The 57,671-nt window shown below is 71.5% G+C and carries 46 protein-coding genes and 1 CRISPR repeat array (2 of these 47 only partly in view); of the genes, 26 read left to right on the top strand and 20 right to left on the bottom strand.

The annotated features are described in order from the left end of the window. Positions 1-1,365, top strand: the 3' portion of a protein-coding gene (locus ACF1CT_RS13560; RefSeq protein ID WP_391783957.1) for a polysialyltransferase family glycosyltransferase. 57 nt of this gene lie to the left of the window's left edge; only the last 1,365 of its 1,422 coding nucleotides appear in the window; the start codon falls outside the window, past its left edge; the stop codon is at positions 1,363-1,365. A gap of 39 nt (positions 1,366-1,404) precedes the next feature. After that, the gene (locus ACF1CT_RS13555; protein WP_391783956.1) at positions 1,405-1,743 is read left to right on the top strand and encodes a class I SAM-dependent methyltransferase; all 339 of its coding nucleotides are present in this window, start codon (positions 1,405-1,407) and stop codon (positions 1,741-1,743) included. Between the two features lie 95 nt (positions 1,744-1,838). Here ACF1CT_RS13555 and ACF1CT_RS13550 read toward each other — a convergent pair whose 3' ends face one another. Further along, complete coding sequence (locus ACF1CT_RS13550) at positions 1,839-2,483, bottom strand: TetR/AcrR family transcriptional regulator C-terminal domain-containing protein (protein WP_391783955.1); 645 nt, start codon at positions 2,481-2,483, stop codon at positions 1,839-1,841. A 64-nt stretch (positions 2,484-2,547) separates the two neighbouring features. On the opposite strand from ACF1CT_RS13550, the gene ACF1CT_RS13545 reads away from it, so the two are divergent. After that, positions 2,548-3,984: an FAD-dependent monooxygenase gene (locus ACF1CT_RS13545; protein ID WP_391783954.1), complete on the top strand. Its 1,437-nt coding sequence runs from the start codon at positions 2,548-2,550 to the stop codon at positions 3,982-3,984. Here ACF1CT_RS13545 and leuE read toward each other — a convergent pair. Together leuE and ACF1CT_RS13535 are read right to left on the bottom strand one after the other, a co-directional pair. Then, complete coding sequence (leuE, locus tag ACF1CT_RS13540; RefSeq protein WP_391783953.1) at positions 3,971-4,636, bottom strand: leucine efflux protein LeuE; 666 nt, start codon at positions 4,634-4,636, stop codon at positions 3,971-3,973. The genes ACF1CT_RS13545 and leuE overlap by 14 nt on opposite strands. A 177-nt stretch (positions 4,637-4,813) precedes the next feature. Then, positions 4,814-6,394, bottom strand: coding sequence for a methylmalonyl-CoA mutase (locus ACF1CT_RS13535; RefSeq protein ID WP_391783979.1), 1,581 nt, complete (start codon positions 6,392-6,394; stop codon positions 4,814-4,816). Positions 6,395-6,677: 283 nt separating this feature from the next. On the opposite strand from ACF1CT_RS13535, the gene ACF1CT_RS13530 reads away from it, so the two are divergent. Beyond that, complete coding sequence (locus ACF1CT_RS13530; RefSeq protein ID WP_391783952.1) at positions 6,678-7,682, top strand: L,D-transpeptidase family protein; 1,005 nt, start codon at positions 6,678-6,680, stop codon at positions 7,680-7,682. Positions 7,683-7,989: 307 nt separating this feature from the next. On the opposite strand, the gene ACF1CT_RS13525 is transcribed toward ACF1CT_RS13530, so the two are convergent. Together ACF1CT_RS13525 and ACF1CT_RS13520 are read right to left on the bottom strand one after the other, a co-directional pair. After that, positions 7,990-9,240: a hypothetical protein gene (locus tag ACF1CT_RS13525; RefSeq protein WP_391783951.1), complete on the bottom strand. Its 1,251-nt coding sequence runs from the start codon at positions 9,238-9,240 to the stop codon at positions 7,990-7,992. Continuing rightward, the gene (locus ACF1CT_RS13520; RefSeq protein ID WP_391783978.1) at positions 9,219-9,998 is read right to left on the bottom strand and encodes an RNA polymerase sigma factor; all 780 of its coding nucleotides are present in this window, start codon (positions 9,996-9,998) and stop codon (positions 9,219-9,221) included. Before ACF1CT_RS13520 ends, ACF1CT_RS13525 begins: the two co-directional genes overlap by 22 nt. 811 nt (positions 9,999-10,809) lie before the next feature. Between ACF1CT_RS13520 and ACF1CT_RS13515 the strand changes: the two genes are divergently transcribed. The 3 genes from ACF1CT_RS13515 to ACF1CT_RS13505 are packed head-to-tail and all read left to right on the top strand — an operon-like array spanning position 10,810 to position 23,095. Then, positions 10,810-12,063 carry an MFS transporter gene (locus ACF1CT_RS13515; RefSeq protein ID WP_391783950.1) on the top strand — a complete coding sequence of 418 codons (1,254 nt, stop codon included), beginning with the start codon at positions 10,810-10,812 and terminating at the stop codon, positions 12,061-12,063. Beyond that, positions 12,063-15,605, top strand: coding sequence for a type I polyketide synthase (locus ACF1CT_RS13510; RefSeq protein WP_391783949.1), 3,543 nt, complete (start codon positions 12,063-12,065; stop codon positions 15,603-15,605). The genes ACF1CT_RS13515 and ACF1CT_RS13510 overlap by 1 nt, the downstream gene beginning before the upstream one ends. Then, positions 15,602-23,095: a MupA/Atu3671 family FMN-dependent luciferase-like monooxygenase gene (locus ACF1CT_RS13505; protein ID WP_391783948.1), complete on the top strand. Its 7,494-nt coding sequence runs from the start codon at positions 15,602-15,604 to the stop codon at positions 23,093-23,095. The genes ACF1CT_RS13510 and ACF1CT_RS13505 overlap by 4 nt, the downstream gene beginning before the upstream one ends. A 136-nt stretch (positions 23,096-23,231) precedes the next feature. Here the strand turns inward: ACF1CT_RS13505 and ACF1CT_RS13500 are convergent, their stop codons facing one another. Together ACF1CT_RS13500 and ACF1CT_RS13495 are read right to left on the bottom strand one after the other, a co-directional pair. Next, positions 23,232-23,918: a DUF4328 domain-containing protein gene (locus ACF1CT_RS13500; protein ID WP_391783947.1), complete on the bottom strand. Its 687-nt coding sequence runs from the start codon at positions 23,916-23,918 to the stop codon at positions 23,232-23,234. A 340-nt stretch (positions 23,919-24,258) separates the two neighbouring features. Then, on the bottom strand, positions 24,259-25,863 hold the full coding sequence (locus tag ACF1CT_RS13495; RefSeq protein ID WP_391783946.1) for a glycoside hydrolase family 20 protein: 1,605 nt from the start codon (positions 25,861-25,863) through the stop codon (positions 24,259-24,261). Positions 25,864-26,394: 531 nt separating this feature from the next. Here ACF1CT_RS13495 and ACF1CT_RS13490 point away from each other — a divergent pair. The 11 genes from ACF1CT_RS13490 (at position 26,395) to ACF1CT_RS13440 (ending at position 34,886) form a co-directional block, all read left to right on the top strand. Further along, positions 26,395-26,898: a 2-oxo-4-hydroxy-4-carboxy-5-ureidoimidazoline decarboxylase gene (locus ACF1CT_RS13490; RefSeq protein WP_391783977.1), complete on the top strand. Its 504-nt coding sequence runs from the start codon at positions 26,395-26,397 to the stop codon at positions 26,896-26,898. A gap of 270 nt (positions 26,899-27,168) precedes the next feature. Then, positions 27,169-27,549, top strand: coding sequence for a succinate dehydrogenase, cytochrome b556 subunit (sdhC, locus tag ACF1CT_RS13485; RefSeq protein WP_391783945.1), 381 nt, complete (start codon positions 27,169-27,171; stop codon positions 27,547-27,549). Between the two features lie 5 nt (positions 27,550-27,554). Further along, entirely contained in the window at positions 27,555-28,031 is a 477-nt protein-coding gene (locus tag ACF1CT_RS13480) for a succinate dehydrogenase hydrophobic membrane anchor subunit (RefSeq protein ID WP_391783944.1), read from the top strand. A gap of 29 nt (positions 28,032-28,060) precedes the next feature. After that, complete coding sequence (sdhA, locus tag ACF1CT_RS13475) at positions 28,061-29,815, top strand: succinate dehydrogenase flavoprotein subunit (RefSeq protein ID WP_391783943.1); 1,755 nt, start codon at positions 28,061-28,063, stop codon at positions 29,813-29,815. Continuing rightward, positions 29,815-30,573: a succinate dehydrogenase iron-sulfur subunit gene (locus ACF1CT_RS13470; protein WP_391783942.1), complete on the top strand. Its 759-nt coding sequence runs from the start codon at positions 29,815-29,817 to the stop codon at positions 30,571-30,573. The genes sdhA and ACF1CT_RS13470 overlap by 1 nt, the downstream gene beginning before the upstream one ends. A gap of 287 nt (positions 30,574-30,860) precedes the next feature. Further along, the gene (locus ACF1CT_RS13465) at positions 30,861-31,463 is read left to right on the top strand and encodes a DUF4240 domain-containing protein (RefSeq protein WP_391783941.1); all 603 of its coding nucleotides are present in this window, start codon (positions 30,861-30,863) and stop codon (positions 31,461-31,463) included. 119 nt (positions 31,464-31,582) lie between these two features. After that, a complete protein-coding gene (locus tag ACF1CT_RS13460; RefSeq protein WP_391783940.1) occupies positions 31,583-32,182 on the top strand; it encodes a hypothetical protein in 600 nt (199 codons plus the stop codon). A gap of 11 nt (positions 32,183-32,193) precedes the next feature. Next, positions 32,194-33,036, top strand: coding sequence for a hypothetical protein (locus ACF1CT_RS13455; protein WP_391783939.1), 843 nt, complete (start codon positions 32,194-32,196; stop codon positions 33,034-33,036). Positions 33,037-33,255: 219 nt separating this feature from the next. Then, on the top strand, positions 33,256-33,690 hold the full coding sequence (locus ACF1CT_RS13450; protein ID WP_391783938.1) for a hypothetical protein: 435 nt from the start codon (positions 33,256-33,258) through the stop codon (positions 33,688-33,690). 9 nt (positions 33,691-33,699) lie between these two features. Then, positions 33,700-34,128 (top strand): thiol-disulfide oxidoreductase DCC family protein, encoded by a 429-nt coding sequence (locus ACF1CT_RS13445; RefSeq protein ID WP_391783937.1) that lies wholly within the window; start codon positions 33,700-33,702, stop codon positions 34,126-34,128. Between the two features lie 23 nt (positions 34,129-34,151). Next, positions 34,152-34,886 carry a TetR family transcriptional regulator gene (locus ACF1CT_RS13440; protein WP_391783936.1) on the top strand — a complete coding sequence of 245 codons (735 nt, stop codon included), beginning with the start codon at positions 34,152-34,154 and terminating at the stop codon, positions 34,884-34,886. Between the two features lie 74 nt (positions 34,887-34,960). Here ACF1CT_RS13440 and ACF1CT_RS13435 read toward each other — a convergent pair whose 3' ends face one another. From ACF1CT_RS13435 to ACF1CT_RS13425, 3 genes are all read right to left on the bottom strand, one after another. Next, complete coding sequence (locus tag ACF1CT_RS13435; protein WP_391783976.1) at positions 34,961-36,517, bottom strand: ABC transporter substrate-binding protein; 1,557 nt, start codon at positions 36,515-36,517, stop codon at positions 34,961-34,963. A 188-nt stretch (positions 36,518-36,705) separates the two neighbouring features. Beyond that, the gene (locus tag ACF1CT_RS13430; protein ID WP_391783935.1) at positions 36,706-38,253 is read right to left on the bottom strand and encodes a metallophosphoesterase; all 1,548 of its coding nucleotides are present in this window, start codon (positions 38,251-38,253) and stop codon (positions 36,706-36,708) included. 51 nt (positions 38,254-38,304) lie between these two features. Beyond that, positions 38,305-38,550, bottom strand: coding sequence for an SCO4848 family membrane protein (locus ACF1CT_RS13425; protein WP_229845774.1), 246 nt, complete (start codon positions 38,548-38,550; stop codon positions 38,305-38,307). A 154-nt stretch (positions 38,551-38,704) separates the two neighbouring features. On the opposite strand from ACF1CT_RS13425, the gene ACF1CT_RS13420 reads away from it, so the two are divergent. Further along, the gene (locus tag ACF1CT_RS13420; protein WP_391783934.1) at positions 38,705-39,967 is read left to right on the top strand and encodes a D-alanyl-D-alanine carboxypeptidase family protein; all 1,263 of its coding nucleotides are present in this window, start codon (positions 38,705-38,707) and stop codon (positions 39,965-39,967) included. Here the strand turns inward: ACF1CT_RS13420 and ACF1CT_RS13415 are convergent. Continuing rightward, a complete protein-coding gene (locus ACF1CT_RS13415) occupies positions 39,915-40,847 on the bottom strand; it encodes a YihY/virulence factor BrkB family protein (protein WP_391783933.1) in 933 nt (310 codons plus the stop codon). The genes ACF1CT_RS13420 and ACF1CT_RS13415 overlap by 53 nt on opposite strands. 140 nt (positions 40,848-40,987) lie before the next feature. Between ACF1CT_RS13415 and ACF1CT_RS13410 the strand changes: the two genes are divergently transcribed. Both ACF1CT_RS13410 and ACF1CT_RS13405 read left to right on the top strand, forming a co-directional pair. Then, the gene (locus ACF1CT_RS13410) at positions 40,988-42,337 is read left to right on the top strand and encodes an FAD-binding protein (protein WP_391783932.1); all 1,350 of its coding nucleotides are present in this window, start codon (positions 40,988-40,990) and stop codon (positions 42,335-42,337) included. Positions 42,338-42,466: 129 nt separating this feature from the next. Beyond that, a complete protein-coding gene (locus ACF1CT_RS13405) occupies positions 42,467-43,408 on the top strand; it encodes an SDR family NAD(P)-dependent oxidoreductase (RefSeq protein ID WP_391783931.1) in 942 nt (313 codons plus the stop codon). 102 nt (positions 43,409-43,510) lie between these two features. Here ACF1CT_RS13405 and ACF1CT_RS13400 read toward each other — a convergent pair whose 3' ends face one another. Continuing rightward, positions 43,511-44,101 carry a 2'-5' RNA ligase family protein gene (locus ACF1CT_RS13400; protein WP_391783930.1) on the bottom strand — a complete coding sequence of 197 codons (591 nt, stop codon included), beginning with the start codon at positions 44,099-44,101 and terminating at the stop codon, positions 43,511-43,513. Positions 44,102-44,243: 142 nt separating this feature from the next. Next, entirely contained in the window at positions 44,244-45,257 is a 1,014-nt protein-coding gene (gene trpS, locus ACF1CT_RS13395) for a tryptophan--tRNA ligase (RefSeq protein ID WP_391783929.1), read from the bottom strand. A 275-nt stretch (positions 45,258-45,532) separates the two neighbouring features. On the opposite strand from trpS, the gene rocD reads away from it, so the two are divergent. Continuing rightward, entirely contained in the window at positions 45,533-46,738 is a 1,206-nt protein-coding gene (gene rocD, locus ACF1CT_RS13390; RefSeq protein ID WP_391783928.1) for an ornithine--oxo-acid transaminase, read from the top strand. A 191-nt stretch (positions 46,739-46,929) separates the two neighbouring features. On the opposite strand, the gene ACF1CT_RS13385 is transcribed toward rocD, so the two are convergent. Together ACF1CT_RS13385 and ACF1CT_RS13380 are read right to left on the bottom strand one after the other, a co-directional pair. Beyond that, positions 46,930-48,153 carry a glutathionylspermidine synthase family protein gene (locus ACF1CT_RS13385; RefSeq protein ID WP_391783927.1) on the bottom strand — a complete coding sequence of 408 codons (1,224 nt, stop codon included), beginning with the start codon at positions 48,151-48,153 and terminating at the stop codon, positions 46,930-46,932. Between the two features lie 6 nt (positions 48,154-48,159). Continuing rightward, positions 48,160-48,435, bottom strand: coding sequence for a hypothetical protein (locus tag ACF1CT_RS13380; protein ID WP_391783926.1), 276 nt, complete (start codon positions 48,433-48,435; stop codon positions 48,160-48,162). A gap of 301 nt (positions 48,436-48,736) precedes the next feature. Between ACF1CT_RS13380 and ACF1CT_RS13375 the strand changes: the two genes are divergently transcribed. Beyond that, positions 48,737-49,600 carry a hypothetical protein gene (locus tag ACF1CT_RS13375; protein ID WP_391783975.1) on the top strand — a complete coding sequence of 288 codons (864 nt, stop codon included), beginning with the start codon at positions 48,737-48,739 and terminating at the stop codon, positions 49,598-49,600. Between the two features lie 188 nt (positions 49,601-49,788). Beyond that, a CRISPR array of direct repeats spans positions 49,789-51,220; the repeat unit is 29 nt; unit sequence GGGACCATCCCCGCACGCGCGGGGAGCAG. A gap of 124 nt (positions 51,221-51,344) precedes the next feature. Here ACF1CT_RS13375 and ACF1CT_RS13370 read toward each other — a convergent pair. Next, positions 51,345-51,554 carry a DUF397 domain-containing protein gene (locus tag ACF1CT_RS13370; protein WP_391783925.1) on the bottom strand — a complete coding sequence of 70 codons (210 nt, stop codon included), beginning with the start codon at positions 51,552-51,554 and terminating at the stop codon, positions 51,345-51,347. Continuing rightward, positions 51,551-52,390 carry a Scr1 family TA system antitoxin-like transcriptional regulator gene (locus ACF1CT_RS13365; RefSeq protein ID WP_391783924.1) on the bottom strand — a complete coding sequence of 280 codons (840 nt, stop codon included), beginning with the start codon at positions 52,388-52,390 and terminating at the stop codon, positions 51,551-51,553. Before ACF1CT_RS13365 ends, ACF1CT_RS13370 begins: the two co-directional genes overlap by 4 nt. Positions 52,391-52,877: 487 nt before the next feature. On the opposite strand from ACF1CT_RS13365, the gene ACF1CT_RS13360 reads away from it, so the two are divergent. Next, positions 52,878-53,483, top strand: a complete 606-nt coding sequence (locus ACF1CT_RS13360) for a hypothetical protein (RefSeq protein ID WP_391783923.1) — start codon at positions 52,878-52,880, stop codon at positions 53,481-53,483. Between the two features lie 143 nt (positions 53,484-53,626). On the opposite strand, the gene ACF1CT_RS13355 is transcribed toward ACF1CT_RS13360, so the two are convergent. Both ACF1CT_RS13355 and ACF1CT_RS13350 read right to left on the bottom strand, forming a co-directional pair. Further along, positions 53,627-54,082, bottom strand: coding sequence for a hypothetical protein (locus ACF1CT_RS13355; protein ID WP_391783922.1), 456 nt, complete (start codon positions 54,080-54,082; stop codon positions 53,627-53,629). A gap of 211 nt (positions 54,083-54,293) precedes the next feature. Continuing rightward, complete coding sequence (locus ACF1CT_RS13350; protein WP_391783921.1) at positions 54,294-55,283, bottom strand: helix-turn-helix transcriptional regulator; 990 nt, start codon at positions 55,281-55,283, stop codon at positions 54,294-54,296. Positions 55,284-55,393: 110 nt separating this feature from the next. On the opposite strand from ACF1CT_RS13350, the gene ACF1CT_RS13345 reads away from it, so the two are divergent. Beyond that, positions 55,394-55,792, top strand: a complete 399-nt coding sequence (locus ACF1CT_RS13345) for a VOC family protein (protein WP_391783920.1) — start codon at positions 55,394-55,396, stop codon at positions 55,790-55,792. Positions 55,793-55,889: 97 nt separating this feature from the next. On the opposite strand, the gene ACF1CT_RS13340 is transcribed toward ACF1CT_RS13345, so the two are convergent. Beyond that, positions 55,890-57,305 carry a PLP-dependent aminotransferase family protein gene (locus ACF1CT_RS13340; RefSeq protein ID WP_391783919.1) on the bottom strand — a complete coding sequence of 472 codons (1,416 nt, stop codon included), beginning with the start codon at positions 57,303-57,305 and terminating at the stop codon, positions 55,890-55,892. Positions 57,306-57,351: 46 nt separating this feature from the next. Between ACF1CT_RS13340 and ACF1CT_RS13335 the strand changes: the two genes are divergently transcribed. Further along, positions 57,352-57,671: the 5' portion of a carboxymuconolactone decarboxylase family protein gene (locus tag ACF1CT_RS13335; RefSeq protein WP_391783918.1), read on the top strand. The gene runs 193 nt beyond the window's last position; the window shows 320 of its 513 coding nt (coding positions 1-320); it begins with the start codon at positions 57,352-57,354; its stop codon lies off the right edge, out of view.

The raw sequence follows: 57,671 nt of genomic DNA, 5'->3' as shown, positions 1-57,671 counted from the left end.
TGCACGCAGTATGCCGCCGCCACACTCGTCGCGGCCCTGCGCGCCGGGCAGTTCGGCCCGCGCTCCGAGCACCGGCGCATTCTCGTCGTCAGCGACACGTCTCCCGCGCCCGAACTGGGAACACCGATGCACCACCGGCCCGGATTCGAAAAACTGGCGTCCGAATTCGACACGGTGCGTTCCTGGAACGAATTCATCCGGCCGTTCCACCCGGCGGGCTGGTCACCCCGCGAGCAGGACGCCTCGCTGTGGGAACGGGCCGTGCGCCGGGAGTGGAATCTCCGCGACGACGAGCCGGTCGAGATCGCCTGCGAGTCCATCCAGGCCAACCCCGCCCAGGCCCTCGCGGTGATCTTCGGCGACAGCCCGGTGCACGTCTACGCCGACGGGCTGATGAGTTACGGCCCGACCCGCAACAAGCTCGACCAGGTGCTCGGCACCCGCATCCGGCGGCTGCTCCACCTCGACCTGGTGCCGGGCCTGCGCCCGCTGCTGCTCACCGAGTTCGGGGTCGAGTCGGAGGTCGTGCCGACGGACGTCTTCCTGAAGGTGCTGGACGAGCTCACGGAGCCGACGGACGTCCCCCGTCCCACCACCACCGGCACCGGCACCGGCACCGACGGGCCCGACGCGCCCGCCCCGGCGCTGCTGCTCGGCCAGTACCTCTCCACGCTCGGCATCCTCACCCCCCGGCAGGAGGAGGAGCTGCACGCCCGGATGGTGCGCGGCGCCGTCGCCCTCGGCCACACCCGGGTCGTCTTCAAACCGCACCCCAGCGCACCCGCCCAGTGGGCGCGGTCGCTGGAGCAGGAGGCGGAACGGCTCGGCGCGGAACTCACCGTCCTGGACACTCCCGTCCTCGCCGAGACGCTGTTCGCCACCCTGCGACCGGCCCTGGTGGTCGGCTGCTTCTCCACCGCGCTGCTGACCGCCGCCTCGTTCTACGGCCTCCCGGTCGCCCGGGTCGGCACCGGCCCGCTGCTGGAACGGCTCGCCCCGTACCAGAACAGCAACCGCATCCCGCTGACGATCGTCGACGCACTGCTGCCCGACCTGGAGGACCGTTCCGCGGTCACCGGCTGGTCACTGCCCGACGCGGAAGCGGTCCGGGGCGGGCCGAGCGGCCTGGTGAGCACGGTCGGGTACGCGATGCAGCCGCAGATCCGGGCCGACCTGCGCCCGGTCGCCGAGCGCTATCTCGCCCGGCACCGGGACGACCTCCGGCGCTACTTCAAGCGGCGCCGGCTGACCGTGCTGGGGCTGCCCGGCGGCGCACCCGCACAGCTCGGGTTCATCCCGCGCAACGCGACGGTCCGCCGGATCGCCCGCAGGGCCCGCACCCTGAAACGGGCGGCGGCGGGCTGAGAGCCCGCCGACCCGACGGGCACCCCGGTCCGCGAGGACGTGGTCGGGGCCAACCTGTCCCTCTGCGGGGCGGGTTCGGCACGCGATGTCCGGATCCGGCAGGGCTTCTCCTCCGACCCCGACGTGCGGGAAGCGGTCTCCGACCGCGCGTACGGCGTGGTCGTCGTGGACGGCGACCACGCCATGGAGGGGGTGGCCGCCGACCTCGACTGGGTGGAACGGATCGCCGCCCCCGGCGCGATCGTGGTACTCGACGACTACGGCGACGCGTCCTGGCCGGGCGTCCGGGAGGCACTGGACAAGCATCCGGCGGACGGTTCGTCACGGCTGCGGATGCTGGGCCGGGTGTCGACATCGGCCTTTCTGCGGGCGGCGTGACGAGACCCTTGCGGGCGGCCGGGCGGCATGAGCACCCCCCTTCGGGCAGCCGGACGCCGTGACCGGGGGCGGGCCGGGTCGGCACCGCCAGGCCCTCAGCGCCCCCCGTACCGCGCCTCGATGCCCGCGACGATCAGTCGCAACCCGTCCTCGAAACGCTCGTCGTAGCGGGCGAAGATCTCGTCACCGGCCGCCGCGGCCAGCGGGTACGCGGCCAGGCGCCGCGCGCGCTCGCCGATGTCGAAGCCGTCCCGCCGCTCGTCCGGCATCGGCCGCACGCCCTGCTCCTCCGTGACGAAACCCATGGTGAAGGCGTACGCGGTGGTGCCCGCCCGGACCGCCTGCCACAGCTCGAAACCGGCGTCGACCATCGTGCGCAGATGGGCCTCCAGCCCGTCCGCGTGGTCGGTGCCGGTGAACCGGGCGCCGCTGTAGACCCTCGCCCCGTCGCGGTAGCGCAGCAGCGCGGCGCGCAGCCCGGTGTTGTACGCGACGAGCTGGTCCTGCCAGCCCTCCGGGGTGGGCCCCGGCAGGCCCTCGGCGAGCATCCGGCGGTACATCACCGTGGCCATCTCGTCGAGGAGCGCCTGCTTGTCCTTGAAGTGCCAGTAGAGCGCGGGCGCCTTGACGTCCAGTTCCCGGGCGATGGCACGGAGGGTGAGGCCGTCGAGCCCCACCTCGTTCAGGAGCCGCAGCCCGGTGTCGGCGACCCGTGCCCGGTCGATCTTCGCTGTGCCCACCCGGCCAAATGTATGCGGTGTGCCCGTCTTGACAATTTAACAGCGTTAAGCAGAGACTCCGGACATGGAACTTAACAGCGTTAAGGAAGGTGGCGGCGCCGAGGTCCTGATCGTCGGGGCAGGTCCCTGCGGCCTGGCCCTCGGCTGCGATCTGGCCCGGCGCGGGGTGCGCTCCCTCGTCGTCGAGCGGTCGTCCGGCCTCTTCCCCGGTTCGCGCGGCAAGGGAATCCAGCCGCGCACCCGGGAGGTCCTGGACGACCTCGGGGTCGGCGACGCGGTGCGCGCGCACGGCGGCCCGGCGCCGGTGGGGATGGTCTGGCAGGACGGGGAGCGGCAGCAGGAGCACGACATGTTCCGCCGCGCCGCCCCGACGGCGGCCGAGCCGTACGGGGAGCCGTGGCTGCTGCCGCAGTGGCGCACCCAGGAGATCCTGCTGGCCCGGCTGCGCGAGCTGGGCGGCGACGTCGTCTTCTCCACCGCGCTGACCGGGCTCGACCAGGACGCGGACGGCGTCACCGCGCACCTGTCCACGGGCCCGGTCCGGGCCTCCTTCCTGGTCGCGGCGGACGGCGGACGCAGCACGGTCCGGCACGCGCTCGGCATCGCGATGAAGGGCGAGACGGTGGACCCCGCGCCGCTGCTGGTCGCCGACGTGCGGGTGGCCGAGGGGGCGCTGGACCGGCTCAACTGGCATGTGATGAGCGGCGATCAGGGCTTCGTCTCGCTCTGCCCGCTGCCCGGCACGGCGGATTTCCAGCTTGTCGCCCAGTTCCGGGAGGGCGAGCCGGACACGTCCCCGGACGGGGTGCGCGCGCTGGTCGACGCCCGCACCCACCTGACGGCGCGGGACATCACCGAGGTCCGCTGGTGCTCCGACTTCCGGCCGCGCGCCGCCCTGGCCGACCGGTTCCGCGACGGCCGGGTCTTCCTGGCGGGCGACGCCGCGCACGTGCACTCCCCCGCGGGCGGCCAGGGTCTGAACACCAGCGTCCAGGACGCCTACAACCTGGGCTGGAAGCTCGGCCAGGTGCTGCGGCACGGGGCACCTGCCGCGCTGCTCGACAGCTACGAGCGGGAGCGCCGCCCGGTCGCCGCCGAGATGCTCGGCCTGTCCACCCGCATTCACCGGGGCGAGCAGGGGCGCGGCAGGGCGACCCAGCAGCTCGGCCTCGGCTACCGCGGCGGTCCGCTGTCGGTGGGGCGGGCGGGCGCCCTGCACTCCGGCGACCGGGCCCCGGACGGCCCGACGGCCGACGGCCGACGCCTCTTCGACGTGTTCCGCGGCCCGCACTTCACCCTGCTGGCGGTCGGTACGGACGCCGAACTTCCACTCCGCGACGGCGGCCCGGTCCGCGTGCACCGGACGGGCGTCCACGAGGCGTACGGCAGGGGCCTGTTCCTGATCCGGCCCGACGGCTACATCGGCTGGGCGGGCGAGGACCCCTCGGGGCTCGGCCCCTGCCTGGACCGGTTCGGCCTCGCCCCGGTCACACGCTGCTGAACGAGAGCTTCGCCGCGAAGCCGAGGAACAGCAGCCCGGCCGCCGAGGTCGCCCCGGCCGACAGCCGCCTACGGCGGCGGAACGCGGCGGACAGCCGGGTGCCGCCGAATATCAGCATCGACAGGTAGAGGAAGCTGGCGACCTGCAACAGGGTGCCCAGCACCAGGAACGACAGCGCGGGGTAGGCGTAGCCGGGGTCGACGAACTGCACGAAGAACGAGATCAGGAACAGGATCGCCTTCGGGTTGAAGATGCTGACCACCAGTGCCCGCCGGTAGGGCCGTTCCATCGCCCCGGCGGCTTCCGTACCGGCGCTCTCCTCGGCCAGCTCGGCCACCCGCCGGTGCCGTTCGCGCCACATGGACACCGCGGCCCGCAACATGCCGACGGCCATCCAGGTCAGGTAGCCCGCACCGGCGAACTTGACGACGGCGAACAGCACCGGTGTGGTGCGCAGCAGGGACGAGGCGCCGAGCGCGGACAGCGTCATCAGCACGGTGTCCCCGGTCCACACCCCGGCCGCGGCCACATATCCGGACCGCACCCCGCGCCGGGCGGCGACGGACAGCACGTACAGCGAGTTCGGCCCCGGCAGCAGAACGATCAGCGCCAGGCCGGCGAGGTAGGTCGGAAGGTCGGTGACACCCAGCATGGGACGGAGTGTCGCACGCGCGTACGGCACTCCGCCCGGGGGGTCCACGGCCCGGAAGCGCCCGCGCGGGCGCCCGGACCCGTACGGCGTGAGAACGCGCCGGAGCACGCCGGAGCACACGGGTCCGTCCCGGAACGCGGTCGTCTCAGAACGCGGGCGCCCCGGAACGCGGTCGTCTCAGAACGCGTCCGTCGGCACGTACTTCCCCCACACCGCACGCAGCGCGTCGCAGACCTCGCCCACCGTCGCCCGCGCCCCGAGCGCCTCCTTCATCGGGTACAGGACGTTGTCCGTGCCCTCGGCCGCCTTCCGCAGCCCGGCCAGTGCCGCGTCCACCGCCCCGCGGTCGCGTTCGGCACGGAGTCCCGCGAGGCGGGCCGCCTGCGCGGCCTCGATCGCCGGGTCGACGCGGAGCGGCTCGTAGGGCTCCTCCTCGTCGAGCCGGAAGCGGTTGACGCCGACCACCACCCGCTCCCCGCTGTCGGTCTCCTGCGCGATCCGGTACGCGTTGCGCTCGATCTCGCTCTTCTGGAAACCGCGCTCGATCGCGTGCACCGCGCCGCCCAGGTCCTCGACCTTGGCCATCAGCCCCAGGGCGGCGGCCTCGATGTCGTCCGTCATCCGCTCCACGACGTACGAACCGGCGAAGGGGTCGACGGTCGCGGTGACGTCGGTCTCGTGGGCCAGGACCTGCTGGGTGCGCAGTGCCAGCCGGGCGGACTTGTCGGTCGGCAGGGCGATGGCCTCGTCGAAGGAGTTGGTGTGCAGCGACTGCGTTCCGCCGAGGACCGCGGCCAGGCCCTGGACGGCCACGCGCACCAGATTCACCTCGGGCTGCTGGGCGGTGAGCTGGACGCCCGCGGTCTGGGTGTGGAAGCGCAGCATCAGCGACTTGGGGTTCCGCGCGCCGAACTCCTCCCGCATCACCCGCGCCCAGATCCGGCGGGCGGCGCGGAACTTCGCGACCTCCTCCAGGATCGTCGTGCGCGCGACGAAGAAGAACGAGAGCCGGGGCGCGAAGTCGTCGACGTCCATGCCCGCCGCGACGGCGGTGCGGACGTACTCGATGCCGTCGGCGAGGGTGAACGCGATCTCCTGCGCGGGCGAGGCACCGGCCTCCGCCATGTGGTAGCCGGAGATCGAGATGGTGTTCCACTTCGGGATCTCGGCCCGGCAGTACTTGAAGGTGTCGGCGATCAGCCGCAGCGACGGTCCCGGCGGGAAGATGTAGGTGCCGCGTGCGATGTACTCCTTGAGCACGTCGTTCTGGATCGTGCCGGTCAGCCGGTCGGCGGCGACGCCCTGTTCCTCCGCGACGAGCTGGTACAGGAGCAGCAGCAGCGCGGCCGGGGCGTTGATGGTCATCGACGTGGAGACCTTGTCCAGCGGGATGCCGTCGAACAGGACGCGCATGTCGTCGACGGAGTCGATCGCGACCCCCACCTTGCCGACCTCGCCGGACGCGATCGGCGCGTCGGAGTCGTGGCCCATCTGGGTGGGCAGGTCGAAGGCGACCGAGAGCCCCATGGTCCCGTTGGCGATCAGTTGCCTGTACCGGGCGTTGGACTCGGTGGCCGTGCCGAAACCCGCGTACTGCCGCATCGTCCACGGCCGCCCGGTGTACATCGTCGGGTGGATGCCGCGTGTGAACGGGTACGAGCCCGGCTCCCCCAGTTTCTCGGCGGGGTTCCATCCATCGAGTGCCTCCGGCCCGTACACCGGCTCGATGGGCACTCCCGACTCCGACTCGCGCGTCATCCGCTGTGCCTCCCGCTGAAGCTGCTCCACGAAGCTACTCATAAGTGACGAAGGTGTCCGCGACGGACTGTGGCGGCGGGTGCGGGCCCCCTGGAGGGGCGGGCGCTGGGACCTTGCTCACAGCACCCGCGGGCCCCCTGTCGCCGCACCCCCTCCGGGGAGTCCAATGGCGGGGGCCGATTCCCGCGGCCGTTCCTCCATCATGCGCGGGCTTCGGCAACCGGGCAGAGCGGGAGACCGTCCCAGGGAACACCGGAGCAACCCGGACAGGCAGGGGACCGAGATGATACGCAACACCACCACGGGCGCGTCGCCGGGCGACGGGCCGTCCGGCGCGCAGGACGATCCGCGCGGCGGCAGGCCCCGGAGCGGGGCAGGGGGCGGCGCCCGGAACTGGGCGGGCGTCACGGCGGCGGCGGCACTCGCCGTCGTCGCCGTGACCGCCGGATGCGCGCCGCCTCCACCGCCGCCCGCACCGACGCCACCGCCGCCCGCGGCGCCGAGCGCCGACGCCGACCCCGCCGCCCGGCAGTCGCCGTCCCCGACGGACCCACCGCCGTCGGCACCCCCGTCGGCCTCCCCGACGGACACCGCGACGTCCACGCCGGAATCGGAACCGTCGAAGACAAAACCGTCGAGGCCGGAGCCCGACCCGCAGGGCACTGCGCTCATGGCCGACGGCTCGGAGGGCAAGCAGGTGCGCGAACTCCAGGCCCGGCTGCGGCAGATCGGCCACTTCGACCGCTCCCCCACCGGCTACTACGGCACGGTCACGGCCGCCGCCGTCCGCTCCTTCCAGGGCAAGCGCCACCTGGCCACCACCGGCCGGACCGACACGGTCACCTGGCAGCGGCTGCTCGGCATGACGCACCCGCCGACCGCCGCCGAGCTTCGTCCGCCGACCACCCCGCCCGTCGCCAAGCCGGACAAGCGCTGCACGACGGGGCGGGTGCTCTGCATCAGCAAGAACAGCAGGTCGCTGTCCTGGATGATCGACGGACGGGTCGTCTCGTCGATGGACGTCCGCTTCGGCTCCCAGTACACGCCGACCCGCGAGGGCACCTTCTCGGTGTACTGGAAGTCCCGGGACCACGTGTCGACGATCTACCACACGGCCATGCCGTACGCGATGTTCTTCAGCGGCGGCCAGGCGGTGCACTACTCGGCGGACTTCGCGGCCCGCGGCTACAACGGCGCCTCGCACGGCTGCGTCAACGTCCGGGACAAGGGGAAGATCGCCTCACTGTTCGCCCAGGTGAGGAACGGCGACAAGGTCGTCGTCTACTGACCGCCGCCCCGGCGCCCCCGCCCGTACGCGGAGGGCCGGGGGACGCGGAGGGCCGGGGGTCACGGTCGCCCGGGGGACGGGAAGAAGAGGTGGCGCGGACGGGACAGGGGGAACGTGTCCCGCCCGCGCCGATGCGCTGAGCCGTAGGTACGGGGGGAACCCCGGCTCGGAGCGCAGCCGATGACCAGTCGGCTCATTCCGTACTGCGCCACCGCGTCGAAAAACGTCACACCAGCCCCGTGTCCGGTGCCGGACGGCTCTCGGCCGGGGCCGCCCGGCCGGCGCTCAGTCGGCGCTCAGTCGGCGTTCAGCCGACGAAGCGGACGGCGGTCGCCCGGTCCGCCGCCGGCGACGCGCCCGCGGTCACCGGGGCCGGGGTGGCGGCGACCCGGACCGTCGTGCTCGCACCGGCGCGCCGGTCGTCGTCCCCGTCCGTGTCGTCGTCGCCCTGCTGGGCGCCGCCGCCACCGACGTTCCCGGCGTTGCCGACGTTCCCGGTGTTGCCGACGTTCCCGGCGTTGCCGTTGCCCTGGCCGTTCCACCCGCCCTGGCCGTTCCACCCGCCCTGACTGTTCTGCCCGCCCTGGCCGTTCTGCCCGCTCCCGTCCCTGGCGATCAGACGGTCGCAGAACCGCTGCAGATTGCGGGCGCCCTTCGCCAGCGCTTCGAGGTAGCGCTGGCGGTCGTCGTCCAGGTCGCCGCCGCGGTAGTCGCGGCACGCCTTGAGCGCCTGGGCGTACCAGTCGCCGGACATCCCGTTCCCGGGGACGGCGGGGTGCTCGGAGGAACGGCCGCGCTCGGCGCCGTTCGCGGAACCGCTCGGCGCGTCTCCGGGCTTCCGCCCGTTGCCGCGCCCCTGGGTGTCCCCCTTGCCGCTCCGGCCGGGACCCCGGCCGTCGGCGGGGTCCGGAGGGCCGGACGGGGCCGCGGGGGACGTCGACCCGGTGGAGCCGGGTGGTTCCACCGGGTGGGTCCCGCCGGTGACCCCCTCCGCACCGAGTTCCTCGGGGGACGCGTGGGCCGAGACGGAGCTCGCCGGCGCGGGCCCGTCCCCGCCGAACGGCCCGGGGAACATGCCGGTGCCCGCGGCCACGGCCACCCCGCCGAGCGCGCAGCCCGCGAGGGAGGCGACCAGACCGAACCGGACGGGGCGGCTCCAGCGCGAAGGGCGGCCACCGCCGCGGCCCGCGGCCGCACCGTTGACGGGGCGGATGCGCACGGGGTCGAGCACCCCGGCCGGCACCGGCTCGCCCGCCGCTCCGGCGGGCCCGTTCTCCTCCCCGGCCGTGGCACCGGCGCCCGCGCCGGCCTCCACGCGGGTACCGGAGTGCGCGGCGGCACGGAAGGCTGCCATCGCCGCGGCCTCACCCGGCAGTGCGCCGGTGACCGGGCGGGCGTCGCGGGCGAGGGCGTCCAGCGCCGCCGCGAGTGCCTCCGTCTCCGTACAGGGGTGACCGCCGACGGGAGCGACCGGTTCGCCGCGGAGCAGTTTCTCCGCCGCGTCCTTGTCAAGCCATTCGTACCGCTCGTCGGCCATCACATGTCCTTCTGCGTCCATGGACGCGAATGCGTCACACCGGCCGGCGCCGCCAGACCGTGGTGCGCGGGGCGCTGCGCGGGAACGGCGTCGAGCTCCGCCGCCCGGCCCGCCGTACCCGGATCCGCCGGATCACCCGCCGAGGCACGGTCCGCGACCTCCCCTCCGACCGCTCCCTCCGTCCGCTGCCGACCCCCCTGTTCCACCGTGTCCTGCGGCTCCGCCGAACCGTTCGCGTGCAGCAGCTCGGCCAGCCGCTTCAGCCCCCGGTGCGCCGCGGTGCGCACCGCACCCGGCCGTTTGCCCAGCGTTCGCGCCGCGCTCTTGGCATCCAGACCGACGACCACCCTCAGCACCACGGCCTCGGCCTGGTCCTGCGGCAATTGGGCGATGAGCGACATGGTGCTGCCGGTGGCCAGGGCCTCCATCGCCTCGTCGGCGGTGTCGGAGGCGGCCGGCCTCTCCGAGAGCTCCGACTCGTCGCCGCCCGTCGCGGGGCGCCTGCCGCGCATCCGCAGATGGTCCAGGGCACGGTTGCGGGCTATGCGCGCCGTCCAGCCCCGAAAGCGGTCCGCGTCGCCGCCGAACCGGTCAAGGTCGCGCGCTATCTGCAACCACGCCTCGGACGCCACGTCCTCGGCATCCGGTTCCCCCACCAGAGTTCGTATGTAACCGAGCAGCCGCGGCTGCACAGCGCGGTACACAGTGCGGAAGGCATCCTCGTCCCCGCCCTGCGCCGCAAGCACCGCGGCAGTGAGCTCCGCGTCGTCCCCCAGCACTCCCTCAACCCGCCCTGCTGTCTTGAATAGCAGCTGGTCATCACTGCCGCGCCACCCTGCGCGACTCAGCACGCTACGTCCTTACGCGTGGGTACGTCCACGCCTTGTACAACCCGCAACATTCTCCGGACACAGTGCGGTGTGACAGAAATCGCGGCGGCGGCGCTGAGAGGAGTACGGGGCCGTCCTACGGCCCCGTGAAAGACGACCGGGGCCTCTCCTGTGGGGGGTGGCGGCCCCGGTCGTCCTTCGTTCTCATACGCCTGCGACCAGGCGTCATCCGGCATACGGGCCCCTCGCCGACCAGCGCCGTGACCGGCGGCACGACCGGCGCCGCCGGGCGCTCACCCGACCGCCCCGCCCCGGGCCGCCCCGGGCCGGGGCGGGGCGCCGCGCCGGTCCCGAGACCGGGCGGCGATCCCCCCTCGCCCCGGCACCTTCCGTACGGGGCATCGCGCGCCCGGAAGCGATGCCGGACGTCGGCGCTCCTCGCACCGGATCCAGGGCCGTTCGCGACCTCGCCGTGCCGCCGGGTCGTGGTCGCGGAACCGGTCGGCACACCCGCCGCGCGGCACGCCGCCGCCCCCGTGCCGTGGCCACCCACGCGTCCACAAATCAATCGGAGCCCGGAAATATCAGCGGTTTGGTGTGAAGTCTGTGGCAGACGGGCAAGGCTTGACGGGATTGGCAGGTACATGTGGCGAACCCGTGAACTCCGCCAGGGGGACGGGGTGTTGGGGGATCAGTCCAGCACATGAGATGGGGCAGCGGGTGTCCGGCGCCGCCCCCTCGTGGTTCCGAAAGGGTGTGCATGAAGCATTTCCGGCTGCTCGTGCTCGGTAACGGGGTTTCCGCGTACGGCAGTTATCTGAACATGGTCGCGCTGAACGTCTTCGTCTACCACGTCACCGGGAGCGCCCTGGCCGCAGGGCTCTTCATGGCGGTACGGCTGGGGACGAGCGTGGCGGCGGGATTCGTGAGCGGGCGTCTCGTCTCGGCGTACGACCGCAAACGCCTGATCGTCGGCGCCGACCTCGGCCAGGCGCTGGCACTCCTGGCACTGCTCCTGGCCCCGGAGGCCGGCCGGGTCTCCTTGCTGTACTGCCTGGCCGTGATCACCGGGGGCTGTTCGACGCTCTCGCAGGTCGCCCTGCGCAGCAGCATCCCGGAGATCGTGGGGGCCGAACACCGGACCCGCGCCAACGGTCAGCTGGTCACCGGCCGTTCCCTCGCCATGATCGCGGGCTTCGCCTCGGCGGGTGTGGTGGTGGCGCAGCTCGGCTACACGACGGCGTTCGTCCTTGACGCGGTCACGTTCCTGTTCTCCGCGTCGGTACTGCTGATGCTGCCGATCCGTACGCGGGCCCGGTCCGAGGGGCCCGAGAACACCGAGGACGGCACGCCGGGCGCCGGTCAGCGTTCCCTCCGGTTGTTGTGGGCCGGTGCGCCGGTGCTGATGGCGATGATCGCCGTGCGGGCCGTCGACGGGCTGGGTTCCTCCTCGCACAACGTCGCGCTGCCCGTCTACTCCAGTCTGCTGGACCCCGATCATCCGGCCACCTTCATCAGCCAGTTCTGGGCCACGTGGGCGGTCGGCACGATCATCGCCCAGCAGGTACTGGCCCGGTACACCCGCCGGAGCGGGCACACCTTGGGCGAGCGGGCCTTCGCGGTCGGCGCCTGCGTCATGTCGGGAGCGTTCATCGTCGTGTTCAGCGGGCTGCCCACCGTACCGACACTCGCCACGGCACTCGTCGCCGGAGCGGCGGACGGAGTCACCGAGATCGTCTACGTGTCACGGCTCCAGGCGGTCCCCGACGAACAGCGCGGACGCCTCTTCGGGCTCTCCGCCTCGGCCGAGAACGCCGGGTTCGGACTGGGGATGCTGATCAGCGGATCGCTGCTGGAGTCCTTCTCCCCCTTCCAGGTGGTCGCCTCCCTGCACGGTCTCGCCATCGTCCTGTGCCTGGCCCTGCTGACGCTGCTCATACTGCGCCGCCCCCCGGACGTGCCCGACCGGGTGCGACAGCCCGACGGCGGCACCCTGCGCGAAGGGCGCGGCTGATGGGCGGCGACGGGCGGGACCCACGCCTCGCCGTGATCGGGATGTCCTTCCGGCTGCCGGGGGCCGACACGCCGGAGGATCTGTGGCGCGTCATCCGCGACGGCGAGGACCGCTTCACCCGCTTCACGAAGGACGAGCTGAAGGCCGCGGGCGTCCCCGAGGAGCTGTACCGGCGCGACGACTTCATCGGGGCATCGGCCGTCCTGGACGACATCACCGGGTTCGATGCCCGGCACTTCGGGATGAGCGCCCGCGAGGCCCGTCTGACCGATCCCCAGCAGCGCCTGTTCCTGGAGTGCGCGCAACACGCCCTGGAGAACTCCGGCTACCCCGACGAGCGGGACGGAAGACGGATCGGGGTCTATGCCAGCGCCGGCTACCACCTGTACAACATGCAGTCCTATCTGCTCAACAACGTCCTGCCGAACGAGGACATCGCCGACTGGCTGGCCGGCATGCAGGTCCTGGTGGGCAACTTCACCGACTTCAACGCGACCCGGGTCGCCTACCGGCTCGGTCTCACCGGCCCGGCCGTCAACGTGCAGACGGCCTGCTCCAGTTCGCTGGTGGGGGTGCACCTCGCCGCCCAGTCCCTGCTGCTGGACGAATGCGACATCGCGCTGGTCGGCGCCACCGCCATCCATGTCCCGCAGGTCCTCGGCTACCACTACGTCAAGGGCTCGATCCTCTCCAGGACCGGCCGGCTCCGGGCGTTCGACGCGGCCGCGAACGGGACCCTCGGAGGAACCGGCGTCGTGGCCGTCGTGCTGAAGCGGCTGACCCGTGCGCTCGCGGACGGCGACACCGTGCACGGCGTCATCCGCGGCTGGGGCATCTGCAACGACGGCGCCGACAAGCGGGCGTTCGCGGCACCCAGCGCACGCGGCCAGCAGGAGGCCGTGCGCCGGGCGCTGGACCTCGCGGGCGTCGGGGCGGACACCATCGGATATCTGGAGACCCACGGCACCGGCACCCTCAAGGGCGATCCCATCGAACTGGAGGGGGCGGGCGCGGCGTACCGGCAGGACACGGACCGGACCGGCTACTGCGCCCTCGGAGCCGTCAAGGCCAACATCGGGCACCTCGACGTGGCGTCCGGACTCGCCGGTCTCGTCAAGGCCCTGCTGGTGCTCGAACACGGTGTGATCCCGCCGATCGCGGGTTTCAGCGATCCCAATCCGCTGCTCGGGCTGGAGGACAGCCCGTTCTACGCACCCCGTGCCCTCCGGCCGTGGCCCGATGACGGCATCCCCCGGCGGGCGGGGGTCACCTCGCTCGGCATCGGCGGCACCAACGTCCACCTGATCCTGGAGGAGGCCCCCGCGCCCGTGCCGCGTTCCGCCACCGCGGCCCCGCCGGACGTGCTCCTGGTCTCCGCGACGAGCCGGGAGGCCCTCGCCGACAACGTACGGTCCCTGCGCGACGTGCTCCGCGGGCAGGCCGCTCCGCCCCTGGCGGATCTCGTCACGACCGCCGCTCTCGGGCGCTCGCACGGCCGGCACCGGATCGCGGTCCGCGGCAGCACACCGTCCGCGCTGGCCGATGCTCTCGACGCCCGGCTCGCCGGCCCCGCACTGCTCGCGACCGACGAGGAACCCGTGCCTCCGGGCGACGCCCCCACCCGGGTGGTGTTCCAGTTCACCGGCCAGGGTTCGCTGCGTCCCGGGGCCGCGACCGCCCTGTACGAACGGTTTCCCGTCGTGCGCGAGGTCCTCGACGCCTGCGAGGCGTGGCATCGCGATCTCACCGGTGAACCGTTGCTGGCCGGACTCCTCACCGAGGGGGCGGGCGCACCGGGGGCCGTCTGGCCGACCGCGACCGCGCAGCCGGCCCTGTTCGCCCTGCAGTGCGCCCTGGTCCGGCTGTGGGAGGAGGCCGGCGTCGGCCCGTGGGCCGTGACGGGCCACAGCGTCGGTGAGTACGCGGCACTCTTCGCGGCCGGGGCGCTGTCGCTCGCGGACGGCCTGGAACTCAGCACGCGCCGGGGCCGGTTGATGCGGGACCACTGTGTGCCGGGCGCCATGGTGGCGGTGGCGGTGGAACGGGGGTCCGCCGCGGAGCTCGCCGCCTCGCGGCCGGGCCTGGAACTCGCCGTGACCAACGGGGAACGTTCCCAGGTGCTGGCGGGCCCCGTCGCGGACGTGGACCTGGTGTGCGCCGTGCTCGACGACCGGGGCACCCCGTACGAACGTCTCGCGGTGGACCGGGCCTTCCACACCGCCACCATGGAACCGATGCTCGACGCGTTCGCGACGGTACTGGCGAAGACCCCCTTCGCCCCGGTCCGGACCCGCTTCATCAGCTCTCCCGACGGCCGGACCCGTGAGCCCGGCTGGACGCCGGACCCGGAGTATCTGGTCCGGCACGCCCGTGAGCCGGTGCGCTACGACGCGTCGCTGCGCGCCGTCGCCGGTGAACGGCCCGACGTGCTCCTGGAGATCGGGCCGCACACCACACTCAGCGGACTGGCCCGCCGCTCCCTGCCGACGGTGCGGGCGACTCCCTCCCTGCACCGGAACACCGGGCTCACGGCACTCTTCGGCGCGGCGGCGGCTCTGCACTGCGCGGGGGCGGACGTCCGCTGGGAGACGTTCCTGGCGGGCACCGGAGGGCGGCGCGTCCCGCTGCCCGGATACCGCTTCCAGCACCGACACCACTGGGTCGGGGCACCACCCCGGCCCCGCGTACCCATTTCCCCGGCGAGAGAGGAACGCACCATGACGTCAGAAGCGACGGAGACCAGGCGCCTGTTGGACAGCATCCTCGGTGTGCTCTCCGGAGCCTTCGGAGAGGACCTCACCTCGGTCCCGGCCGACACCCCGTTCTTCGATCTCGGCGCGGACTCGCTCCTCATGATCAACGTGCTCCGGGAGATCGAGCAGGAGCACCACGTCAAGGTCACGATGCGAGAGCTGTTCGACGATACGGGGACGCCCCGGCTTCTCGCCGAACTCGTCGCCTCACGGCTGCCCGGCCGGCCCGGGACCGCTCCCCTGCCGGCCACCGCACCCGCCGCCACCGGACCGGTGCCGGTGTCCGGGGGACCGGCCGCCGCACCGCCCCTCGACCCGGCAGCGACCACCGCGCAGCCGTACGCGACGCAGCCGCCCATACCGCAGCCGTACGCGAAGCAGCCGGCCGTACCGCAGCCGTACTCGGCGGAGCCCCCGTCAGCGGGTTTCCCGGCAGCGGTCCCCGAGCACCGGGCCGCCCGCGCTCCCGAGCCGTTCGCCCACCCGCCGATACCCGCGCCACGCACCACATCCCCCTCCCCCGGCACACCGCCCGCCTCCGGCGCACCGTCCTCCCCCGGCACACCGGCTGTCCCCACCTCGTCGGCCGACGGGGCACCGCCGGTCGAGCACGCCGTCGCGGACGCCGGTTTCGTCACCCGGCAGGAGTTGCTGGAACTGGCCCAGCGGGTCCAGCAGCTTTCCCGGATCCAGCTCCAGATGCTCACCCAGCTCTCCCAGATATCCGAGTTGCTCGCGCTCCGGAACGACGCGACGGCGGCCCTGCCGAACGACGAGGTGGTCCGGTGAACGAGCAGCAGAACCTCACGGCCGGCCTGGACCGGGACCTGGCCGCCATGGCCGGACTCGCACAGCGCATCACCGAACAGATCGACGCCGGACGGGCCATGGCCGGTGGTGCGCCACAGCCCCAGGCCCACGGGCCGCGGGTGGTGATCGCCCCCGACGCCGGCATGGTCCGCTCCACCTCGCCCCGCACCCAACAGGAGCATCTCGACGACCTCGTACGCCGGTACACGGCACGGACGGCGGCCTCCCGACAACTCGCCCAGCGTCACCGCCGAAGACTCGCCGACAGCAGAGCGGTCGTCGGATTCCGCAAGTCGACCAAGGAGATGCTCTACCCGGTGGCGGCCCGTCGCGCGGACGGCGCACGGATCGAGGACATCGACGGCAACAGCTACACCGACATCACCATGGGCTTCGGGGTGCTCCTCTTCGGCCACGAACCCGTCTTCGTCCGGGAAGCGGTACGCGAACACCTCTCCCGGGGCATCCGGCTCGGTCCCCGCAGTGTCGAGACGGGCGGGGCCGCCGAGTTGCTGTGCGAGCTGACCGGGATGGAACGGGTGGCGTTCGCCAACTCCGGCACGGAGGCCAACGCGGCGGCGATCCGTCTCGCCCGTGCCGCCACCGGCCGCGACCGGATCGTCACCTTCCAGGGCTCCTACCACGGTCATGCCGACCAGGTGCTGGGCCGACTGGCCGGCCACGGTGCCCAGGCGGAGACCGTGCCGGTCTCCCGGGGCATCCCGCACAGCGCCGTCCGTGAGCTGACCGTCCTCGAATACGGCAGCGAGGAGGCCCTTCGCGCGATCGAACGGGACGCGGCGCGGATCGCGGTGGTCGTCGTCGAACCGGTGCAGAGCAGGCATCCCTCGCTCCAGCCCGCCGCGTTCGTCCGCCGGCTGCGCGAACTGACCACGCGTCACGGCATCGTGTTGATGTTCGACGAGATGCTGACCGGGTTCCGTCCCGCTCTCCGCGGCGCGCAGGAGCTCTACGGGGTCACCCCGGATCTCGCCACCTACGGCAAGCTCCTCGGCGGCGGATTCCCCATCGGCGCGGTCGCCGGCCGCTCCGACATCATGGACGGGATCGACGGCGGCCACTGGAGCTACGGGGACGACAGCGGTCCGACCGCCGACACCACCTTCTTCGGCGGCACCTACCTTCAGCACCCCGTGTCGATGACCGCGGCGCACGCCGTACTCACGCACCTGAAGGAACGCGGTCCGCAGCTTCAGGAACGGCTCAACGCCCGGACGACCGAACTGGCCACCGGGCTCAACGACTTCTTCGAGGCCGAGGAATTCCCCCTGCGGATGGGCTGGTTCGGCTCCCAGTTCCGCTTCGAGCACCGCGCCGACATGGAACTCCTCTACTACCACCTGATGCTGCGGGGCGTGCATGTGTGGGAGTGGCGCAACTTCTTCCTCTCCACGGCCCACAGCGACGGCGACATCGAGCACGTGGCCGACGCCGTGCGGGGGTCGCTGAGGGATCTGCGGCAGGCCGGTTTCTTCCGCACCGGTGGCGGCCCGTCCCGGACCGGGAGGCCCGCTCCCGCCCGAACGGCCGTCCCACCGGCGCCGGTCCTCCCGGCCCCGACGGCCGGAACGGCGGCCGATGCGCCCCCGGTCCCCGCGGCCGGAATCGTGACCACCGCGAATCCCGCTCCCGCGACCACCGCGGGTTCCGTCCCCGTGGGCGCCGCGGACCCCGCTCCCGTGGCCGCCCCGGGTTCCGTTCCCGCGACCGCCACGAATCCCGTCCCCGCGACCGCCCCGGGTTCCGGGCCCGCGGCGCCCGCGGCGGCGCGCCGCGCGGACTTCAGCCTCTACTTCTTCGGCGACTACCCGGACGACGGCCCAGACCCGGACGACGGCCCCGGGCCCAAGGAGGGCCGCTACGAACTGCTCATGGAGGCGGCCCGGTTCGCCGACCGGCACGGGTTCGAGGCGCTGTGGATGCCCGAACGGCACTTCAACTCGTTCGGCGGCCTCTTCCCGAACCCCGCCGTCCTCGCGGCGGCGCTGTCCCGGGAGACCCGGCGCATCCGCCTCAACGCCGGCTCGGTGGTGCTCCCGCTGCACGACCCGATCCGGGTGGCGGAGGAATGGTCCATGGCGGACAACCTCTCCGGCGGACGCGTCGGCCTCGGCGTCGCGAGCGGGTGGAACGCCAATGACTTCGTCTTCTTCCCCGAGCGCTTCGGGCCGCACAAGCAGGAGATGTACGACCGGCTGGAACAGGTGCGGAGCCTCTGGCGGGGCGAACCCCTGCGCCGCACCACCGGGGACGGCGAACGGGAGATCCGGCTCTTCCCGCGCCCGGTCCAGACGATGCCGCCGCTCTACACGGCGGTGGTCGGCAACCCGGAGTCGTACGAACGCGCCGCCGCCCACGACCTGGGCATCGTGACCAACCTGATGACCCAGGACATCGACCAGCTCACGGACAACATCGCCCGCTACCGCCGGGCCCGGGCACGGCACGGCCTCGACCCGGACGCCGGGCGGGTCGCCGTCCTGCTGCACACGTACCTCTCCGATGACCACGACACCGCCCGGGCCGAGGCCTTCGCGCCGATGGCCCGATACATGCAGGCCTCCCTGTCCCTGTTCAGCGGCGTCACCAACAGTCTCGGCGTCACCACCGACCTGAAATCGCTCAGCGCGGACGACCTGGACGTGGTCTTCCGGCGCGCCTACGGCCGCTACTGCGACCAACGGGCCCTGATCGGCGATGTGGACAGCGTCCTGCCGGTGGCCGAGGCGGTGGCCGACGCGGGCGCGGACGAGATCGTCGCCCTTGTCGACTTCGGCGTCTCCGCGGACCAGCTCCGCGCCGGTCTCCCCCGGCTGGACGCCCTCCGCCGTCGGCACCGGGAGCGGCGGACACCTGACCCGGGTGCGCCCCTCTCCCCGGGTCAGGAGCGGATCTGGTTCCTGGAACGCCTGCTCCCGGGACGCACCGCCTACAACGAGGTGAAGGCGATCCGGCTGCGCGGCGCGCTCGACACCGAGGCGCTGCGCACCGCGCTGCGCCGGCTCGTCGTCCGTCACGAAGGGCTGCGCACCGTCTTCCGGCAGGCCGGTGACTCGGCGGTCCAGCTGGTGCGGGAGGCCGCCGGGCCCGGCTTCGACGTGGTGGACGGCGTCCTCGGGCCCGAGGACGCCGTGCAGGAGGCACTGGCGACGGAGAGCGCCCGCCGCTTCGACCTGGAGAACGGCCCGCTGTTCGTCAGCAGGCTCGTGCGGACCGCTGTCGACGAGCACGTGCTCGTCCTGTCCTTCCACCACATCGTGGTCGACGCGGCCTCGGCGACCGTCCTGTGCCGGGACCTCTCCGCCCTCTACCGGGCGGAGCGCGAGGGCACGGACGCCGGTCTGCCCGCACTCACCTGGAGCTACGTCCAGCACGCACGGGAGCAGCGCGCGGCGGCGGACGGCCCCGACTCCGCGCGGGACCTGGCCCACTGGCGGCATGTGCTCGGCGGCGACCTGCCGGTCCTGGAGCTGCCCACCGACCGTCCACGGCCGGCGGAGATGACCTCCGAGGGCCGCGCCGTCTTCCGTTCTCTCGACCCGGAACTCTCCGAACGGGTGAGGCGGCTGAGCCGTGGTCACCGCGCCACCCTGTTCATGACCCTGGTGGCCGGCTGGGCGGCGATGCTGCAACGGGTCACGGGACAGGAGGACATCGTCATCGGCGTCCCGGTCTCGGACCGGCCGCAGCGGGCCGAGGAGCTGATCGGCTTCTTCGTCAACACCCTCGCCCTGCGGGTCGACCTCGCCGGCGATCCCGGATTCGCGACGCTGCTGGACCGGGTGCGTACCGTCGCACTCGACGCCTACGACCACGCGGGAACACCGTTCGAGGAGGTGGTGCGCGTGCTCGCTCCGCCACGCCGGACGGACCGCACTCCGGTGTTCCAGGTGTGTGCCGAGTTCCAGTCGGCGGAACCGTTCCGCCTCGACCTCCCCGGCATCGAGGCGGTGGCACTGGACGCGGGCCCCGACAAGGCGCTGACCGACCTGACGGTCTACTTCACCGATCGCCCGGAGGGTGTTCGCTGCCATCTGGAGTACAACGCGGACCTGTTCGATCCGGGCACCGTCGACAGGTTCTTCAGGGTCTTCCGCGACCTCCTGGCCGCCGCCGTCGACACGCCCGGCACACCGCTGTCCCTGCTCGCGCGTACGGCGGTCGAGGGGGACGAGGTGCCGGAGAGCTGGGAACACGGCCCGGTCCGGCCGGTCGCGGACACCACCGTGCACGACTGGATCGCCCGGGGGGCGGCGCGGCACCCCGCGCGGACCGCGGTGGTGGACGAGGACGTCGCGCTCACCTACCGGGAGCTGGACGAGCGCGCCGACCGGCTCGCCGCCGTCCTCGCGGAACACCGGACGGACCGTGACCGGGACTCCTTGGTGGCGGTGTGGCTGCCGCGTTCCGCGGAGCTCGTCGTGGCGCTGCTCGCCGTACTGCGGGCCGGTTGCGCGTACGTGCCGCTCGACCCGTCGCTCGGTGCCGTCCGCGCCACGCAGGTGATCGCCGAGAGCGGCGCCCGCACGGTGATCAGCGGCGCGGACGGACCGGCGGACCTGCGGCTGCCCGGATCGGTGACCGTCGTCGCACCGGACGCCGCCCCGGCAAAGGACCCGGTGCCGGATGCCCGGCCGGCATCCGGCACCGGGGGCGCGGCCCCTTCCTCCGCGTGCTCCGTCATCTACACCTCGGGCAGCACCGGCACGCCCAAGGGGGTCGTGCTCACCCACCGCGGCCTGGTGGACCTCTGCCAGTGGCACCACGAACGCTTCGCGTTCACCGGCGACGACCGCAGTGCCGTCGTGTGCAGCCAGAGCTTCGACGCCTCCCTCCTGGAGATCTGGCCGGCGCTGACGGCGGGCGGCACGCTCGTCGTGGCCGGTGAGGCGATCCGCCGCGATCCACTCGCCCTGGCCCGGTGGTACGCGGACCAGGACATCGCCTTCAGCATCCTGCCGACGGCCCTGGGCGAACAGGTGCTGCGCCTGCCGGTGGCCGATCAGCCCCCGCTGCGCCAGCTGCTGCTGGGCGGCGAGGCGCTCCGGAGCCGGCCCCGGCCCGAGGCGCCCTACGAGACGGTGAACGTCTACGGCCCGACCGAGACGACCGTGCTGTGCGTCGTCGGCACGGTCGCGCCCGGGGCCGACGGGCCCGTCCCGGACGAGGCAGCGGGCGCGGGAGCGGGCAAGGGAACGGACGAGAGCGCGAACCAAGGAGCGGACGCGGGAACGGACGTGATCGCGATCGGGCGGCCGACCGACAACGTGACCCTGCGCGTGGTGGACGCGTCGGACAAACCGGTGCCCATCGGTGCGGTGGGGGAACTCCTCGTCGGTGGTCCGGGGGTGGCCGCGGGCTATCTGCACCGGCCGGACCTCACCGGGGAGAGGTTCGCGGCCGACCCGGAGGGCGGGGCAACGGCCCACTGCTACCGCACGGGTGATCTGGTCCGCTGGACGACGGACGGGCGCCTCGTGTTCGTGGGCCGTACCGACGACCAGGTGAAGATCCGCGGTTTCCGGATCGAACCGGAGGAGGTGGCCCGGGTGCTGGGCCGTCTCGACGGTGTCCGCCGGGCGGCCGTCGTCGGCCTGCGCCGTGCGAACGGCGAGGCCTTCCTGGCCGCCTACGTGGTACCCGCCGAGCCGGGTGACGACAGTACGACGGAGCAACGGTCCCGTACGGACCGGTGGGCCGAGGAGCTGCACCGCCATCTGCCGGAGTACATGGTGCCGCGCGCCTGGCGGGTCCTCGCCGAACTGCCGCTGACCGGTAACGGCAAACTGGACCGGACACAGCTCCCACCGGTCGATCCCTTCCTCCCGCCGGTCGATTCCGCCCTCCCGGTGGATGGCGAGGGGATCCGCCGGACCGACGGCCCGTCGCCGCGGACCGAACCCCTCACCGCGGTGGAGAACGGACTTCGTGATCTCTGGGCCGCCGAGTTCGGCCTCACCGCGTCCGGCATCGATCCTGACGTCTCCCTCTTCGACCTGGGCGGACATTCGCTCACCGCGATGAGGCTGGTCAACCGGATCAGAGAGACCTGGGGCATCGAGTACCCGCTTTCACACCTCTACCAGGAGCCCACGCTGCGCGCCATGACGGAGTTCGTGCGCGGCGCCGGGACGAGAAAGGTCCTCCGCCGGGGCCCGGCCGGGCTTCAGCAGTCGCGCTTCGCCACCCTGCACGCCCGCCACGCCAAGCCGCAGGTCTTCAACGTAGCCCTGCGGATCACCTTCTCCGGCCCACTGGACCCCGGGTCGCTCCACATGGCCCTCCAGGGCCTGATGGAGCGTCATGAAGTGCTGCGTACCCGCCTGGTGCGGGAGGGCCTCGGTTCCTGGCAACAGGAAGTACTCGAATCCCGCCCTCTCGACCTGCCCGTCGACGACCTCACCTCACGACCGGAACCGGAACGGCAGGCGGAGGTGAGACGGCTCGTCGAGCAGGCGACGGAGACACCGCTCGACCTCTTCGAGGGGGACGTGCTCTCCACCCGTCTGCTGCGCACCGGCGCCGAGGAGTGGGTGCTGCTGCTCGTGCTGCACCACTGCACCTGCGACGGGTGGGCCCTGACCACGCTGCTGAAGGAACTCGCCGCGCTCTACCGCACGGCTGTCACCGGAACCGGACACGGCCTGTCGCCCGCGGTGCCGCAGCCGGTGGAGTACGCGCGCTGGCAGATCGCCCACGACGCGGCGACCAGTGGGCGCCGCATGGACTACTGGCTGGAGGAACTCGCCGACGCGCCCTTCACGGTGGATCTGCCGCTGGACCGACCGAGGCCCGAAGCGCTCAGCGGGCACGGCGGAGTCATCGAGTTCACCGTGCCCGCCGAGGTCCGGGACGCTGTGGAACGGCTCGCCGTCCGACGGGGAACCACGCCGTTCGTGGTCGCCGCGGCGGCGCTCGGCCGCCTGCTGGCGACCAAGGCGGAACAGGAGGACGTGGTGCTGAACGTCTCCTACGCGAGCCGGGAAAGCCGCGAGTTCGAGTCCCTGGTGGGCTGCACGGCCATCGGGTTCGCCCTGCGGGTCCGTGACGCGCGGGCCGGTTCCTTCGCGGCGCTGACCGAACGGGTCACCCGTACGACGGTCCTGGGCATGGAGCACGCCATGTCGCCGCGCCGGATCACACCGGTGTTGCGGGAACGCAGGGGCCTCGACGTACCGGACGGTCTGGCCTTCGGTCTGGCCTACGAGAGTTCGCTGGACACCGCGATCGAACTGCCGGGACTCACCACCACGGTGGCGGAGATCGCCCCGGCCGCGTCCCGGTCGGAGTTCATCATGGTGCTGACCCCGGCCGAGGGCGTCCTGAAGGGTGCCGTGGAGTACTCGGCCGACCTGTGGGACCGGTCAACGGTCGAGACGTTGACCCGGGAGTACGTGCGGCTGCTGCGGGACGAGGCCGGGGAGGCGCTCGCCGACGCCACGGACTGACCCCGCGAAAGTCGGCCCATCGGTTGGTCACGCGGCCGGCGCGTGACCGACCGATGCGGGAAACAGGCGCAAGCACCTGGAGACGGGCCGGCCCGGGCGGCGGGCGAAAGCCCCCGCCCGGCAGCCCTCGCCGGGCTCAGAAGTGGGTGGGGAACGGTTGCACGCCGAGCGCCGCCCGTTCCCCCTGCATCCGGGTCAGCTTGCGCACGAAGAGGATCGCGAACACCGCGGCCACGATGTCGAGCGCGTCGGTGATCATCACCAGACCGGCGGCGTCCATGATCTCCTGCGGTTCCTCGGCGTCCCAGTACTTCTTGGACGTGAACCGGGACAGGAGCAGCGAGCCCGCCCACAGCGCCCACCACACGTTCATCACGGTGGTCGGGGCCGGGCGCCTGCTGCCGTCGGGGCCCACCGGGGTGCTCGCCGCCCAGATCCCGCCCGCGATGCGGCGCGGCAGCACCAGGTTGGCGACGGGAACGAACCAGGCGCCGATCGACCAGCCCGGCGACATCGGATGCGTGCCCGGTGCGAACACCTCGGCGTTCATGCGGGTGCGCCGGAACCAGATGATGAAGAGGACGGCGGCGGCCAGCATCGTGAGGGCCTGGAGAAACCCGGCGGCGCCGTAGAGCAAGTCGGCGCGGTCCGCGGCAGCCTCGTCGCCCGTGTCGAAGCCGTCGTCCAGCCAGTGTCCGACGAGGCTGCGCATGTTCTGTCCCGCGGCCACGGCGAGCAGATCCGCCACGGCGACGGCGATCAGCAGGACGACGACGGCCTTGGCGAGACCCTCGGGGGACCGAAGGCTCTGTTGCGGGGCCATGAAGGGGGGCGGGGCGGCGAAGGCCGGGGCCGGAGGAAGGGGCGGCGGCACCGGCCCGGCCGGTCCGGCACAGAGGAGGCAGAGCCCTTCCGGGGTGACCGGCGGTCTCGAACGGCAGGTGGAGCACAGCATGATGTGGAACCCCCCGGGGTTCTGAACTCGGAGCTGGAGAAACGCGCGCCGCTCCCCGACGGCGCGCGGCATGCGAACGTATCCCCTGCCCGCCAGCCTGTCCACGACAATCCTCGCGGCTCCGGACGAACCTCCCGCACCCGGTGCTGTGCACCCGTGGCACACCGCGCGGTCCACCCGTCGCGGAAGCCCCGCCCGTCCGCCTGTGTCAGCCCGTCCCGTCGATCCGTGCGGCAAGTGCCCGGAACTGGTCCCAGCTCAGTGACGGCGTGCCCGGGTCCCACAGCTTCTGGGCCGTCGCCCGCAGCGGCATCCTGATGCCCGCGGCCACCTGCTCCGGGGTCTGCGCCTGCGGGAGGTCCCCCCAGACCGCGAACCGGCCGCCGAGGATCTGACCGGAGTAGCGCGCCGGGACGGGCTGCGTGCCGCGCAGCACGAACGGGTTCCACTGCTCGTAGATCCGCTTGCCCGTGGGGTAGACGAAATTATTGGGCTGACCGAGCACGTAGTAGAGGAACTCGTCGTTGAGGTTCACGACCTTGCGGCCCTCGTTCAGGTACTCCTCCGGTGGCCGGGCGCCGTACTCCTTGCCCGTCCAGTACTCGACCTCGATGTCCTTGTCGGCGTGGACGACCCCGCCGCGGAAGAAGCCGTCGTTCCACGCCTTGGGCTGCTTTCCGTGCGGACGCACCACCGCCGCGCGGTCGTTCAGCCAGCCCGTGGCGAGGTCCTTGATGCCCGCCCGCGCTCCGTACTTCCGCTGGGCGGCGCTCTGCAGCTGCGGGTACGAGGCGGCCGGGTCCCGTGCCGTCAGCGCGAGGTACTCGTCGGCACCGAGGTGCCAGTACCGTCCGCCGAACAGTTCGGTGAACTCGCCCAGGAGCTGATCGACGAGCTTCGCCGCGCCCGGGTCGGAGATGTCGAGGGAACCGGGCGAGCGCACCCCGGACACATTGCGCAGCTGGAGGTCGGGGTGGGCCTTCAGGACCGCGCCGAGGTGACCGGGCGAGTCGAGTTCGGGGACGACCTGGATGTGCAGCCGGTTCGCGAGCGCGAGGATGCGCCGCACCTCGGCCTTGGTCAGGTGCTGCGGCGACACCACCTCCGGGTGGGTGTCGGACTGGATGCGGAACGCCTGGTCGTCGGAGAAGTGCAGGCCGAGCTGGTTGAGCTTCAGGTCGGCCATCTCGCGCAGCCGGTCCTCGATCCAGGCGACGGAGTAGTACTTGCGCGCGATGTCGAGGTTGAGCCCGCGCTGCGGCCGGTCGGGGCGGTCGCGCACCTCGCCCTCGGGCATCACACCGTCGGCGCGCACCGACTGCTTCAGGGTGCGGGTGCCGTAGAAGACACCGGCCCGGTCGGGTGCGCTGATCGTGACCCGCCCGTCGTGGACCCCGATGGTGTACGACTCGGCCGCGCCCCTGCCCGGGGTGAGGGCCAGCTCCACGTCACCCGGCCGGGCCGGGACGGCGCCCCGATAGTGGATCTTCAGCTCCTGGGCGAGCAGCCTGCCCTCGTCCGCCGGCGCCCCGCCGCCTCCGGCGACGACGACCCCGGCGTCCGGGGCGGGCCGCCAGCCGGGGCCGCGCGCGGCGGTGTGCTCGCGCACGGCGGGAATGGTTCGGGGCGGGACGGAGAGCGGGTAGCTCCGGGTCGGTGAGGGCGAGGCGGGCGAGCCGGAGGGGGTACGGGCCCCCGACTGCCCCGCGAGTCCGCCGTCGGAACCTTCCGGCCAGACGACGACGGCGATCGTCGCGGCGGCCGCCGCGGTGAGGACCGCACCGGTCACGAGGGCGCCGCGTGAGGGCGACATCGGCAAGAAACCTCCGGAATGAGGGGGGAAAGGGGAGGGGGAGGGAGGGGAGCGAGAAGAGAGGAGGGGGAGAGGAACGGACAAGTAGGGGGGAGCGCGAGGAAGTGGAGGGAACGGGCAGAAGTGGAGGGAACGGGACGGGCGGGCGAACGGGAGGGCGGGGGGGCGCGCGCGTCGGCGACACCGCGGGGGCGGCCCCCCGACGGGAAGAAGTCGGCGGGGGAAACACCCGGCGATCTCCTTGGAATACGGCGCATGAGGCGTTTGGATACACCCCAACGGTCCATCAGGCGTTCCGAAACTCTCCCCTCCGGGTGAAGTTCGCGCATCCGACGTACGACTGTTGCCCGGTCTCGCTAGCTTTGAGGCCCATTCGTCTCGCCCTTCACCCTGTCTCCGCCTGGTCTCACCCTTCCCACCGACTCCAGGTTCACAGAAACCGTTGATCCGAGGAGCACCACGCTGTCCAGGTCCAGCGAGTCCCACGCAGGCCTCCCGAAGCGACCGCGGCAACCGGCCACCCGGACGGCCCTGCCCGTCCAGCACTCCGAACCGGCACCGGGCCCGAGCCGCTCCCCGGGTCTCGACCGTTTCAACGCCGCACCACCCGACCGGGCCGAAACCGCCCTGCTGGAGTGCTGCGGCAGCCGTCGCTGGGCGCAGCGGCTGACCGCCCACCGCCCGTACCCGAATCTCGACGCGTTACTGGCAGCCGCCGACGAGGCGGGCTACGACCTGCCCCCGGCCGATCTCGCCGAGGCGCTCGCCGCCGAGGTCTCCCCCGGCCTCCACCACGGCGCCCCGCACTCCGCCCATCTGGCGTTGCGGGCCGCGCACGCCGCGTACGAGAGCCGCTTCGGCCATGTCTTCGTGATCTGCCTGGACACGTTCGAGCCCGCCGAACGGCCGGACCAGGTGCTGTCCGGCATCCGGGCGAGGCTGGGCCACGATCCCGACCAGGAACGGGTGATCGCGGCGGACGAGATGCGGCGACTCGCCCGGGGTCGCATCATCGGGCTGATATCGGCTTCATAACGGAACGACCCGTCGCCCCGGCCACCATCCGGCCGGGGCGGGCCGTCGTGGTACGGAGCGCGGGCGTGCACGGCGGAAGAGGCTGTTTTCGGAGTTCCGCCTAGCCCGTCCGTGGCTGTTTGATTGCCACTTTGATCACACCAGAGGCCCCCGCGCGAACGAACCGACAAAGCGTCGCTACGATGGCCGGGGCCGGTGGACCGTACCCGGCCGGGTCAGACCGACAGTCAAGCCGGCCGGCCCCAATCCCCGCTCCCGGAGGGTTCTTCCGTGCCGGCTGGAACGCTGTACCGCGGCCGGGAAGGCATGTGGTCCTGGGTGGCTCATCGAGTCACCGGTGTCCTCATCTTCTTCTTCCTGTTCGTACACGTCCTGGACACCGCTCTCGTCCGTGTGTCCCCCGAGGCGTACGACGACGTCGTGGCCACGTACAAGACGCCGATCGTCGCGCTGCTCGAATACGGCCTGGTGGCCGCCATTCTCTTCCACGCGCTCAACGGTCTGCGCATCGTCGCCGTGGACTTCTGGGCCAAGGGCCCGCGCTACCAGAAGCAGATGCTCTGGTCCGTCGTGGGCATCTGGATCGTGCTCATGGTCGGGGCCCTGTACCCGGTCCTCGGTCACGCCGTACGCGAATTCTTCGGGAGCTGAGGCCCATGTCCACCGAGTCCTCCGCCGCGATCGGCGCCGTCGAGGGCGTCAGCCTGTACGACGTCGACAACCCGGCCCCGGTCATCGAGCCGCCGCGGAAGCGGACCGGCAAGACCCCCAAGGGTTCGCGCACCAATTTCGAGATGTACGCCTGGCTCTTCATGCGCCTGTCGGGCATCGTCCTGGTCGTCCTGGTCCTGGGCCACCTGCTGATCCAGCTGGTGCTGGACGGCGGCGTCTCCAAGATCGGCTTCGCCTTCGTGGCGGGCCGCTGGGCCTCGCCGTTCTGGCAGCTCTGGGACCTCGGGATGCTGTGGCTGGCCATGCTGCACGGCGCCAACGGCCTCCGTACGGTCATCAACGACTACGCCGAGCGGGAGAACACCCGCTTCTGGCTGAAGATGCTGCTGTACACCGCCACGGTGTTCACCGTCCTGCTGGGCACGCTGGTGATCTTCACCTTCGACCCGAACATCCGCTAGGCGCCGGGCCAGAGGGACCAGAGGAAATCATGCAGATCCACAAGTACGACACCGTCATCGTCGGCGCCGGCGGCGCCGGCATGCGCGCGGCCATCGAGTCCACCAAGCGCAGCCGTACCGCCGTGCTCACGAAGCTGTACCCGACCCGCTCCCACACGGGCGCCGCGCAGGGCGGCATGGCCGCCGCGCTCGCCAACGTGGAGGAGGACAACTGGGAGTGGCACACCTTCGACACGATCAAGGGCGGCGACTACCTGGTCGACCAGGACGCCGCCGAGATCCTGTCGAAGGAGGCCATCGACGCCGTCCTCGACCTGGAGAAGATGGGCCTGCCGTTCAACCGCACGCCCGAGGGCAAGATCGACCAGCGTCGGTTCGGCGGTCACACCCGTAGCCACGGCGAGGCCCCGGTCCGCCGGTCCTGCTACGCCTCGGACCGCACCGGCCACATGATCCTCCAGACGCTGTACCAGAACTGCGTCAAGGAGGGTGTGGAGTTCTTCAACGAGTTCTACGTCCTCGACCTGCTGCTTCAGGACGTCGACGGCGTCAAGAAGTCCGCGGGCGTCGTCGCGTACGAGCTGGCGACCGGCGAGATCCACGTCTTCCAGGCGAAGGCGATCATCTTCGCCTCCGGCGGCACCGGCAAGTTCTTCAAGGTGACGTCGAACGCGCACACCCTGACCGGTGACGGCCAGGCCGCCGCCTGGCGCCGCGGGCTGCCGCTGGAGGACATGGAGTTCTTCCAGTTCCACCCGACGGGCATCTGGCGCATGGGCATCCTGCTGACGGAGGGCGCCCGCGGTGAGGGCGGCATCCTCCGCAACAAGGACGGCGAGCGCTTCATGGAGAAGTACGCGCCGGTCATGAAGGACCTCGCGTCCCGTGACGTCGTGTCCCGCTCCATCTACACGGAGATCCGTGAGGGCCGCGGCTGCGGCCCCGAGGGCGACCACGTCTACCTCGACCTCACCCACCTGCCGCCGGAGCAGCTCGACGCCAAGCTCCCGGACATCACCGAGTTCGCGCGCACGTACCTCGGCATCGAGCCCTACACGGACCCGATCCCGATCCAGCCGACCGCGCACTACGCCATGGGCGGCATCCCGACCAACGTCGAGGGCGAGGTGCTGGCCGACAACACCACCGTCGTCCCGGGTCTGTACGCCGCCGGCGAGGTCGCCTGTGTCTCCGTGCACGGCGCCAACCGGCTGGGCACCAACTCGCTGCTCGACATCAACGTCTTCGGACGCCGCGCCGGCATCGGCGCCGCCGAGTACTCCGCGAAGAGCGACTTCGTCGAGCTTCCCGAGAACCCGGCCCAGATGGTCGAGGAGCAGATCGAGCGGCTGCGCAACTCGACGGGCTCCGAGCGGGTCGCGACGATCCGCCAGGAGCTCCAGGAGTGCATGGACGCCAACGTGATGGTGTTCCGCACCGAGCAGACCATCAAGACGGCCGTCGACAAGATCGCCGAGCTGCGCAGGCGCTACCTCGACGTGTCGATCCAGGACAAGGGCAAGCGGTTCAACACCGACCTCCTGGAGGCCGTCGAGCTGGGCAACCTGCTCGACCTGGCCGAGGTCATGGCGACCTCCGCGCTGGCCCGCAAGGAGTCCCGCGGCGGTCACTACCGCGAGGACTACCCGAACCGCGACGACGTCAACTTCATGCGCCACACCATGGCGTACCGCGAGGTCGCCGACGACGGCACCGAGTCGATCCGGCTCGACTACAAGCCGGTCGTCCAGACCCGCTACCAGCCGATGGAGCGTAAGTACTGATGGCAACCCCGACTCTGGACAAGGTCGAGGCGCAGTCCGCCGCCTCGCCGTACATCACGGCGACCTTCCGGATCCGCCGCTTCAACCCCGAGGTCTCCGACGAGGTCCAGTGGCAGGACTTCCAGATCTCGATCGACCCGAAGGAGCGTGTGCTCGACGCGCTCCACAAGATCAAGTGGGAGATCGACGGAACCCTGACGTTCCGCCGCTCCTGCGCGCACGGCATCTGCGGCTCCGACGCGATGCGGATCAACGGCAAGAACAGGCTCGCCTGCAAGACGCTGATCAAGGACATCAACCCGGAGAAGCCGATCACGGTCGAGGCCATCAAGGGCCTCACGGTCCTCAAGGACCTCGTGGTCGACATGGAGCCGTTCTTCCAGGCGTACCGCGATGTCATGCCCTTCCTCATCACCAAGGGGAACGAGCCGACCCGCGAGCGCCTGCAGTCCGCCGAGGACCGTGAGCGCTTCGACGACACCACCAAGTGCATCCTGTGCGCCGCGTGCACGTCCTCGTGCCCGGTGTTCTGGAACGACGGCCAGTACTTCGGCCCGGCGGCGATCGTCAACGCGCACCGCTTCATCTTCGACTCGCGCGACGAGGGCGGCGAGCAGCGCCTGGAGATCCTCAACGACCGTGACGGCGTGTGGCGGTGCCGCACCACGTTCAACTGCACGGACGCCTGCCCGCGTGGCATCGAGGTCACCAAGGCGATCCAGGAGGTCAAGCGGGCGCTGATCACGCGCCGCTTCTGACCGCCGCCGAAGGCCCGGTCGCATCCGACGGCCCCGTTCCCGCGCACACGTGCCGGGGGCGGGGCCGTTCGCCGTGCCGGACCGTCCGTGAGACTCCGGCGCCGCTCCGGGCTCTCCGGCGTTTCCCCAGGATGTCCGGCACTTCTCCGGGATTCCCGATTGCCGAGGTCCGTCGAGCAGGCGGCGCGGCCGCGAACGCGCACTCCGGACGAGGCGGCGCGACCGCGGCCGGTCCGGGAGGCGTCCGGACAACCGGGAGTGTCGTACCCGCCTGCCACCATGCATCCGTGGACGACAACACTTTCTGGGCGCTGATCGAGGACTCCCGGCAGCGGAGCGACCATCCCGATGGGCGTCTGGAGGTACTGCGCGAGCAACTGGCCCGGCGGGCGCCGACGGAGATCGTCGCGTTCCAGGCGTGCCTGCACAGGGTGCGACAGCCGATCGACACCTGGGACATGTGGTGCGCGGCCGAGCTGGTCCTCGGCGGGCGCTGCTCCGACGACGGCTTCTGGTACTTCCAGTTCTGGGTGATCGGCCTCGGCCGCGCGGCGTTCGACAGGGCCGCGGCCGAACCCGATTCCCTGGCGGACGTGCCGGAGCTTCGCCGGCTGGCCGGGCGGGCGATGGACGACTGGCGGGATGAGGAATGGCCCGATGCGGAGGCCCTGGACTACGTCGCCGGCGAGGCCTTCGACCTGGCGACCGGTGAGGAGGACGGTTTCGAGGGCGCGTTGGAGGCCGCGGGTCTCGATCTGCCCTGCTGCCCAGAGCCGGACGACGCGGAGTGGGACGTGGCGGACGCGGGCGAGGTGGCCCGTCGGCTCCCCCGTCTGAGCCGCATGTTTCCGCCTGCCGCCCGTTCCGGCAAGATGTCCGCACACCCGTGACGGGACCGGCTGCTGCACGGGCCCGGTCCGGGCGGTACGGTCATGCGGAAACTGACACCGGTTTGCCGCTTCCGGCGCGACAGGGCCCGGGGCACAGGCTTGATCGAGAGCGGGGAACGTTGAGCGATCCGAATCCGCACGCGGACGACGCGTACAAGTGGGGTCCTCCCCAGCAGCCCGGCCGGCCGCCGGCCGGGCCGGGCGGTCCGGGGCAGGGAGCCGTCGGCCCGGGCGGTCCGGCCTACGGCTACCCGCAGCCGCTGCCCGAGACGGCGGCGCAGCCCGGCCCGGCCTACGGCTACCCCCCGGGGACCATGGCCGAGGTCCCCGTGCCCGGCTACGGACAGCCCCAGTATCCGGGGACACCGCCCACCGGCGCCCCGATGCTGACGCTCGGCGACATCACCGTCATGAACGACCAGATCGTGACACCCGCCGGCACGATGCCCCTCAAGGGGGCGGTGTGGACGGCCACCGACCTGTCGCACACCGAGGAACGGATCCCGACGGTCGCGATCGTGCTGGCGATCGTCTTCGCGCTGCTCTGCCTGATCGGCCTGCTCTTCCTCCTGATGAAGGAGAAGAAGACGACCGGCTTCATCCAGGTCTCGGTGACCAGCGGCGGCAGACACCACTCGACGATGATCCCGGCGACCGGTCCGGAGACCTTCCACTGGGTGATGGCGCAGTTGAACTCGGCCCGTGCGATGAGCATCTGACGGCTGCCGGGATGGCCCGCCTCCAGCACACCGTCACCGTCGTGGCCGTGGACCGCGAACGGCTGGACGGCTGCGCCGGTCCGGTCTGCGATCTCGTCGAGTCCACCCGTGCCCGGGGCCGGGACGTCCTCCTGCCCGACGGACGGGCGGTGCCCGGCCTCGCCCTGGTCAAGGGGCGCCATCTGCGGCCGGGCGCCCGGTACGAGACCTCCGGTACGGACGACGGGCAGGTGCAGACGACGGTGCTCCGCGAGTGGCGGCGCGGCGGCGCACTCGCGGTGGAACAGCTGTTCCGTTCGGCGGAGTTCAGCGCGCGCACGGCGGTGCGGCTGCGCCGCCCGGAGCGGCCCGCGTCGCTGGAGGTCGAGGCGCGGGTCCGGGGCGCGGAGGGGTCGGGCCGGCTGCATCGCCTCCAGGGCAGGGCCTCGCTCGACCTGGCCGCGTGGTGGGCGGCGGCCGCCGCCGCGCCCGGCGCCTCCGCCGGGGTGCGCGCCCCGGCGACCGTCCGGCTGAAGCACCTGCTCGGCATCGCACATCTCCGGCTCGGGCCGAGGCCCGCGGGGCCGGGCCTGTGGCAGGTCGACGTCACCTTGTCCCTGCGCGGCCGATGGCTGCTCAGGCCCGTCGTCGCGTTCGCCCTGCTGCTCGCGTCCGTACCGCTGCGGCGCGGCTTCCGGACGTCGGTGGAGGAGGCGGCCCGGCAGTGGAACGACGCGATCGGAAGCGTCCTGGCCCATGATCCGGACGCGTTCCGGCGCGAGTTGGCCGAATACCTCGCCAAAGGTCCGCAAGCCACCGGTCCCGCGCCGTCGACCGGGGCCGGGACCGCGCCCCCGCCCGGAACCACCGCCTGACCGCCGACCGACCACCGGGCAACCGCCGGTGGACCACCGCACGACCACGTGACGGCCACCGGACGACCAACGAACTTGCCGACGCTCCCGGCGCTTCCTGACGCTTCCTGACGCCCGGCTGCCCTGTCCCGGCGGCGGCACCCCCTCGCTTGAACATGTTCAAAATTAGCCCTACAGTCATGACAACAGCTTTTGAACGCGTTCAAAGGAGGGTGGGGCATGGACCTCACTGTTGTCGCGTACGTCATCTATCTGTTGATCAGCGTGGCGCTCACCATCTGGGTCGCGCGCACGCTCAGCCGCAACGGCAGGGTGTTCCTCGCCGACGTGTTGCGCGGGAACGACAAGCTCGCCGATGCCGTCAACCATCTGCTGGTGGTCGGCTTCTACCTGGTCAACCTGGGCTTCGTCACGCTCTACCTGAGGAACGGCGGGGCGGTGGGCGACACCCGTGGGCTCTTCGAGGCCCTGTCGGTGAAGCTCGGCGTGGTCCTGCTCGTCCTCGGTGTGCTGCACCTCGGGAACGTCTACGTGCTCAACAAGATCCGCCGCCGCGGCCTGATGGAGCGGGAGCAGACCCCGCCGGTGCCGCCGCAGGGCTGGACCGGCCCCGGCAGCGGCCCGTGGGCCGCCCCGGCCGCCCCCAAGGTCTGAGGGGCCGTCATGACACCCGGACCGGGCGGGCCGTACCCGCCCGTGGGGCACCTCACCGTGCTGTACGACGCACGGTGCCCGCTCTGCCTCCACCTGCGCCGGTGGCTGGAGCGGCAACGCCGACTCGTCCCGCTCGCCTTCGTCCCGGCCGCCTCCGCGGAGGCGCGCCACCGCTTCCCCGGACTCGACCACGCGGGAACGCTCGACGAGATCACGGTCGTCGGCGACCGGGGCCAGGTCTACCGGGGGACGTCGGCCTGGATCGTCTGCCTCTGGGCACTGGCCGAGTACCGGCCCACGTCCCACTGGCTGAGCACTCCGGCGGGCCGCCCGTTCGCCCGCGCGACGGTCCTCGCCGCGGCGAAGTACCGCTCGCTGACCGCGAAGCCGTGCGGCGACGGGGGCGGCGCTTGCGAGGTCCGCGGGTCCGGGCGCTGACCGGGGCGGTTACGCTCGGGACTGTGGCGAAGGAAGCGAAGGACGTGAAGGAAACCAGGGCACCCGGGGAGAAGGAAGCCAAGGCCCCCAAGAGCGAGCAGACGCGCACGCTCATCCTCGAAACCGCCCTCCGTCTCTTCCAGGAGCGCGGTTACGACAAGACGACGATGCGCGCCATCGCCCAGGAGGCCGGCGTCTCGGTCGGGAACGCCTACTACTACTTCACGAACAAGGAACACCTCGTCCAGGGCTTCTACGACCGGCTCGCCGTCGAGCACGAAGCGGCGGTGCGGCCGGTCCTGGACGGCGACAAGGACCTCGCGGCGCGCGTGCGCGGGGTCCTGCTCACCTGGCTGGACGTGGCGGAGCCCTACCACCGGTTCGCCTCGCAGTTCTTCAAGAACGCCGCCGACCCGGAGAGTCCGCTCAGCCCGTTCTCGGAGGATTCGGTGGCGGCCCGCGAGGCGGCGATCTCCATCCACCGGCGCTGCCTGGCCGGGTCCGACACCAAGGCCGACCCCGAACTCGCCGAGCTGCTCCCCCAGTTGATGTGGCTGACACAGATGGGCCTGGTGCTGTACTGGGTCTATGACCGGACGGAGCACGCCGAGCGCAGCCGCCGCCTGGTCGAGCGCGCCGCCCCCATCTGCGCCCGCGCGATCGCGCTCTCCCGGTTCCGGGTGCTGCGGCCGCTGGTGCGGCAGATCCACGAGGTGCTGGTGGAGTTCCTGCCCGGCGCCGCGCGCCGGGCGACCTGAGCGCCCCCCGGCACGCGTCGCGGGCGGCCCCTCACCGGGCGCCGCGGGCGACGCCCGCGTCCGGGGACTTGCCGTCAGATCCGGCGCAGCTCCCACAGCCGCCAGAGGCCGGTGCCGTCCGAGAGGTACTGCGAGCCGGAGACGTCGTCCCTGCCGAGGACGTAGTCCTTCTTCTGCCACAGCGGCACGAGCGGCACGTCCTCACCGACCAGCGCCTGGAGTTTCTTGTAGTCCGCCGTGGTGCGACCGCGGTCGCTGTACTGCAGCGTGGCCCCGATCAGGGCGTCCATCTTCTTGCTGGAGTAGCCGTTGTGGAGGCTGTTGTCACTGCCGACGAGCGGCTGACTGAAGGTGTCGGGGTCCGGGTAGTCGGGGAGCCAGCCGACGGTGTAGGCGTCGTACTTGCCGGCCGCGTACTCCTTCTGGAACTTCGTCCAGTCGACCGACTTGACGGTGACCTTGAACAGTCCGTCCGCCTCCAGCTGGCGGCGCAGCTCCCCGGTCTCCTGGTCGTAGGCCTCGTCGCCGCCGCGGTAGGCGAAGGTGATCGGCAGCGGGGTCTCGACCCCTGCCTGTTCCATCAGCTTCTTGGCGCGCTCCGGGTCGGGCGAGGGATAGGCGTCGAAGAACGGCGTGCTGTGCCCGATGACCCCCTGCGGGATCAGCGAGTAGAGCGGCTCGACGGTGCCCTTGTAGATGCTGGTGACCAGCGGCCCGCGGTCGATGATCGACGCGATGGCCTGCCGGACCTTCTTGTTGGCGAGCGGTGAGCCCTCGCGGACGTTGAAGACGAGAGTGCGGATCTCCGCGCTGTCCACCGCGGTGACGCGCAGCTCGGGGTCGCCCGGGTTCAGAGCGGCGAGCATGTTCGGCGGCATCTGCCGGTGCGTGACGTCGATCTTTCCGGACTTCCAGGCCGCCAGGAGGTCTTCCGACTCCTTGTAGTAGTGCACGGTGACCGGGACACCGGTCTTCGTCAGCGCGCCCTTGTAGTGAGGGTTCGGGACGAGCTGGGCGATGCTCTTCGACTTGTACGTCTTCAGGATGTACGGGCCCGAGCCGTCGACCGTGTTCCCGGTCCGGAGTTTGTTCTCCGGGTACGACTCGCGGTCGACGATCGACCCGGCCCCGGTGGCGAGCTTCTGCGGGAAGGTCGCGTCGCGCGAGGAGAGGTTGAACGTGATGGTGCGGCCCTCGGTCACCACGTTCTTGAGGCTCGGGAAGAGCACCCACGGGCCGACATCCGTCTTGATTCTGATCATGCGCTCGATGGAGTACTTGACATCCTCGGCGGTGATCTTGCGGCCGTTGGAGAAGTGCAGGTCGTCCCGGAGCCTGCACTGGTACGTCTGGAGCTTCTGGCCGATGAACTCGCAGCTCTCGGCGGCGTCGGGCTCGGGGACGGTCGCTCCGGACTTGAACGTCATGAGGGACTGGTAGATGTTGCTGTACATCGCCCAGGAACCGGCGTCGTACGCGCCCGCCGGATCGAGTGAGGTCACCTCGTCCGTGGTGCCGACCGCGATCGGGTCGCCCTTCACCTCGTCGGACGGAAGTAGCTGCCAGGCACCGACTCCCGCGACGATCAGAACAGCGAGAATCGCAAGAATCCGTACCCGGATCGACCGCATGGACGTGCTCTCCCTTACCAGCCCCACCTCGGTGTCGCGCGTAGTTCCGCACATCACCGCATGCTCGCGATCAGCCAATCACACGATTTTCACATCGGGAAGACCAAAACTGGGACTCATAGCCTTTTGTTCGGCACTTGAAACCTTGGGCGGTTCCGTAGGGTCTGTAACAGGCCAACAACGGAGTGTCAGGTCTGCCGGGAGGCGAGTTCCACGACGGTGATGTCGGAGGGCGCGCCGACCCGTACCGGCGGTCCCCAGGCGCCCGCGCCGCGCGAGACGTACAGCTGGGTGTCGCCGTACCGGTCGAGCCCGGCGACCGTGGGATTGGCGAGTTCCGCGACCAGGCTGCCCGGCCAGAGCTGACCGCCGTGGGTGTGGCCGGAGAGCTGGAGGTCCACGCCCCAGGCGACGGCGTCGTCGATGACGACGGGCTGGTGGGCGAGGAGGACGGAGGCGCGGGCGGTGTCCCGGTCGCCGAGCGCCGCGGCGAAGTCGGGCCCCTGCCCCTCGGACTCCCCCGCGATGTCGTTGACTCCGGCCAGATCGAATCCGTCGATCTCCACCCGGGCGTTCTCCAGCGGGTGCAGCCCGAGTTCCCGCACGTGGTCGATCCACGGGGCGGCGCCGGAGTAGTACTCGTGGTTCCCGGTGACGAAGAAGCTCCCCCTACGGGCCTCCAGCCGGGCGAGCGGCTCCGCGGCCGGGCCGAGGTCGTGGACGGTGCCGTCCACCAGGTCGCCCACGACGGCCACCAGGTCCGGCTGGGTCCGGTTGATCGTGTCGACGATGCGCTGGGTGTGGGCGCGGCCGAGGATCGGTCCGAGGTGGATATCGCTGACGACGGCGATCCGGAAGCCGTGGGCGGAGCGCGGCAGTCGGGCGAGCGGGACGGTGATCCGCTTGACCCGCGGTCCGCGCAGCACCCCGTATGTGCCGTACCCGACCGTGCCCAGCCCGGCGACGGCGGCAGCGCCCCCGACGGCCCGCGCGACGAACAGCCGCCGGGTGGGCCCGGACGCCGCCGCGGCCCCGGCCGGGGGTTCGGCGGCCGAAACGTCGGTTGCCGGGACGTCGGTGGCCGGAGCGTCGGTATCGGCCACGAGGGCGGCGGGGGCGTGCCCCTCGGCGGCCGAGCCGGTACGGGTCCCGGTGGTCCCTGTGGTCCCTGTGGTCCCTGTGGTCCCTGTGGTCCCGATTCCGGTCGTTCCGTCGGATCCAGTTCCGGCTCCGGTCCCGACGGTTCCGGTTCCGACGGTTCCGGTTCCGACGGTTCCGGTCCCGGTGCGGGCGGTGGTGGTGATCGCCGGGACGGCCTCCGTCGCTGGAGCCGCTTCCGTCGCCGGGACGGCCTCCGGAGCCGGAGTCGCTTCCGTCGTCGGGGCCCCGTCCCGCCGTGCCGGTCCGGTCGCCCGGCGCGCGAGCGCCCGCCGCAGCAGCGGCCGTACCAACTCCCCCACCAGCAGGGCGAGCGTCAGATACAGCACCGCGGCCAGCCACAGATAGCCCGGCCAGGCCAGTGCCTGCTGAAGCGGGAACGGAGCGCCGACGCGCCCGGAGACCAGGGCGCCGACGCTCAGCAGCGGCAGCAGGTAAGCGGCCACCGTGCCGGCCCTCCGCCACGCGCTGCCCTCGGTCGTGGTGTCGCCGACGAGGCGACGCCAGAGGTAGCGGTGCACGCCGACCAGCAGCGCCAGTACCACGACCACCATCAACACGAGACCGGCCACTGCCATCCGCTTCTCTCCCGCCGCTCGTTCGCGCCGCGCTCTTCCCCGCCCGGCCCGCTACGCGCTCTCGCGGCGCAGGGCCCTGACTCCCCGGAACCCGATCACTCCCACGGCCGTCCCCAGGAGAAAGGACGTGATGGCGAGCAGCAGATGCACCCAGAAGTACGCAGTCGGGTCACCCGCGTCGTCGAAAGCGAGTCCGCTGCCGTCCTTCCACAGGTTCTTGACGAAAGTGATCCAGATGAACCAGCTCCACACCCCGAAAGCGAGCAGGAACCAGGAGACGGGGCGGCTGAGCTTCATGCACCCAGTATCGTCGCCGCGTTCCGGCAGGGGCGCCCGGGGTGGGGCACCGCGTTCCGGCGCGATCGACCGGGGTGGGCCGTCCCGGCGGCGTCGACGGCGGGTCAGGCCAACCACGCCCACTTTCATATCGTCACCCTGTACGTTTCCGATCGTGCCTGCACTGAAAAAGATCGCGCTCACGATCGCCTCAGCCGCCCTGCTGTCTTCCTTCGCCCTCGCTCCGGCGGCGGCGGCGGACGACAAGGACGGTCCCGGCAACCAGCCGAAGCCGCCCGCGGACATGTCCCGGATCGGCGGCGAGCTGCTGGGCCGCGAGGGAACGCAGGTCAAGCTGGGGGCCGGTGCCCCGGTTCTGCCCAAGGACCTCACGGGCAGGTCGTGGATCGTCGCCGACGCGGAGAACGGCGAGGTGCTCGCCGCGCACAACGCGCACTGGCGCCTGCCGCCCGCCTCCACCCTGAAGATGCTCTTCGCGGACACCGTGCTGCCGAAGCTCCAGCCGAAGACCAGGACGTACACGGTCCGGAACGAGGACCTCGCCGATCTCGGCGAGGGCAGCAGTCTGGTCGGCGTCAAGGAGAAGCTCACCTACACGGTCCACGACCTGTGGCTCGGGGTGTTCCTGCGGTCGGGCAACGACGCCGTGCACGTGCTGTCCGCGATGTACGGCGGGGTGCCCAAGACGGTGGCCGACATGCGGGCGCACGCCGAGGAATTGCAGGCGCTCGACACGGAGGTGGTCTCGCCCGACGGGTACGACGCTCCCGGTCAGGTCTCCAGCGCCTACGACCTGACGCTGTTCGCCCGCAGCGGGCTGCAGAAGGCGGACTTCCGGGAGTACTGCTCCACGGCCGAGGCGGAGTTCCCCGGCGCGGAGAAGAAGAACGGGGAGCGCGAGAGCTTCGCCATCCAGAACACCAACCGGCTGCTCACGGGCGCGGACGGCGTCGCCCCGTACAAGGGCGTCGCGGGCGTCAAGAACGGCTACACCACCCATGCGGGCAACACCTTCACCGGGGTCGCCGAACGCGACGGCAAAGTGCTGCTCGTCACCGTGATGAACCCCTCGTCCGAGAAACAGCACGCGGTCTACAACGAGGCCGCCACCCTGCTCGACTGGGGATTCGCCGCGAGCGGCAAGGTGACCCCGGTCGGCGAGCTGGTGCCCCCGAGGTCCGCCGACACCGGTCCGGGGACCGACACCGGAAGCGGGACCGGGAAGGGCCCCGCGGCGGCGAACGGGAAGGGTTCCTCCCATGCGGCCCCGGCCGTCACGTCCGGCGACGGCGGCGGTGGCGCCTGGGTGGCGCTGGGGATCGCCGCGGGTGTCCTGGTCCTGGTCGGAGGCGGAGCGTTCCTGATCAACCGGCGCTGGCCGCTGCCGGACCTGGTGCGCCGTCGTCCCCGTCCCTGACGGCCGGTGCGTCGTCCCGCCGGACGTCCTTGTTGCTGGGCGTCGCCGTCCAGGCGGCGCAGAACAGCAGCAGCTTCGCCGTGAAGTTGAGCCAGAGCAGCAGCGCCACCGGCACCCCGAAGGCGCCGTACATGCTCTTCGAGGCGACGCCTCGCATGTAGCTGCCGAGCAGCAGTTTGAGCAGTTCGAAGCCGACCGCACCGATCACCCCGGCGACCAGCAGCCTGCGGCGCGGCGGCTCGACGCCGGGCAGCAGCGTCAACAGGTAGAGCAGCAGCAGGAAGTCGGCGAGGGCCGCCACGACCAGGGCGGCCACCTGGAGCACCACACCGCCCGCGCCCCGGTCCGAGATGTCCAGCAGACCGGCGGTCCAGCCGACGGCGACGGAGCCGACCGAGGAGACCGCCAGCGTCGCGAGCGCCGCCCCGCCCAGCCCCAGCAGCAGCCCCGCGTCCTTGAGCTTGCGGACGACGGGATTGCCCGTGTCCACGTCGTCGATGCCCCAGACGGCGCGCAGGCAGCCGCGCAGGGAGCCGATCCAGCCGATGCCGGTGAACAGCAGCACCGCACCGGCGACCACCCCGACCGTCCCTGCATGGTCCACCAGGTTCTCGACTCCGAGCTGGTCGGAGATGCCCGGCACCTGCTCGGCGAGCTTGGTCTCGATCCGGTGGAGCTGGCCCTCGGTGAGCAGCGAGGCGCCGACGGCCGCGCCGACCGCGATCAGCGGGAACAGTGCGAGGAAGCTGATGAACGTGATCGCGGCGGCGAGCCTGCTCCAGTGGACCCGCTCCAGGGTCTCGTAGGAGCGCCAGGTGTGAGTCGCCATCAGCCGGGAGACGATCGGCCCGATGACGGGGAGGTTCTTGAGCCAGTCCATGCCGTACGACTACCCGTCCGGTGCCGGATAACCGACGCCTCACCACCCACACACGGCACGAAACATCATCAATCACCCATATCGGTGAGGACATCAACAAATCCCCCGAATGGGTTTTCTCTGGCGATACGGTCACCAGCATGTCCGTCGACACCGTGTCCCTGACCGGCTGGGGCCGTACCGCCCCGACGACCGCCCTGCGCTTCCGCCCCCGCACCTACGCGGAGGCGGTGGCGACGGTCCGCGGCTGCGGGCCGCGCGGATCCATCGCCCGGGGCCTGGGCCGGGCCCCCGGCGACGCCGCGCAGAACGGGGGCGGTTCCGTCCTCGACATGACCGCGCTGAACCGTATCCGCACCATCGACGCCGAGTCCGGCGTGGTGGTCTGCGACGCCGGGGTGAGCCTGCACCGGCTGATGGAGGTCCTGCTGCCGCTGGGCTGGTTCCTCCCCGTCGCTCCGGCCACCCGCCGGATCACCGTGGGCGGCGCGATCGGCTCCGACGTCCACGGCCCGAACCACCACGTCTCCGGATCCTTCGCCCGGCATGTGCGGGAGCTGGAACTGCTGACGGCCGACGGCGAGATCCGCACGGTCCGGCCCGGCACCGACCTCTTCGACGCGACCGCGGGCGGTCTCGGCCTGACGGGCGTGATCCTCTCCGCCGCGCTCCGGCTGCACCCCGTCACCAGTGGGTGGATGTCGGTCGACACCGAACGGGCCGTCGACCTGGACGACCTGCTCGCCAGGCTCGCCTCGGGCGACCACCGCTACCGCTACTCGACCGCCTGGGTCGACCTGCTCGCCCGGGGCCGGTCGACGGGGCGTGCCGTACTCACCCGAGGGGAGCACACACCCCGCTACGCGCTCCCGGCGCACGCCCGGCGCACCCCGTTCGACTTCCGTCCGGCGCTGTGGCCCGCGGCGCCCGTCCTCGTCCCGTCGGGGCCGCTCGGCCGCGCCTCGGTGGCCCTCCTCAACGAGGTCCGGTACCGCAGGGCTCCCGACTACCGCGTCAATGGGCTCCAGCGGCTGTCCGCGTTCTTCCATCCCCTGGACGGAGCGCCGCACCGGAACCGGCTGTACGGCCGCGCCGGATTCGTGCGGTACCAGTTCGTCGTCGGCCATGGCCAGGAGGAAGCACTGCGCCGGATCGTGCGCCGGATCTCGCACCGGCGCTGTTCGTCGCCGCTCGCCTCGCTGAAGCGGTTCGGCACCGGTGATCCGGGCTGGCTCTCGTTCCCGGTGCCCGGTTGGACGCTCGCCCTCGACCTGCCCGCCGGGCTGCCAGGGCTGGGAAGGTTCCTGGACTCGCTGGACGAGGAGGTGGCGGGGGCCGGGGGCCGGGTGTGCCTGGCGAAGGACTCCCGGCTGCGGCCGGAGATGCTCGCGGCCATGTATCCGCGGCTCGACGCGTTCCGGGCCCTGCGCGCCGAGCTGGACCCGTCCGGAGCGTTCCGCTCGGACCTGTCGCGCCGCCTGTCGCTCTGACCGCACCCGCGGTCGCCGCCCCGCCTCCCCCACCTCGCGCCTCGCGCCTCGCACCTCGCACCTCATGCCCCCCTTGCCCCTGCCCCTGCCCCTGCCCCTGCCCCTGCCCCTGCCCCAAGGAGTGTTTCCGTGAAGGACGCCTTCGGCGCCCCGCAGTCCCTGCTCGTGCTCGGCGGTACGTCGAGGATCGCGCTCGCCACCGCGCGTCGGCTGATCGCCGGGCGCACTCGCACGGTCCGACTGGCCGGACGTCCCTCGCCCGCCCTCGAATCGGCCGCCGACGAGTTGCGCGCCTGTGGCGCGGACGTCCGCACTGTCGATTTCGACGCCCTCGATCCCGCGTCGCACGAGACGGTCCTCGGGAAGGTCTTCGCCGAGGACGACATCGATGTGGTGCTCCTCGCCTTCGGTGTCGCGGGCGACCAGGGACGGGACGAGGAGGAACCGCTCCGCGCGGTCCGGGTCGCCCAGACCAACTACACGGGGGCCGTCTCCGCCGGTCTGGTGTGTGCCGGAGCGCTCCAGGCACAGGGGCACGGCTCGCTGGTGGTGCTGTCCTCGGTGGCCGGCGAGCGTGCCCGTCGCACGGACTTCATCTACGGGTCCAGCAAGGCGGGCCTGGACACGTTCGCCCAGGGCCTGGGCGAGGCGCTGCACGGCACGGGGGTCCACGTCATGGTCGTGCGCCCCGGCGTCGTACGGCCGGAAACGGCGTCCACACCGACGACGGCCACGTCGACGGCCACGCCGTCGGCACCCCGGTCCGCCCGCCCCTCGCGCCCACCGGCCGCGACATCACGTCCCGCGGCGTCACAGGTCACGGCCGCACGGCTGACGACCGCACGGCTCACGGCGGCACGACTCGCGGCGGCACGGTTGACGGCGGCACGGCTCGCCTCGGCACCGCTGGAGGCGCCCGCTCTCGTGACGACACCGGACGAGGTGGCGGGGGCGATCGTGGCCGGGCTGCGACGGCGTTCGGGGACGGTGTGGGTGCCCGGGCCGCTCCGAGTGGTGATGTCGGCCCTGCGCCACGTCCCGCGACCGCTGTTCCGGCACCTGTCGCCCTGAACGCCCCGCACGGGACGCCCCGCACGGGTCCGCCCGTACCGGACGGGTTCTTCGTCCATCCCGAACGGATTCATCCGCCCCGGACCGGGACCCGCCCGGATGTCAGGGGTGGAGGGAGGGCTCGTCCACGGCGGAACCGCCCTGCGCGGGCACGGCGGGCGCGCCGCCGCCACCGCCGAACGGGAACTCCTTGATCTTGCGCCAGACGCTGTCCGTGCCCTGCTCGTAGAGGGCGAAGGAACCGCAGGTCCAGGCGGCCTCGTACTCGGCGAGCTCCTCGTATGCCCGGTCCATGGCCTGTTCGGCGATGTCGTGCGCCACGGTCACGTGCGGGTGGTACGGGAACTGGAGCTCGCGCACCAGCGGCCCCGAGGCGTCCCTCACCCGCTTCTGGAGCCACGAGCAGGCCGAGGCACCCTCGACGACCTGCACGAAGACGACCGGGGAGAGCGGCCGGAAGGTGCCCGTACCCGCCAGCCGCATCGGGAACGGCCGGCCGGCCGTCGCGATCCGGGCCAGATGGGCCTCGATCGCGGGCAGGTCGGCCGCCTCGGCCACGGTGGGCGGAAGAAGGGTGACGTGGGTGGGAATACCGTACGCGGCAGGATCCCCGAAGCTCGCGCGCCGCTCCTGGAGCAGACTGCCGTAGGGCTCCGGGACCGCGATCGAAACGCCGAGCGTTACGGTCCCCACGTCGTTCTCCTCAATCCTCGAAGGTCGATGATCCTCAATGATGGATGGTGATTTTCGGCCATCCGCCCCGTGGACATCCCATCGCCGACATTCCATCGCCAGTGTGACGCCCGGGGCGGCCGAACCGCCAGGGTCCTTGGACTCAGTGCTTCGCGGGCAGAAGGCCCATTCGGTCATACGTTCGGGCCAAGGTCTCGGCCGCGACGGCACGGGCCTTCTCGGCCCCCTTCGCCAGGATCGAGTCCAGCGTCTCCGGGTCGTCCAGGTATTCCTGGGTGCGGGTACGGAAGGGTGTGACGAAATCGACCATGACCTCGGCGAGGTCGGTCTTGAGCGCACCGTAGCCCTTGCCGTCGTACTTCTGCTCCAGTTCCGCGATACCGGTGCCGGTCAGCGTGGAGTAGATGCTCAGCAGGTTGCTGACGCCGGGCTTCTCGGCCCGGTCGAAGCGGATGACCGTGTCCGTGTCGGTGACCGCGCTCTTCACCTTCTTGGCGGTGGCCTTCGGCTCGTCGAGGAGGTTGATCAGGCCCTTCGGGGTGGCCGCCGACTTGCTCATCTTCGACGACGGGTCCTGAAGGTCGTAGATCTTCGCCGTCTCCTTGAGGATGTACGGGTCCGGCACGATGAACGTGTCGCCGTAGGTTCCGTTGAACCGCTCGGCGAGGTCGCGGGTCAGCTCCAGGTGCTGGCGCTGGTCCTCCCCGACCGGGACCTGGTCGGCCTGGTACAGCAGGATGTCCGCGACCATCAGCATCGGGTACGTGAAGAGGCCGACGGTGGTCCGGTCGGCGCCCTGCTTGGCGGACTTGTCCTTGAACTGCGTCATGCGGGACGCCTCGCCGAAGCCGGCGAGGCAGTTCATGACCCAACCGAGCTGGGCGTGCTCGGGAACGTGGCTCTGGACGAACAGGGTGCAGCGCTCCGGGTCGAGACCGGCGGCGAGGAGCTGCGCGACGGCGAGCCGGGTGTTCGCGCGCAACTGCGCGGGGTCCTGCGGAACCGTGATCGCGTGCAGGTCCACGACCATGTAGAAGGCGTCGTGTGATTCCTGCAGCGCCACCCACTGGCGGACCGCGCCGAGGTAGTTGCCGAGGTGGAACGAGCCTGCGGTGGGCTGGATTCCGGAGAGCACGCGGGGACGTTCAGAGGCCATGGCCCCATTGTCTCAGGTACGGAACCGATCTCCGGCAGCCGGTGGCGAAGCCATGACACCCCCGTACGCGAACCGTCACGAATGAGACGGGAGCCGGGGCCGTGCCTGGTTCCGGTGCCGCGGACGGGCCTTGGCCGGCCGGGGCCGTGACCGGCGCCACCGTGAACCGGCCGGACGGGCGCGCCGTGAATCGGAGGTTTCCTCGCCGGGGTTGTGACCGACGATACAAAGTGGGCACCACCCTCCGCCCACGCCGCACGACGATCGGAGATCCCGTGTCGACCACGGACAACGCCATCGCCTCCGCCGAGGCCCACAGCGCGCACAACTACCACCCGCTGCCCGTCGTCGTCGCCTCGGCGGACGGAGCCTGGATGACGGATGTCGAGGGCCGCCGCTACCTCGACATGCTCGCCGGGTACTCGGCACTCAACTTCGGTCACGGCAACCGGCGCCTGCTCGACGCGGCAAGGGCCCAGTTGGAACGGGTGACCCTCACCTCGCGCGCCTTCTACCACGACCGGTTCGCCGATTTCTGTACGCGGCTCGCGGAGCTGTGCGGCATGGAGTCGGTACTGCCGATGAACACCGGGGCGGAGGCCGTGGAGACGGCGGTGAAGACGGCCCGCAAATGGGGTTACCGGGTGAAGGGCGTCCCGGACGGCATGGCCAAGATCATCGTCGCCGCGAACAACTTCCACGGCCGGACGACGACGATCGTCAGCTTCTCCACCGACCCGGAGGCCCGGGAGGACTTCGGTCCGTACACCCCCGGGTTCGAGATCGTGCCGTACGGGGACCTCACCGCGCTCGCCGGGGCGATGACCGAGAACACCGTGGCGGTGCTGCTGGAGCCGATCCAGGGCGAGGCCGGGGTGCTGGTGCCGCCGCCGGGGTACCTGCCCGGGGTGCGTGAGCTGACCCGTGAGCGGAACGTGCTGTTCATCGCGGACGAGATCCAGTCGGGCCTGGGCCGGACCGGGAAGACCTTCGCCTGCGAGCACGAGGGCGTCGTGCCCGACATGTACGTGCTGGGCAAGGCGCTGGGCGGGGGCGTGGTGCCGGTCTCGGCGGTGGTCTCGTCACAGGACGTGCTCGGCGTGTACCGGCCCGGCGAGCACGGCTCGACGTTCGGCGGGAACCCGCTCGCCTGCGCGGTCGCGCTGGAGGTCATCGCGATGCTCCGCACCGGCGAGTTCCAGCAGCGGGCGGCCGAGTTGGGCGACCACCTCCACCAGGAGCTGCACCTGCTGGCGAGCACGGACGCGGTGGAGGCGGTACGGGGACGCGGGCTGTGGGCGGGTGTCGACATCGCCCCGCGCCACGGCACCGGCCGGGAGATCTCCGAGAAACTGATGGAGCGCGGGGTGCTCGTCAAGGACACCCACGGCTCGACGATCCGGATCGCTCCCCCGCTGGTCATCAGCAAGGAGGACCTGGACTGGGGCCTGGAGCAGATCCGCGACGTGCTGCGCGGCTGACTGCTCCCGGCTCGCGGGTCCCGGTGCGGCCCGGGACCCCGGCGGCCCGCTCCGGGACCCCGTACGCCCCGGGTCCCGGAAGATCCCGGGGTCCCGACGATCCGGGGGTCCCGGAAGATCCCGGGGTCCCGACGATCCCGGGGTCCCGACGAGCCGGGGGTCCCGGACCACCCCGGAACCCCCGGACGCGCTCACAGGATGACGTGCGGCAGGAACCGGGCGTACTCGTCCGTGACCGGCCCCTCCGACTCACGGATACCGAGCCCGGCCGCCTCGTCCTCGACCACCCACGCCCCCAGCACCACCCGGTTGCCGTCGAAGTCCGGCAGCGGGGCCAACTCCTGGTAGCAGCAGGGCTCGTCCCGCAACACCGCGGGACTCCCCGGCCCGTGGATCGCCACCCCGGCCCCCTCCCTGCCGAGCAACGGCTTGGAGACGTAGCCGGCCGCCGCCGCACCCTCGCCCGCCCCCGCGCCCGCTTCCGGTCCCCGCGCCGCGAGTTCGCGCGGACCGTCCAGGTACGAGGCGAGCAGGTTCGGATGTCCGGGGTACAGCTCCCAGAGGACCGCCAGCAGCGCCTTGTTGGAGAGCAGCATCTTCCAGGCGGGCTCGATCCAGCAGGTGGTACCGCTGCCGCCGCCGTTGTCGAGGGTGTCCAGCACGTGCGGCCCGAACCGGTCGGTCGCCAGCCACTCCCACGGATACAGCTTGAAGCAGCTGCGGATGAAGCGGAGCCGGTCGTCCACGAACCGGCCGGTCAGCCGGTCCCAGCCGATCTGCTCGACGGACAGCGCCTCCGTGTCGAGGCCGGCCTGCTCGGCGGTCTCCCGCAGATAGGCGACCGTCATCAGGTCCTCGCCGATCTCGTCGCCCTCGGAGTGCGCGAAATGCACCGGTCCGGCGGGCAGCAGCGCCCCCTGCCGCCGCCACGCCTCGACGAGGCGTTCGTGCAGCGAGTTCCACTGGTCGGCGTCCGGGAAGCGGTCCTCCATCCAGAACCACTGGGCACTCGCCGCCTCCACCAGCGAGGTGGGGGTGTCCGCGTTGTACTCCAGCAGCTTGGCCGGTCCGGTCCCGTCGTAACACAGGTCGAACCTCCCGTAGAGAGAGGGAAGTTCCTCACGGCGATGCCAGGATTCGGTGATCAGCCCGGCCAGCCGGGCATCGGTGACGCCGAGTTCGGCGAAACGTTCCCGCTCCACGATGTGCGCGGCTGCGGCCAGGCACATCGTGTGGAGTTCCTCCACGACCTCCTCCAGCGCCTCGACCTCGGGCAGCGAGAAGACGTAGTAGGCGCTCTCGTCCCAGTACGGGCGCAGCGATCCGTCGGGGTGGCGGGTGAGCGGGTAGACGACGCCCTGGCCCTCGACGGTCTGCTGCCAGCCGGGGCGCGGCCGTACGGTGCGGCGTTCCATCGCGGTTCAGCCGCCCGCGGTGCCCGAGCAGCCGAAGCCGCCTCGATCGACGGCGGACTTGTTGAAGCTGCCGCCCTCCACCTTGCCGTTCTTGCTGCTGCCGCCGTAGTAGTACGAGCCGCTGCCGCTGCTGTTCTTGCACTCGTAGCTGGGCAGCTTCTCCCGCGTGAGCGGATCGACGCACCGCTTGTCCGGTTCCGAACCGCAGGAGGTGATCACCGCCGCGAGCACCCCCATGCCGCCGAGCACCACCGTGCTCGACCTCAGCTTGCGTATCGCCATGCTTCCGTCTCCCCCGTCGTATGAATCAAGCCAGTTCGACCGCTTGTCAGACTAGGACGCCGTCGACGGGGGCGGAAAGCGGGTACGCAGAACGCCTGTCGGACGCGGCACCGGTGCGGTGCCCGGGGAACGGTCTGCCGGATAGCTCGCGGCATCCGGTGCGGTGCGCCGCGAGGCGGAGCATCGTCCGCGTACCGGATGTACGCGGGCGGTGCGACAACGCGGCGAGGTGCTGTGCCGGGCGTCGCCCGGCGGACGGGACTTCCGGAACACGCCTTAAAGTCGTTTTGTGCTCCTCGGAATGCTCTGCGCGCTCGGTGCCGCGATCTGCTTCGGCACGGCCTCCGTCCTCCAGGCCGTCGCCTCACGGGCCGCCGCCGCACCGGGTTCGGACGCCGGTGTCGATCCGGCGCTGCTGCTCCGTGCCGTGCGCCAGTGGCGGTACGTCGCCGGGCTCGCCCTTGACGGCGGCGGCTTCGTGCTGCAGGTCGTGGCCCTGCGGTCGCTGCCGATCTACGCGGTGGGCGCCGCCCTGGCCGCGAGTCTCGCGGTGACCGCGGTGGTCGCCGCCCGGCTCCTGAAGGTGCGGCTGAGCGGCGTGGAGTGGGGCGCGGTCGGTGTCGTCTGCACCGGTCTGGGCATGCTGGCCCTCGCCTCCGGCGACGAGGGACGGGAGGCCGGTTCGCCGGGCCTGGGCTGGACGATGCTGGGGATCGCCCTCGCCGTCCTGCTGATCGGCGCCGGGGCCGGGCGCCTGCCGGAGCAGCCGCGCGCGCTCGTTCTCGGGCTGGGCGCGGGGTGCGGTTTCGGGGTGGTGGAGGTGAGCGTCCGGCTGATCGACGACCTGTCCCCGTCGGCGCTGTTCACCAATCCCGCCTCGTACGCACTGCTGCTGGGCGGCGGTTCGGCGTTCCTGCTGCTCACCTCGGCGCTGCAACGCGGCTCGGTGACGACGGCGACGGCCGGCATGGTGCTCGGCGAGACGATCGGCCCGGCGCTCGTCGGCGTCATCTGGCTCGGGGACCGCACTCGCGAGGGCCTCGGCTGGCTGGCCGTGGCCGGCTTCGCGGTGGCGGTGGTGGGTGCGCTGCTCCTGACCCGGTTCGGAGAGGCCCCGGAGAACGCCCCCGACCCGGACGGGCGGGACCGGGCTAAAGCGTTGTGAGCCGACCGATCAATCCATGTGAGCCGACCGCCGGTCCAGCTGATGAAAGGCGGTGCAGGCTGTGCGGGCGGCGCTCACGCGCAAACGACCAGAACCACGCCGAACCCCCGAAGCAGCCGACGCCGCCCCAGGCCCCAGGCCGACGGATTCGAGCTCCACGAGCGGAAGGGAAGGGACCACCCCAACCCCGCAGAATCCCCGCACGCGCGGGGAGCAGGGTGCCAGGCAGACGAACGCGAGGATGCCCAAGGGACCATCCCCGCACGCGCGGGGAGCAGCCGTCAGCGTCTCGCCCATACCGACGAGGGCAGGGACCATCCCCGCACGCGCGGGGAGCAGCTGACCCCGGCCTCCTCGCGGATGCGGGTGCGGGGACCATCCCCGCACCCGCGGGGAGCAGCTCGGTAGCGCCATCGTCGGATTCACGCTGTCGGGACCATCCCCGCACGCGCGGGGAGCAGCGCCGGGCCACCTGGCCCAGCGTCGCCGGGTAGGGACCATCCCCGCACGCGCGGGGAGCAGAACGGGATGCCGCAGCCGGTTGAGCTGGTCGGGGGACCATCCCCGCACGCGCGGGGAGCAGTCGCCAGGCTGCCCGGGCCACGGGCAGGACGAGGGACCATCCCCGCACGCGCGGGGAGCAGACCTCGCCGACCACCGGCCGCACCTCGCGGTCGGGACCATCCCCGCACGCGCGGGGAGCAGGAGGAGTGGGGGGCGCTCGCCAACGATGCGGCGGGACCATCCCCGCACGCGCGGGGAGCAGTGTGGCCGGGGTCGGTCTTGGTATCGCGGACCGGGACCATCCCCGCACGCGCGGGGAGCAGTGTCCGGGGCCGGCCTCAACGGTCCCGGGCGCGGGACCATCCCCGCACGCGCGGGGAGCAGCGGTGCGGGGTCCGGTGCCCAACGGGCGGCGGGGGACCATCCCCGCACGCGCGGGGAGCAGCGGGCGACTGTTACCCCACCTGACCTGGGGAAGGGACCATCCCCGCACGCGCGGGGAGCAGTGATCGTCGCATCCCTCATCTACGCGCCCGGAGGGACCATCCCCGCACGCGCGGGGAGCAGGCCACCAGCACGGCGCCGGTGCCCCGGGTCACGGGACCATCCCCGCACGCGCGGGGAGCAGCTGCTGTTCGTCGACCGTGGCTGTGCCGGACCGGGACCATCCCCGCACGCGCGGGGAGCAGGGGACATCCGGTTGGCACGGGCACGGCTGATCGGGACCATCCCCGCACGCGCGGGGAGCAGGGGACATCCGGTTGGCACGGGCACGGCTGATCGGGACCATCCCCGCACGCGCGGGGAGCAGACCGTGGGTTGCCTTGGAGCCTCCCACTCTGCGGGACCATCCCCGCACGCGCGGGGAGCAGACGTCGCGCGGGAGGTTGTCACCGAGCGTGGTGGGACCATCCCCGCACGCGCGGGGAGCAGGTTCACCCGGTCCCGCGCGGGGCAAATGTACTGGGACCATCCCCGCACGCGCGGGGAGCAGACCCAATCCGACCTGAGCGCGGAGTGCCCGACGGGACCATCCCCGCACGCGCGGGGAGCAGAGTAGAGCCTCGCGGTCGACGACTCGGACAGGGGGACCATCCCCGCACGCGCGGGGAGCAGAGTACTTGACCTGCATGTTTAGGCGGCGGGGCGGGTGTTTTTACTTACTTCCTCAAAATTCGACATAAGCGACGTAACCACCCTCATGCATCAAGACACTCGTCCGCCACTTCCGGCAGTCGAATCACACCGCCTCGAACTCTCCGGCCCTGACGCCGGACACGAAGGACACAAACGCGTCGGCGGAGGCTCGTAGCACCGGACCGTTCGGGTTCTTGGAGTCGCGGACGGGGACCATGCCGCCCGAGGCGACGAGGTTGACGGCGATCTCGACGCAGTTGCCGCCGTTGGAGCTGTACGAGGACGTGAACCAGCGGGGGGATTCGGTCGTCACGGGGAGCCCTTTCGTAACTGGTTGATCATGGCCACGGATTCCGCCTGGGACAGCGCTTCGGCCTGCAATTGATGGTAGGCCGTCAACAACGGGACCACGGAGGTCATTTCTCGTTCCACATGGCCCTGCGCCTGTGACTCGGCGTACGCGACGACGGACCGGTCGGCGAGCGTGAGCAGGTTGACCGGGAGGTTGAACGACCGACGTGCCCCTATCCCGAAGGGTGACACCTGAAGGAGCCAGTTGGGGAGGGCGGCGACCTCGACCAGTCGCTGGAGCTGCGCCGCCATGACCTCCGGACCACCGACGGCGTGGTGGAGACAGCTCTCGTCCGTCACCACCAGCACCATGGGCGGCCGGGGGCCCGCCAACGTCGCCTGCCGCCCCGCGAGGAACGCGACGCGCTCATCCGCCTGTTCGGGCACGATGGAGCCACGCCACACATCGCCGTCCGCCAACGCCCGTGCGTACTCCGGTGTCTGGAGCAGCCCGGGAATGATCCCGATCTCGAACAGCCGGATCTCCACCGCCCGGCTCTCGTACCCGACGTATTCCGGGAAGCCCTCCAGCAGCACGCCGTGCCTCATCTCGCGCCACTCACGCTCGAACGACTCAGCCGTTCCGGCGATACCGAAGGCGATATCGGCCTTGCGCGAGAAGGGAAGGGCAGGCGGTTTCCGAGCAGTTTCCACCGCCGAGATGTGTTGACTGGAGTACTCCACCTTCTCGGCCAATTCCTCCTGACTCCAGCCGCGTTCCTCTCTCAACCTGCGCACACGCGCCCCGTAGGCCGCCTGCGGACTCGACTCCGGGTTCAACTCCCTGCGATTGACCACGCTGCGGTCCTCCCCTGCCTTCGCTTCCGGCTAGTTGAAGGGAACCGGACTCCGGGCCACGCTGGGCCGTCCTGGTAGTGGAGTCACTACGGAGAGGAACGGCCCGTGCATGCGGAGAAGGGCGCCCCGAACGGACAGGAACCCCCACACACCCCGGCCCCCGGCACGCTCAAGGTGGATTTATCACAGGATCGGGTCGGTGAATTCCGCAGTGAATGGGGCGGCCGGTGGCCCCCTGCGCCCGGTCGGCAGCGGCGGCATCGAACGGACCCCCTCCGCCCCGAGTGCGTACGGGCGGCCTGCCGGGCCCTGGTGTCCAGGCTCCGGCGGCCCCCGAATTCCCCCGTACGTGTGACAACCGGTGTACCGACCCACATCCGACGTACTCGCCGAGCCGCGTGTCCGGGTCGCCGAGGAGGAACGCCGGGAGCCGGTCCTCTCACCGCACTCCACCGAACCCGCCTACTCAAGAACGAGGAACCGTCCCATGCCACTGCTGACCCCGTACATCGCCTCACGGTCAACCGAACTACCAGTCAAACTCGCCGAGTTGACGGTCGAATTCGCTCCGGGCGGGCCCCGGCTCGCGTACCGCAGGCCGCACCCGACGGACCGCGATCATCATCGAAACCTCTGGCTCCGCATGCATGGGTCCACGGGCGGCCGAATCCAGTACGACTGCATGAACAGCGACCGCCAACGCGCCTGCATGGAGAACATGCTGTGCCAGATCTGCGCCGAACCCGCCGACCGGAACAAGGACGGCTGGCTGTTCATCGACTGGCGACGACCGGATTCGCCTCCGACCTGGCCCGAACGCTCCATCACCTCCATGCCGCCCCTGTGCGCCGAGCACGCGCGGGTGTCGGCTCGACAGTGCCCCTTCCTGCGGAGGAACGAATACGCAGTGCTCCGCGTGCGGAAGCCCCGACTGCACGGGGTGTCGGGAGCCCTCTACCGACTGGCCGCCGACGGATGGCGCACGTCCGACAACGACGTGCTCTCCGCCTATGCCGAGCCCCGCCTCCCGGGCATGCTCGCCTCCCGCCTCCACCGCGAACTGCGCGGCGTAACCGTGACCGGACTTCTCTAGACCGTGTCCGAGGCCTTCCGAGACCGGTTGCGCGGGCGCGGGCACGGGCACGGGCACGGGAGGGCGACTCAGCGGATGGTGAGGGTGACCAACGACCACCCGGCCAGGGGTCCCGCCGCTATCTGCCCGGCCGGGTGACCTCCTCAGGTGCTCCCGAGCCGTTCATGAAGTTCTTCGGCGAAGCGCGTCCGGTAGATGCCGTGGACGATGGTCCCCGGAGACTGGTAGCCCCTGTGTTCCGGGGCCGAGACAACCTCGTCCCACGGCACCACATGATCCGGAAGCAGTGGCGCACGGCCCAGATACATCTGCACTGCCTCGTCCCACCGCACATTCCCCGCGATCACCGAGCCCCAGAGCCCGCGGCCCTGCCCGACCACCCACATGCACAGGTCTTCGGTGCTGTCCTCGGACCAGACGTCCCCCTCCGCGCTCACGCCTTCCGAGAAGTCGGCCAGTGAATCCGCCGCGGACTCGTACGCGAGCGCGAAGGCTTCAAGGACCTCCCGTGGCTGGGACTCCAACCACGATTCCAGGGCGGACAGACGCGGTCGTGTCGCCTCCAGGACTTCCCAGAACCAATCAGGCACATGATCCACGGCCCGCCCCCATGTCCGCTCCCATGCCCGCTCCCGTTTCGGCTCCCGGGTCGATGGATGCGCTACCCGACCGACCGTACAGCGGGGTGGAGTGTCCTGGACGCGCCCGGACTCCGCCGTCGGCGAATGGCTCCGACCATCCGCGCAACCACCGGTTCACGGTTCCCGGTGGATCGCTCAGCTGTGCCGTCGCCGTCACCGGTTCCTGTGGTCAGGACCGGCGGGCACAGGACGCGAGGCGGTCGGCGAACGCGCTGACGAGAACGCGCAGTTCATCCGGACGTTCGATGGCGAACGGCAGGTCGAGCGAGGCGAGTACGGGAGGCAACCAGTCGAGCCGCTCCACCCGTAGCTCGACACGCGACCAGCGCTCGTCCTTCAGGTCCGCGCCTGCCGGAACCGCGGGCTCGTCCACGCACGCCACGCCCGCGGGAAGCCGGGCGCGGATCTGCTCGGCCGTCCCCTGGATCCGCAAGGTCACCTGATGCCGGTACTCGGCCGTGGCGAACCCGGACAGGACGCGCTGTGCCGGACCGGGGCCCACGGGCGCCTCGAACGAGCCGGGCAGGGTCCTCGCGTCCGCGATGCGATCGAGCCGGAAGGTCCGGTCCTCACCGATCCGGGGGTCCGTGCCCGTGACGTACCACCGGCCCGAATGGGCGACGATCCCGTACGGGTGCACCGTGCGTTCGCTACGCCGACCGCCACGGTCCGTGTATCTGATCGAGACCGGTCGGTGATGGCGTACCGCGTCGGCGACGGTGAGCAGCACCCCGGCGTCCGGGGTGGCGAACTCGCCGGGCGGGGTCGTGAAGGCGAGGGATTCCAGGATCGTGTCGAGTCGGCGGGCGACGCGCTCGGGCAACACCCTGCGGATCTTGGCCCCAGCCGTCTCGCCCGCCGTGTCCGCCGTCGTCGCCGGCCCCGCCCGGCGGCCGGCGACCAGGCCGAGCAGCACGGCGAGCGCCTCGTCGTCGCTGAGCATGAGCGGGGGCAGGCGGTAACCGGGGCCGAGCCGGTAGCCGCCGTAGCGTCCGCGCACCGCCTCGACGGGCACGTCGAGGTCGATCAGGTGGCCCACGTACCGCCGCACGGTGCGGCCGTCGACGCCGAGCCGGTCGGCCAGTTCGGCAACCGTCCGGGTGCCTCCCGACTGCAGCAGCTCCAGGAGGGTGAGCACGCGGCTGGTGGGTCGGGACATACCCAGAGCCTAGTGTCCATACCGGACCGATTCTGTCCGCTATGTGTTCTAGCGTGCGAAGCGCAACGACCCCACGATTCCGACAGCCCCACGATTCCACGGAGAGCACCATGGACTGCGTCTCGATCCGGATCATCACCGGCGACATCGCGCGCCTCGTCGAGTTCTACGAGAAGGCCACCGGGGTGCGGGCGGCCTGGTCCACCGAGGACTTCGCCGAACTCAGGACCCCCAGTGCCACCCTCGCCATCGGCAGCACCCGCACGGTGCCGCTGTTCGCTCCGGACGCCGCACGACCGGCCGACAACCACAGCGTGATCATCGAATTCCTCGTCGACGACGTGGACCGCGTGCACGGGAACCTGACCGGCTTCGTCGCCGACTTCGTCAACGAACCCACCACAATGCCCTGGGGCAACCGATCGCTGCTGTTCCGCGACCCCGACGGCAACCTCGTCAACTTCTTCACCCCGGTCACCCCGGCGGCCCTCGCGAAGTTCGCTCGATGACGCCGGACGCAGCCTGCTGGAGCAGGAGATGACCTTGCTGCTGGGAGGAGGGCGCCACCCCGGCCCTCCTCAGAACACCAGGACACCCCCGTCCTCCTCAGGACAGCACGCGCGTCAACGCGTTCAGCGCGCCCGCCCAGGCGCTGTCGGTAGGCGTCCCGTAGCCGATGACCAGCGCGTCGCGCCCCGGTTCGGCATCCGGGTGCCGGAAGCGGGCGAGCCCCTCCACCGCGAGCCCCTGCCACGCCGCCGCGCGCAGCGCCGACGCCTCGCCGCCGTCCGGGAGTTCGAGCACGGCGTGCAGGCCGGCGGCGATGCCACTGATCCGGATGCCGGGAGCCTGCTCCGCCAGTACGGCCACGAGTTGGTCGCGGCGACGGCGGTAGCGCAGCCGCATTGCCCGCACATGGCGGTCGTACGCGCCCGACTCGATGAACTCCGCGAACGTCAACTGCTCCAGCGCGCTCGACGACCAGTCGCTCATCCCCTTCGCCTCGACCACCTCCCGCACCAGGTTCTCCGGCAGCACCATCCACCCCAGTCTCAGCCCCGGTGCCAGGGACTTGCTGGCGGTCCCCAGGTGCACGACGTGTTCCGGGTCGAGTCCCTGAAGCGCACCGACCGGCTGTCTGTCGTATCGGAACTCGCCGTCGTAGTCGTCCTCCAGGATCAGCCCGCCCGTGGCGCGCGCCCAGTCGACCACCGCGGCCCGCCGGTCGGGTCGGAGCGGCACCCCCGTCGGGAACTGGTGCGCGGCCGTCAGCAGCACGGCTCCCGCGCCGCGCAGATTCGCCGGCTCCCCCGTCCTCGCCCCGGCGTCGTCCACCGGCAGGCAGGGCAGGCGCAGCCCGGCGTCCGCGAGCAGCCGCCAGTGCACGTCAAGTCCGTACGACTCGACGGCCACCTCACGTATTCGGCGCGCGTGCAGCACCGGCCCCATCAGTTTCAGGGCCTGGACGAAACCGGCGCAGATCACGATCCGTTCCGGGTCGGCGTACACGCCACGGGCACGGGCCAGGTAGCCGGCGAGCGCGGTGCGCAGCTCGACGCGTCCGCGCGGGTCCCCGTAGCCGAAGGCGTCGTTCGGGGCGGCGGCCAGGGCGCGCCGGGCCGCCTTGAGCCATTCGGCGCGCGGGAAGGTGGAGAGATCGGGTGATCCGGGTCTCAGGTCGTGGGCGGGCCCGGTGCGGATCGACCGGGCAGGGGTCGTCCGGGTGACCGCCCGGCGCGGTTCGGTCCGTTGCGCCACTCGGGTGCCCGATCCCTGCCGGGCGGTGAGCCAGCCCTCGGCAACAAGTTCTGCGTAGGCGTCGGCGACGGTGTTCCGGGCGATGCCGAGGTCGGCGGCCAGACCGCGGGAGGACGGCAGCCGGGTGCCGGGGATCAGCCTGCCCGTCCGTACGGCCTCGCGCAGGGCGTCCATGAGCCCGGCCCGCAGCCCCGCCGCTCCCTTCGTGCGGAGCTTCGCGTCGAGGTGGAGGTCGGTTCCGAAAGTGGCCCAGGAATCTCTCATGGAAATGGACCATATCCTTGCGCCATCTTCCCGTAGCGTCGTCCTCATGACGATCAACGCACACAGCCACGCCACCTCCGAACTCAACCCCGAGCACACCCCCCGCACGCAGTGGTCCGAGCTGGCACCGGACGTCTACAAGGCAATGGTCCGGTTGGACGCGGCGTCCCGCAGGGGGCTCGACCCGGTCATCGGGGAGCTGGTGAAGATCCGTGCCTCACAGCTCAACCGCTGTGCGTTCTGTCTCGACATGCACTCCAAGGACGCCCTCGCGGCGGGCGAGTCCGTCCAGCGCATCGTTCAGCTGAGCGCGTGGGAGGAGTCGCGGCACTTCTACACGCCGAAGGAGATCGCGGCCATCGAGCT

Origin of the sequence: Streptomyces sp. NPDC014734 (assembly GCF_043083325.1) — a bacterium.
Taxonomy (GTDB): domain Bacteria; phylum Actinomycetota; class Actinomycetes; order Streptomycetales; family Streptomycetaceae; genus Streptomyces.
This window is presented reverse-complemented; position numbering and strand designations above follow the sequence as displayed.

What these genes read in the sequence shown, in the direction of transcription:
- ACF1CT_RS13545 (WP_391783954.1), top strand. Translation starts at nt 2,548, where the DNA reads ATGGAACTTAACAGCGTTAAGGAAGGTGGCGGCGCCGAGGTCCTGATC.
- leuE (WP_391783953.1), bottom strand. Translation starts at nt 4,636, where the DNA reads ATGCTGGGTGTCACCGACCTTCCGACCTACCTCGCCGGCCTGGCGCTG.
- ACF1CT_RS13535 (WP_391783979.1), bottom strand. Translation starts at nt 6,394, where the DNA reads ATGACGCGCGAGTCGGAGTCGGGAGTGCCCATCGAGCCGGTGTACGGG.
- ACF1CT_RS13530 (WP_391783952.1), top strand. Translation starts at nt 6,678, where the DNA reads ATGATACGCAACACCACCACGGGCGCGTCGCCGGGCGACGGGCCGTCC.
- ACF1CT_RS13525 (WP_391783951.1), bottom strand. Translation starts at nt 9,240, where the DNA reads ATGGACGCAGAAGGACATGTGATGGCCGACGAGCGGTACGAATGGCTT.
- ACF1CT_RS13515 (WP_391783950.1), top strand. Translation starts at nt 10,810, where the DNA reads ATGAAGCATTTCCGGCTGCTCGTGCTCGGTAACGGGGTTTCCGCGTAC.
- ACF1CT_RS13510 (WP_391783949.1), top strand. Translation starts at nt 12,063, where the DNA reads ATGGGCGGCGACGGGCGGGACCCACGCCTCGCCGTGATCGGGATGTCC.
- ACF1CT_RS13500 (WP_391783947.1), bottom strand. Translation starts at nt 23,918, where the DNA reads ATGGCCCCGCAACAGAGCCTTCGGTCCCCCGAGGGTCTCGCCAAGGCC.
- ACF1CT_RS13495 (WP_391783946.1), bottom strand. Translation starts at nt 25,863, where the DNA reads ATGTCGCCCTCACGCGGCGCCCTCGTGACCGGTGCGGTCCTCACCGCG.
- ACF1CT_RS13480 (WP_391783944.1), top strand. Translation starts at nt 27,555, where the DNA reads ATGTCCACCGAGTCCTCCGCCGCGATCGGCGCCGTCGAGGGCGTCAGC.
- sdhA (WP_391783943.1), top strand. Translation starts at nt 28,061, where the DNA reads ATGCAGATCCACAAGTACGACACCGTCATCGTCGGCGCCGGCGGCGCC.
- ACF1CT_RS13470 (WP_391783942.1), top strand. Translation starts at nt 29,815, where the DNA reads ATGGCAACCCCGACTCTGGACAAGGTCGAGGCGCAGTCCGCCGCCTCG.
- ACF1CT_RS13455 (WP_391783939.1), top strand. Translation starts at nt 32,194, where the DNA reads ATGGCCCGCCTCCAGCACACCGTCACCGTCGTGGCCGTGGACCGCGAA.
- ACF1CT_RS13450 (WP_391783938.1), top strand. Translation starts at nt 33,256, where the DNA reads ATGGACCTCACTGTTGTCGCGTACGTCATCTATCTGTTGATCAGCGTG.
- ACF1CT_RS13445 (WP_391783937.1), top strand. Translation starts at nt 33,700, where the DNA reads ATGACACCCGGACCGGGCGGGCCGTACCCGCCCGTGGGGCACCTCACC.
- ACF1CT_RS13435 (WP_391783976.1), bottom strand. Translation starts at nt 36,517, where the DNA reads ATGCGGTCGATCCGGGTACGGATTCTTGCGATTCTCGCTGTTCTGATC.
- ACF1CT_RS13430 (WP_391783935.1), bottom strand. Translation starts at nt 38,253, where the DNA reads ATGGCAGTGGCCGGTCTCGTGTTGATGGTGGTCGTGGTACTGGCGCTG.
- ACF1CT_RS13425 (WP_229845774.1), bottom strand. Translation starts at nt 38,550, where the DNA reads ATGAAGCTCAGCCGCCCCGTCTCCTGGTTCCTGCTCGCTTTCGGGGTG.
- ACF1CT_RS13415 (WP_391783933.1), bottom strand. Translation starts at nt 40,847, where the DNA reads ATGGACTGGCTCAAGAACCTCCCCGTCATCGGGCCGATCGTCTCCCGG.
- ACF1CT_RS13410 (WP_391783932.1), top strand. Translation starts at nt 40,988, where the DNA reads ATGTCCGTCGACACCGTGTCCCTGACCGGCTGGGGCCGTACCGCCCCG.
- trpS (WP_391783929.1), bottom strand. Translation starts at nt 45,257, where the DNA reads ATGGCCTCTGAACGTCCCCGCGTGCTCTCCGGAATCCAGCCCACCGCA.
- ACF1CT_RS13385 (WP_391783927.1), bottom strand. Translation starts at nt 48,153, where the DNA reads ATGGAACGCCGCACCGTACGGCCGCGCCCCGGCTGGCAGCAGACCGTC.
- ACF1CT_RS13380 (WP_391783926.1), bottom strand. Translation starts at nt 48,435, where the DNA reads ATGGCGATACGCAAGCTGAGGTCGAGCACGGTGGTGCTCGGCGGCATG.
- ACF1CT_RS13375 (WP_391783975.1), top strand. Translation starts at nt 48,737, where the DNA reads ATGCTCTGCGCGCTCGGTGCCGCGATCTGCTTCGGCACGGCCTCCGTC.
- ACF1CT_RS13360 (WP_391783923.1), top strand. Translation starts at nt 52,878, where the DNA reads ATGCCACTGCTGACCCCGTACATCGCCTCACGGTCAACCGAACTACCA.
- ACF1CT_RS13350 (WP_391783921.1), bottom strand. Translation starts at nt 55,283, where the DNA reads ATGTCCCGACCCACCAGCCGCGTGCTCACCCTCCTGGAGCTGCTGCAG.
- ACF1CT_RS13345 (WP_391783920.1), top strand. Translation starts at nt 55,394, where the DNA reads ATGGACTGCGTCTCGATCCGGATCATCACCGGCGACATCGCGCGCCTC.
- ACF1CT_RS13340 (WP_391783919.1), bottom strand. Translation starts at nt 57,305, where the DNA reads ATGAGAGATTCCTGGGCCACTTTCGGAACCGACCTCCACCTCGACGCG.